Source organism: Streptomyces solicamelliae (assembly GCF_045348655.1).
GTDB classification, from domain to species: Bacteria; Actinomycetota; Actinomycetes; order Streptomycetales; family Streptomycetaceae; genus Streptomyces; species Streptomyces solicamelliae.
The window spans coordinates 57,672-115,342 of record NZ_CP160404.1 but is presented as its reverse complement, the minus strand read 5'-3'; the positions used below and the strand labels follow the sequence as shown (position 1 = coordinate 115,342).

Below are 57,671 nucleotides of genomic sequence, written 5' to 3'. Positions count from 1 at the left end.
GGCCGGTGGCGTGCTCGGCTGCGGCTGGGGCCACTTGGGTGTCCGTGCGCGCCTCCTCGTGAGGTGTCGGGGCGTGCGTGCCCGCCCGTCACTTCGCCTCGGAGGAGGCGTTCGCGTTCGCGGACCACCTGCTGGAGCGGCCGCGCGTGCCGTGGTTGACGGACGTCGTCCAGCTCGACCGCGGCCTTCTCCGCGCGCGACTGGACGGCTCGCCCTGCACCGTGGGACTCCGCACCGATCCCGCCGCGCTGTTGTCTGGTCTGAGAGCCGGGGGCCGATCGGTGGCGCCGCAGCACGGCCACTTCCGGGTCCGTCTCGTCGACGATCTCGCACCTACTTGACGGGGGAGCGGGCCTGCGAGGTCCTGGAATGCAGGGGCGACGGTTTCTCGTGGTCCGGTCGGACGCTGCAGAAGCCGGTTTGGCCGTCACGTCCCGTCACTGATGCGACAGACCGCCCCCGATCCGGTTGTGGTGAGGCCGCGCGCCAGCGCGTCAAGGCCGGCCCGGTTCTGGCGGTGGGGCCGGCGGTGGGGCTGGTTACCGCATGCATGTGGGCCGGTTGCTCACCGGGTCTGGTCTGCGCGGCGGGTTGTGCTCACTCCTTGTAGGAGTTGATGAGCCGGGCCAGGTGTTCCCCTGCGACCAGCAGTGGTGTTTCGCTTTTGGAGACCTGTGCGGTGAGTTCGGCGCCTTCGAGGGTGCTGATGACCGTAAGGGCCAGGTCGTGCGCGTCGTCGTTGGGGAGCCCGGCTTCGCGGAGCGTGTCTGCGACCAGGTCCTGCCAGTGCTGGAAGGCTTGGGCGGCGGCCTGTTCGATGTCGGGGACGCGTCCGGTGGTTTCCAGCGCGGTCGCGCTGATCGGGCAGCCGTCCGTCCATTCGGACTCGCGCAGGTGGGTGGCGAGTGCGCGGGCGCAGGCGGTGATGGCCTTGGCCGGGTCGGCCTCTTGGGACAGAGTCGTCGACAGCAGGTCGGCGAACTCCTGGCCGGCGTGCTGGACTGCGGCGACGCCCAGCGCCTGCTTGCCGCCGGGGAAGAAGTGGTAGACCGAGCCGAGCGTGGCCTGGGCCTCCTGGGCGACCTGTTTGATGCCGGTCCCCTCGTACCCCTGCCGCTGCATCAGCAGGGACGCCGCGCTCACGATGCGCTCCCGGGTGCCCGGCTGTGGTGTGTTCGCCATACGGCAGAGCCTACTGGATAGATCGTTCGTTCTGGATTGCGGGCCGCGTGCACGCCGTGCTAGCTTCCGACTAGTTAGAACGTTCTTTTTAGAAGTTCTCGGCGGACGAGGAGCGGAAGATGGAACACCAGCGGATCACCGTCAACGGCTTGGACCTGGCCTATGTCGAAGCGGGAGAAGGGCCGCTCGCCCTGTTGCTGCACGGCTTCGACACGCCCCGGCTGTACCGGTACCTCCTGCCCGCGCTGGCGGAGGCGGGGTACCACGCCGTGGCCCCCACCATGCGGGGGTTCGCCCCGTCCCAGGTGCCGCCGGACGGCAGCATGCGCCTTCCCGACCTGATCGCCGACGCCAACGGCCTGCACGAGGCGCTCGGCGGCGGCTCCGACGCAGTCCTGATCGGGCACGACTGGGGCGGCTTCACCACCTGGGGCGCCGCCGCGGCTGCACCCGAGCGGTGGGCCAAGGTCGTCGTCAACGACGTCCCGCCCCTCCCGTTCTACGACCGCAACGCCGCGGATCCCGGCAGGATCGAGCGGTACGTCCACTTCTACTTCTTCCAGATGGCCGTAGCCGACCGCATCGTCGCGGCCGACGACCTCGCCTACCTCGACTGGCTCTGGGAGCACTGGACGGGGACCGTCCCCGGCTACGACTCCGCCGAGGACCGCAAGGCGATGAAGGAGGGACTCAACACACCTGAGAGGCTCCACCTGGGCCTGGAGCTCTACCGGCAGAACTTCCCGGCCGCGACATTCGGCACCCCGCAATGGGACATGGCCCGCGTGCTGGACAAGCTGCCTACCCAGCCCACCTTGTACCTCCACGGAACCGAGGACCCCGTGGTCGACGCGGCGACGCTCGCCGACATCGTCGCCATGCTGCCGCCAGGATCCGACGGCGCAATGATCGAAGGCGCCGGCCACTTCCTCCTCTCCGAGAAGCCGGAGGAAGTCAACCAGCGCATCCTCGCCTTCCTGGCCCGCTGATCACACCAGGGCCGTAGTTCCGGCAGGCCGCACCGCAGCAGCCGGGACGAAGGCACCACGGCCGAGACGTCCGACACGTTCCTGCAGACGAGGAAGAACGGCTACACGCCGGCCGTGCACGCCGGGGGAGTCGGATACGCCGACAGGTACCCGACCCTCCGGCAGCACGCCGCCGTGACACGGGAGCCGACCCGCGGTTCGGCCAGGTCGATGACGGCCCAGTCGCAGAAGCGGTGTCCCTTGGCGCCAGCCCCGGCCGACAGCTTCTGCCAGGCCCGCCTCGGCACCTTCGCGGCCAGGGCATCGGCTCGGAACTTCCCCGCACGGGTGGTGACTTCAGCCGAGCAGGCGACAGCGAGCGGGTAGCCGACCCCGCGCTCTTCCGGCGCGGACGGCAGCTTCGGGTTGCCGCCGTAGACCTCGTCCCCCGCAACCCAGCCCACATGGTGCCCGGCGTCAAGGAACCGGCCGGTCATGCGGGCGGCCAGCTCCGGCTCGGCCGCGAAGACGGTGTCCTCGGGATGTACAGCTCACGGTCCACCGCCGCATGCCCGCGGCGGCCCGCGTAGACGAGGTAGACCGCGACGTGCGCGTTCTCGACCCTCCCGGCGGTGCCGGGGCAACGGCGCTGGACACGACGGTGGGCGCGCCCTTCTTAACGTCCCCGGTCTCGTCGACCACCAGCACCGCATCCTCGTCGCTCAGATGCTCCAGCACGTACTCACGCACGTCATCACGCACCCGGTCGGTATCCCAACTGGCCCGGCCGAGCAGGTGCTGCACGCCGTCCGGACTCGCCTCCCCGCCCACTCGGCGATCGACCAGCAGTTCATGCGCGGCAGGTCCGACAGCAGCCCCAGCGCCAAATCCCTCACCCGGCGCCGGGGCTCAACCCGCCCGAACCGGCCCGCTATCCGGCCCATCAGCACCTATAACGCCTCCTGCCAGCGGGCAGGGTCTACGCTGTGACCTGCGGCCACCGCATGGTCTTCAGACTTCACACACCGATGATCACCGGTGGCGGTACCCGTCTTCACCGCGCCTCGGTCACGACGTCGAAGCCGGGGCCGCATCCCTTCCGTGTCCCACTCGGGGCACGCAGCGTTCACCCGCCGGCTCGTGCCAGGAGGACACATGCAACGCGGCGAAGTCTGGTGGGTCGACTTCGACGAGCGACGCCCGCTCGTGCTGCTGTCGGACGAGGAGTCATCCGGGTTCCAGGCGATGCAGGTCGTCGCTCCAGCGGGCGTCGACATCAGCGGTCTCGGCGTTGAAGTGGCCGTAGGCGCCCTGGAAGGAGTGCCCTTCGAAGGCGTGCTGCGGTTCGCGTTCCCGCGTCCAGGCCTTACTCCTTGCACATGGCTGACCACTCTGGCTCGAGACGACCTGATCGAGCGGGCGGGCGTGTTGTCCCCCGCGAAGCTCAGCGAGGTTGAAAAGGCCCTCCATGCCGCTGGACAGAGCAGGGAGTTGACTCCGATGACGGCTGCCAGACTCCAAGAGATCAAAGATGCCTGCCGTCTCGGAGGAGCCGATGAGTAGCGGACGCCTCTGCGGCCCACCTCGATCTCGTCGATGACCGACGACGGCCCGCCCCCGCCCCACTCCAGAAACAAGATCACGATCTACGGCTGCAGTACTAGCCGCACCACAACAGCCGCTTCCCACTCCCCAGCACAGGCACCGCTGACAACTGACCGCTGCCACCACCCCGCACACTCACAAGAGGCGTGAGGTCTCTGTTGTCGCACCTGCCGAGCCCCCGCGCCAGCGGGATCCCGCGTGCCTCGGGGGCCTCCTCGACACACACGGCCGGGACGTCCAACTCGTGAAGCCGAGCCAGGACACGGGTACCGATCTTCCCGAGACCGAGGAGCACGATGGGGCCCGAGAGCCCGCGAGGCGGGCGTCGCAGCGCGCCGGCCGCGCGGAATGTACCGAGCGCCTCCAGCGCACCGGCGACTAGCAGCGGCAGCAGGGCGAGCCCGACCAGTCCCGACAGCAACTGCAGAACCAGGCGCGTCGACGACTCCTCGAGGGCCGGATCGTTGATCGAGAACAGGTCGAGCACGGTCAGGTACGCAGCGTGCACGGGGTCGGCGTCGGTGAGCACGGTGGTGGTGACGGTCAGGGCGACGACACAGACCAGGATCCCGAAGAGCGCCCAGCGCAGTTGGGCCGACAGTAACTCGCCGAGTACGGCTCCCCGCCGAGCCCGACGGCGGGCCGGGAGCCCCGGGCCGGTGCGTCGGACGGTCTCCAGGACGACGCTGCCGCGCCCGGCCGCGCCGCGTACCGGCGGGTCGTCCGGAAGGAGTTCAGGCCCCGAGCCGCTGCTGTCGGAGTCCTCCGCGCCCGCAGGGTCGGTGGTGGTGGACGACAGCAGCGCGAGCGTGCACAGCCGGGTTCCGCCACCTCACCCCCTTCCAATGGCATGCGCTCGGCGGCAGGCATCAGCAGACCGTCGGCCTGGAGCACCTCGCTCGTTCCCGCCACCGCTGTCGCGGCGAGGGCAGGGGCGGCGGTGTCCGCGTCCGAGAGCACGGTCGTCGAAGCTTCGAACACACCGCGGTCCATGTCGGGTAAACGCGACGAGGGCTGCCTGGTCGAGGAGGATCCGGGGTTCAGCCGGCGAGCGGTGAGCGCAGCACGCAGACTCCTCTCGTCGTCCTCGTAGAGCAGGGCCAGCGCAGCGGCGCCCTGTGCGCCTGCGCGCACAAGCGGGTCCTCCGTTCGGCGCCGCCGCCACCACGATCCGCACGGGCGTGGTCGACGCAGAGCCGGAGAGGTCGTCGGCGGACCGTCCGGCTCGCTGCAGCAGTTGCGTGGCACAGGACAGTACGGCGGGCCGGACGGTGGTCGGATCCTCGGTCGGACCGCCAGGGACCATGAGGACGACCCGCTGGCGGTAGACCGACTGCAGTTCGTCGGCGAGCCGGTGAGCGAGCGCATCGTCCCCGCAGACCACCATGTGGCCCACGGTCTCGTCTCCTCGTCGGCGCGACAGCCTGATCGTCGTTCCCCCATCGCGCTGGATTTCGCGGTTCGAGCCGACCGTTCCCGCACGAGCGTGACAGCGAGCCCGGCATGCGAACCCGAGACAGGCACCGGAAGGTTTCAATGAGCAGACGGTGCCAGGCGCGTCAGCGATCGACTGTGCGGACGATCAGGTCTCCGCCCCCTTCGTGCGCAGGGCCCACTGCCGTCGTGCGAGGCATCGTCGCACCGAACACCACGACGGTTCACTGCCGAACTTCGGCAGTCTGCATGGCTCCTTGATGCCTCCCTCGCCATGCGAGCGCCCACTGTGCATGACCTGCGCCCACGTTGACGTCGGCGCGCGAGTGCGGCGGCTCACCGAGAGCGCGGTTCCCCGCGGTGACTCTGGCGAATTGGTCTCATTGCCGAGGCTCTGGGAGACGGCGAGGAGCAGTTGCAGCAACTTCGGGGGCGGCGGCTCCAGAGTGTCCTGGATGCCCTGGGCGGTGATGGGGTCCCGTCGACGAACCTCTCGGTCTGTGTGGCCCGCGCGATCCGCACGACGAAAGCCGGTGAATGGGCCAGCGTGGCGGGGTAGTTGCCTTCGATGGCGCCGCGTGTGGCCTTGAAGTCACGCATCGACCAGCCGCACATGACTACCGACCAAGGGCCGCCGCCGAAGGCCAACGTGCCGCCTACGCTGAAGGAAAAGGGGAGTGCAATCCCTTCCATGATCAACATATAGCGCACCAGGGGGCTTGCGGCAAGACCCTGGCCGTATCGCAGAATCACCCACCGAAGCCAGGACCTGCAGAAATGAGAATCACGACATGCGTGTGGTGTTGTCGACGTACGGGTCGCGCGGGAGCGTCGAACCGATAGCGGGACTCGCGGTGCGGTTGCAGGAACTCGGCGCGGAGGTGCGGGTGTGCGCGCCGCCGGACGAGGAGTTTGCGAAGCGCCTGGCCGAGGTCGGCGTGGAGATGGTGCCCACCGGCCAGCCGGTGCGCCCGCTGGTGACCACGGTGACGCCCGGGTCGGCGGTGGGCCTGGCGCAGCGTGCAGCTGAGTTGATGGCCGCGCAGTTCGACACGGTCGCCGCGACGGCCGAGGGATGTGAGGCGCTGGTGGCGACCGGCCCATTGCCGGCCACGGCCGGCGCGCGGTCGGTGGCCGAGAAACTGGGCATCCGCTACGTGCACGTGAGCCACCAGCCCGTCAGCTTGCCGTCGCCGTACCGCCGGCCGCCCGCGCGGCGGGGCCGGCCGTTGCCACCGGACGTGACCGACAACCAGGCGCTGTGGGACTTGGACGCCCAGATCGCGAACACGATGTTCGGCGAGGTGCTCAACACCCAGCGGGCGTCGATCGGGCTCCCACCGGTGGACAACGTCCGCGACTACGCATTCACCGACCGGCCGTGGCTGGCCACGGACCCCATCCTGTCCCCCTGGCAGCCGACGGACCTCGACGTGGTGCAGACCGGCGCGTGGGTCCTGCCGGACGAACGACCGCTCCCGGACGAGCTGGTGGCGTTCCTGGACGCCGGCACCCCACCGGTGTACGTGGGTTTCGGCAGCACGCCCATGCGCGCGCCGGAGGACGTCGCCCGGGTGGCCATCGAGGCGATCCGCGCGCAGGGCCGTCGCGCCGTCGTCTCCCGCGGCTGGGCCGACCTGGCACTCATCGACGATCAGGACGACTGCTTCATCGTCGGCGAGGTCAACCATCGTGCACTGTTCCGCCGGGCCGCCGCCGTCGTACACCACGGCAGCGCGGGCACCACGACGACCGCCACCCGGGCCGGCGCGCCTCAGGTGGTGGTGCCCCAGGGGGCGGACCAGCCGTACTGGGCCGGCCGGGTGGCCGACCTGGGCATCGGCGCTGCACACGGCGGTCCGACCCCGACCACCGAGTCCCTGTCGGCCGCGCTCAAGATGGCCCTGACCCCTGAGACCCACGCACGAGCGAGGGCCGTGGCCGGTACGATCCGCACCGACGGGGCGACGGCGGCCGCGAAACTGCTGCTCGACGCAGTCAGCTGAGAAGGCCTCCGCGGAACGCCGGCGGGTAGCGCTTCGCCGCTATCAGGTCCGGCCGCTCCGGGAGCGCTCGCCGTCGGTACTCAATCGCCGGACGTGCGCCCCCGGGCCCGCTACCTGGGCCGCCCTCGCGGCCTCGGCCTCGGCTTTCGCGTCGCTCACCACGGCGCGGCCTGCTTTGCGACCTCGTCGGCTGCCGCCGCAGCAGCGTCGAGCGAGAGCGGCGAGCCTGCCTCGAGCTCCGGAGCCCCTCCTTCGTCAACCGCACGCCCGGCATCCGGGGTGGTTGCTTCGTCCGGTTGCGCGGCTGAGGGAAGCCCCATCATCGACTGATCGCGGAATGCATGGCTGACGGCGCGAACTGCCTCGGTCAGCTCGCCTGGGATCACCCAGAACGGGTTGTCGTCGCTCTTCGCAGATGCGGGAGTGTCTCGAGGTACTCGTAGGCCAGGACCTTCGGGTCGGCATTATTGCGATGAACGGCCTGGAAGACGCGCTCCACCGCCTTCGCCTCGCCGTCGTCCCGCAGGATCATGGCCTGCTGCACGCCCTGTGCTTCCAGGATGTCCTTCTGCTTCGTGCCCTCCGCGGTGAGGATCTTGGCCTGCCGTTCCCCCTCGGCGTGCAGCTTCGCCTCAGTTGGTTCACGGAGTGAACCAACTGAGGAACGTGGGGAGCGAGCGCGGGTATGACGTGGTTGCTCTTCGACGGTTGTCAGAGCTGTGGGGGATGATCGGGCCATGCTGCAGGCGAGAGACGAGCACGGTCGTCAGGTGAGGAATCCGGGGCCCACGGCCTTGAGCCGGATGGTGGCGAACCTCGGCCGGGGCAACGCCTGCGTGATTGTCGAGCGAGTCGACGATGAGGCGGCCGGCGATTGGTATGTGCAGGTGTGGCTGCGGGATGACAACACCTATCAGCTGGAGTTCCGTGACGGGACGGCGGCAGAGCACTACCAGACCCGGACGATCTCCCAGGAAAAGGTGATCACTGCCCTGAGCGGCTGGGCTAAGGGGCGCCAGGATTGGAAAGACGCCTTCATGTGGAACAACATCGGTGCCTCGTTCGAGAACGCCGACTGACCCTATCGCCGCCTGAGGCCGTCGATGCCGACGACGGCGGCTCGGTGAAGGAGCCGGTCGAGCATCGCGGCAGCGACAGTCGCGTCACCGAAGGGCCAGCCCAATCCGATACCGACATTGGTCGTCAGGATTGTGCTCGACTTCAGATACCGCTGGTTGATCACCTGGAAGAGTGCAGAAGCGCCGTGGCCCGGCAGCGGGAGATACCCCAGCTCATCGATCACGAGCAGGCGGGGTCCGGCGAAGAACCGAATGATGCTCGAACGGCGGCATTCGAGTGCGGCCTTGTGGCACTTTGCAGCGATTGCGGCAGCGGTAGGTGAAGGCCTGCCTCACTTCGCCCCGGCCACCGAAGTCGTCCTCTACCGAGTCGCCCAGGAAAGACTCACCAATGCGCCCGACACTCGGACGCCACCCGCATCGAGGTCCACCTTCAGCCGCTCCCTCAAGGCGGCACGAGACTGCTGGTGCGAGACAACGGCCACGGGCTCAACAACGAACCCGAGGGCGCGGGAATCCGTGGAATGCGCGAACGTGCCCTGCTCATAGGCGCCGACCTCCAGATCGGCCCGGGCCCGAACGGCGGCACCCAGGTCCGCCTCGACACAGCCGACACCTCGAGGGACACACGATGAACCACTCGGACGCCGACCCTGCCCGGATCCTTCTCGCCGACGATCACACACTTGTCCGCCGAGGCGTGCGGCTCATCCTCGACGCGGAACCCGACCTGCACGTCGTCGCCGAAGCCGCCGACGGTTCCGAAGCCATCACCCACGCCCGCAACCTCAGCATCGACCTCGTCGTCCTCGACATCGCCATGCCCCGGCAGGCCGGTCTGCAGGCCGCCCGCGAACTCGCCTGCCTCCGCCCCGACTTGCCGATTCTGATGCTGACCATGTACGACAACGAGCAGTACTTCTTCGAAGCCTTCCGCGCCGGCGCATCCGGATACGTCCTCAAATCCGTCGCCGACCGCGACCGCGTCGAAGCATGCTGTGCCGCACTGCGCAACGAACCCTTCATCTACCCCGGCGCCGAGACGGCTCTCATCCGCAGCTACCTCGACCGCGCCCGCACCGGAGATCCGCTGCCCGACCGGCCCATCACCGAACGCGAGGAAGATTCTCAAACTCGTCGCCGAAGGCCACAGCTCCAAAGAGATCGGCGATCTCCTCGTCATCAGCCCCAAGACCGTCGAACGCCACCATGCCAACCTTCTCCAGAAACTGGGCCTGCGCGACCGCCTCGAACTCACCCGGTACGCCATCCGCGTCGGCCTCATCGAACCCTGACCCACCGGCCCCCACTACCAGGACCACTCCGCTGGGATTGCCCCTTGCGCTGGTCGCCATCCTGTTCAGGGTTCGGACGCGGGCGGCCCTCAGCATGAAGACCCAGAACGCAGGCAGCGCGGACAGCACCGATCCGGAGGCCGCGCTCTACGCCCGCACGGTCAACCAGGCTGCTGGTGGGACTTCGGCTCCACGACGACGACTTTGCGACAGCGGTCTACCGCGCTCTGCGCACAGCCCATCCCGAGGTCCGAACCCGCAGTCGCACTGTTTCGGCGCTGACGCTCCCGCGTTCGCCACGGCGATGACGGGTCGCCAGGTCTTCGGTGTGATCCCAGTGGAACGTCGAGTGCTGCTCTAGACAGTCCGTCTTGGAGCTTGGCGGGTAGTTGCTTTGGGCGCTGCGGCCGTTCCTCTTGGCGTCCGGACCTCGACACCGCCGACAGTGATGCCTCTCTGGGACTTGTGCGGGGGACCTGTATCCGGGGTATGTGCTCGGCGCCGAGGACCGGGTGGTGGGGCGGCGACTCGCGGAGGCCTGGCGGAACTGCTCGGCCAGAGAGCTGTTCTCGGCCAGTCCTGTTGATCTCGTCGACACGAGAGATCAGCAGGCGAGCTACCCCATGCGGTCCTGGATGCTGCCGCCCCGTCAATTATGTCGAACTGTGCCCCATTCGTGGTCGCCTGCCGCTTGTCGCGACATCCAAAGATGGGTGTTGGCATGTATAGCCCCGGCGAACGATGTGCGACAAAGATTGCTAGGGCCTATACCTTCATGACAAAGCGGGCATGACGCCCAGATTAGGCAGGGCCAACCCAACTGCCCTATATACGAGCACTGTTGACATGGGATCTTGAACCGCACTAGAAACGCCGCCGCGGAAGTCACGCATAGATTGCGGGGCTTTCTTTGGCATGCCCGGAAACAATTTCCAAATGGCTGAGAGGCGTTGGAGTGAAAGTTCCGTATGGGAGATATATCTCCTGCATTTTGGTGTCAGCAGTGGCGGGGACGCTCCTACCACAGGTCGCGTACGCCGCGCCTGTGACAGATGATGAGGGCGGCGAGGGTATCTCGAGCACGCTCGCGCGCTGGTTCTCGGACGGGGAGGAGCCCAGCGGGTCGGAGGAGCCGCGGACGGGTGGTACTCCGGTGTTGCCGTCGCGGGAGAAGTTGCCGAGGGGCAAGGCGGCCGCGAAGCCGAAGCGGGTCGCTGAGCTGACGGGGCGTCGTACGGCGAACGCCCGGTACTGGCAGTTGTCGGACGGTCGGGTGCAGGCCGAGGTGTCGGCGGTGCCGACGGGGTACCGGTCGGGGGCGTCCTGGAAGGACATCGATCCGACGGTCACGCCGGGCGGGACGGCGGGTTTCCCGTTCGTCAACACGACGAACGCCGCGCGTACGTCGTTCGGTTCGGACGCGGGCCGGCTGCTGCGGTTCGAGGCCGGCGGCCACACGGTGACGCTGGGGCTGAAGGGCGGTGCGGGGAAGCTGTCCCCGGTCGCCGCCGGGGACACCGTCACCTACAAGGATGCGGTCGGTGGCGCGGACCTGTCGTACGTGGTGGGTCCGGGGCGGGTGAAGGAGAACATCGTTCTCGACGCGAAGCCGTCGGGTCCGGTGTCGTACACGTTCACCCTGGACGCGGGCGGTCTGACGCCGAAGGCGAACAAGGACGGCTCGATCGCGTTCTTCGGTGAGGGCGCGGATCCGGTCCTCGTGATCCCGTCGGCGTTCATGACGGACGCGAAGACGGGTTACAGCCCGGCCGTGACGCAGAAGCTCATCCGGGCCGGCAAGGCGTGGACGCTCGCCGTCACCCCGGATGCGAAGTGGCTGGCGGCCCCCGAGCGCGCGTATCCCGTGACGATCGATCCGACGATCGCGATCGCTCCGACGCCGTCGACGGCGCAGGACGTGATGATCTCGTCGGACGGTCCGGGGACGAACTACAAGGACAACTGGCGTCTGTCGGTCGGCAACACGACGACGGGCGCGTCGCGTGCGTTGATCCGTTTCCCGATCACGGGTGTTGCGGCGGGGACGAAGCTGGACTCCGCCGATCTGAAGCTCTACTTCGACCAGACGCACACCACCGGTGACACGGAGGTGCAGCTGGAGGCGCACCGCGCGACCCAGGCGTGGCAGGAGGACACGGCCACCTGGAACAGCGCGAACACGTTCACCGGCGAACTGTCCGGCACCTCCGTCCTCGTCGACAACGGTGAGGCGGGTCGGACGGCTGCGGTGGGTTCGTGGCCGGCGTCGGGGAACACGGCGTACACGCAGTACGCGGTGAACCAGACGTACATGTACAACAAGGACTCGGTCGCGGGTGACACCTACACCTGGCAGCCGAGCCTGCCGGAGGACGGCACCTACCAGGTCGAGACGCACTACGTCCCGGCCGCCGACCGTGCGACGAACGCGCCGTACACCGTCACCTACAACGGCGGCACCAAGGCGTACACGGTCAACCAGGCCGCCGGCACCGGCGGTGTGTGGAAGACCCTCGGCAGCCACCCGTTCAAGGCGGGCACGCTGGGCAAGGTCGTCCTCGGTGACGGCCCCGCCTCGACCACGACGGCCGTTCTCGCGGACGCGATGCGGTTCACCAAGGGCGGTGTGGTCACCAAGCAGCCCGGTGAGCTGAACACCTGGCATTCGTTCCCGGTGACCAAGACGGTCCAGCAGTGGATCGACGGCACGTACACGAACAACGGTTTCGTGATCAAGGCCGGCGACGAGACGGCGAACGGCCCCAAGGGCGGTCCGCGGTACGAGGGCAGCGAGTTCGGGTACGGCGGCGAGACCGCCAACTACCCCCGCCTCGTGCTGACCTTCGGCCGACAGGGCGTCGACCTCGCCGCCCCCACCACGATCCACGACACCGGCGCGGAACTTGCCTGGTCCGCCTACGACGACCAGGACCCGATCGGCACCGGCGACGACCTCGTCGAGTACCAGGTCCACCGCTCGATCAACCAGACCTTCACCCCCTCGGCGGCAACCCTGGTGTCCCCGGTCGCCGCGGGCACCACGTCGTACACCGACACGTCGGCGACGCCGACGAAGGCCGACGATCCGGACCCGTACGGCCGCGCGTACTACTACATGGTCGCGGTCAAGACGAAGGACGGCCAGGTCGTCGCCGCCCCCACCCAGCTCGTCCGCCTGCCCAAGGCCGGGCGGACGACGAAGGTGCTCACGGCGACGCAGGACACCACGCTTTCGTCGGGGGAGCCGACGACCGCACATGACACGATCGTCGACGGCGGTCCGAAGAACTGGGTCACAGTCGGCAACAACTCCGCCACCTTCGGGGACACTCGCGCCGTTCTGAAGTTCCCCGCCCTGGGCATCCCGCAGACGGCCCGCGTCCTCGACGCCAAGGTCCGCCTGTGGTCCACCCAGACGGTGCAGGAGACTGCCGGAGCGGTGTACGAACTGCGGCCGCTCACCCGGGACTTCGACGAGACGGCCACCTGGGTGAAGGCTGATGCCGCCACGGACTGGACGGCTCAGGGCGGTGACTTCGGTGCGGTGACGGCCGATGTCGGGGCGATGAGCAACGACCCGGCCCGTCACGACTGGAACGTCACATCCCTTGCTCAGTCCTGGGTGACCGCGCCTTCCTCGCAGAAGGGTGTGGTCGTCAAGATGGCCGACGAGGTCGCCAAGCAGGAGCGCACACTGTTCCTGTCCTCCGAGGGCGCCGAGCCGAAGCTCCACCCGAAGGTCGTGGTGACGTACATCGACTCCACCACCGAGTCGACCTACTACGCGCCGCAGACCCCTGCGCGCATGACCCCGAACACCGACTACACGGTCGACTTCACCCTCACCAACACGACGACGGCCGCCTGGGCCGCGGGGGAGCGGGTCCTCTCCTACACGTGGAAGCTGCCGGACGGAACCGACGTCACCACCGGGGGCAACCAGGTCTCCACTGCGATCCCGGCCCTCCTGCCGGGCGAGTCGACGGCGATTCAGGCGCAGGTCAAGACGCCGATCAACTCCGACAACGGCAACAAGCGGGGCGAGTACATCCTCGGCTGGGACGTAAAGAAGGTCGCCGACGGGACCTGGCTCTCCGCGGGAACGGGCGGCATCCCCTCGCTGAAGCAGAACGTCGCCGTCGAGGACCCGACCTCCAACCAGCTCGGCATGGAGAAGTTCTACTCGTACACGGGTAAGAACACCGGCGCCGGCTCGACCGTCATGAACAACACGGCTGCGGGCAACAGCGTCTGGTCGTACAACGCATTCTCCAACCCCGGGCGCGGACTGAGCACCTTCGGCCGCTTCTCCTACAACAGCCTGGACACCTCGGACACGGTCCTCGGCCACGGCTGGTCCGGGCAGATCTCCGGGCCGACGCGCCTCGGCGCACCGCTGGACTTCCACCCGAACCCGAACCCGACCGAGATCAAGCTTCCCGACGGCGACGGAACCACCCACGTCTTCAGGAAGCAGCCGGACGCCAGCTGGAAGGCCCCGGCGGGCGTCCACTACAAGCTGGCGGCCAAGCCGGGGCTCGACTGCACGCCGCTGAAGGACCCGATCCCCGACGCCTGGACGATGACCCGTCCGGACGGGACGCGGTTCGTGTTCGGCTGCGACGGCTACATGACGTCGATCGTGGACAAGAACGGGAACACGCAGACGTACACGTACGAGGAGCGGAAGTCCAACAACAAGCCGACCAAGTTCCTCAAGTACATCACTGACCCGTCCGGCCGGCAGTCGCTGACCGTCGAGTACTACTCCAAGGCCGACAGCAGCAACCCGAAGATCATCGACCACGTCAAGTCGATGACCGACGTCTCGCAGCGCAAGCTGACCTTCGAGTACTCCGACAAGGGGCTGCTCACCAAGATCACTGACGGCGCGGGCTCGACCCAGCCGAAGGTGTTCGCCTTCGAGTACGACGCCACCCAGGGCAACAAGAACGTCAAGCTCGTCAAGGTCACCGACCCGCGCGGCAACGCCACCAATATGGCGTACTTCGCACCGCAGGCCGGTGACGACCCGAAGTACCACTGGTGGACCAAGACGATCACCGACCGTCTGCAGGGCTCCATGAGCTTTGCCTACCGCCCCAACACGGGCAACTCCAAGTTCACCGACACGACGGTCACCGACGCCGAGAACCGCGCGACGAACTTCGTGACGGACGACTTCGGCCGCCCGGTGCAGAACACCAACGCCAAGTCACAGAGCACGAAGCTGTCGTGGGACGCGGACAACAACGTCACGTACCTCGAGGAGGCCAACGGCGCCAAGACCGCCTACTGCTACGACCAGAAGACCGGATACCCGCTCTGGCAGCGCGACGCGGAGAACAACAAGGCCGGCGTCCCAGCACCCACAGAGTGCGCACCGGGCACCTACCCGACGAACTCCCAGAAGTTCGAATACCAGACGCGTGCCGACGGCTTCTCCGCCGACCTGTTCACCAAGACCTCCCCGGAGGGCCGCAAGTGGCAGTTCGGCTACGACACCTTCGGCAACCTGAAGACAGTCACCGACCCCAAGGGCGTCGCCACTCCCACGGCAGGTGACTACACCACCTCGTACCAGTACGACGTCTACGGCCAGCTGACCAAGACGACCGACCCCAACGGCAACCCGACGACGAACCACGACTTCGGGCCGACCGGGTCCCCGGCGAAGATCACCGACGCGCTGAACAAGACGACGGAGTTCGTCTACGACGCACGCGGCCGGGTCACCGAGCTCACGGACGCGCTGGGCAAGAAGACCACGCAGACCTACGACGTCTACGGGCGTCCGATGGTCAAGACGGTGCCCAAGGACCAGGCCACGGGTGACGTGATCACCACGCCGGCCCCGGTCTACGACGCCAACGACAACGTCACCACGTCGACGGCGCCCAACGGTGCCGTGTCCACGGCGGTGTACGACGCCACCGACCAGATCGTCTCTGCGACGGCCCCCAAGGACACGGCCACGTCCACCGAGCGCCGGACGAGTTACACCTACGACAAGGTCGGTCACCTCCGGTCCGTCACGGAGCCGAAGGGAACGCTGACCCCCACTGACCCGAACGACTACAAGACGACCAACACCTACGACGAGATCTACCAGCTCGTCTCCGCTGTCAACGCGGCAGGCGACAAGATCAGCTACGAGTACGACAACGTCGGAAACGTCACCAAGGTCGTCGATCCGAAGAAGAACGCGACCTCCGACCCCGACGACTACACGACCAAGACCGCATACGACCTGAACCACCGGGTCACCACGGTCACGGACGCGGCCGGCAAGACCACCAAGAAGGCCTACGACAAGGACTCGCTGGTCCTCTCCACCACGGACGAGGAGAACAACACCACGACCGTCACCTACGACGAGCGTGGCAAGAAGGCCGAGGTCAAGGCCCCGCACGACGGCACCACCTCGATCACCTACCGGACCACGAAGTACGAGTACGACCAGGTCGGCAACACCACCAAGGTCATCACCCCGCGTGGTGCGGACACGGCCCATTCGGACGACTTCGCTGCCCGGACCGAGTACGACGCGCTGAACCGGCCGGTCAAGCAGTTCCAGCCGTACGACCCGAACGACGGCCGCTACAACAAGGCGAACGTCTACACGCAGACCGCCTACGACGAGGTGGGCCGGGTCGCCAAGACCTCGCTCCCGCCGTCAGAAGGCCAGACCCTCCGCAACGACACCACCTACTCCTACTTCGACAACGGATGGGTGAAGAAGTCCACCGACCCGTGGGACATCGCCACCACGTACGCCTACAACGAGCTCGGCCTGCAGACCTCCCGTACGCTCACGTCGGCCGGAAGTTCCTCGTCCCGGACGATGGGCTGGGACTACTACCCGGACGGCAAGCTCAAGACCCGGACGGACGACGGCGTGCCGGTCGGCAGCGCCGTCGCCCTCGTGGACAACTCCGACACCCAGAGCACATCGGCGACCGGTACGTGGCCGAAGGGAGACCTCGCCGGACAACAGGGTTACAACCATCAGACCCACGTAGCGGGCACCGGCACCGATGCCTTCACCTGGACCTTGAACGTCCCGCAGGACGGCGCGTACACCGCGTACGTCAAGTACCCAGCAGTCACCGGGGCGACGACGACGGCGAAGTACACCGTCACCCATGCCACGGGCACGGCGAACGTGACCAAGGACCAGAGGACGGCCGCCGGCACGTGGGTCGCGCTCGGCACGTACACCTTCACCAAGGGCGACACAGGCAAGCTCCAGCTGTTCCAGAACAGCGCGGGCGTGGTCGTTGCGGACGGCGTCAAGCTGGTGCGTGACAACTCTGCCGAGACGGACGGCGAGAAGCGCACCTTCGCCTACGCCTACGACGCCAACGGCAACCTGACCTCGGTCGACGACACGTCCTCCGGCACCACGATCGACGCCTACACGATCTCCTACACCGGCCTCAACCAGGTCCAGAAGGTGACCGAGGCCCTGGCCGGCCAGGCAAAGAAGGCCACGTCGTACACGTACGACGCCAACGGCCAGCCGGACACGGTCACCCATCCCGACCAGTACTCCAAGTACACCTACGACCTGCGCGAGCTGGTCAAGACGATCTCGGTCGGCAAGTCCTCCTCGGACGCCTCACCGAAGGTCACCTCCTACACCTACACCGACCGCGGCCAGAAGCTGAAGGAGACCAAGGCCAACAGCAACACCGTCGACTTCACCTACTACCTCGACGGGGCGATCAAGACCCAGAAGGAGAAGAAGGCGAACGGCACGCTCGTCTCGGAGCACACCGTCACCTACGACGCCAACGGCAACAAGGCCCGGGACGTCGGCAAGAAGATGAACGCCGACGCGCCGTCTACGTACATCGACGTGACGGCGAACTACACCTACGACCCGGTGGACCGGATCTCACAGGTGACGAAGACCGGCACCGGCTCCTCGACCGAAACCTACGTCCACGACGACAACGCCAACGTGGTGTCGCAGAACGTCAAGGGGGTGCCCTCCACCTTCACGTTCGACCGCAACCGACTCCAGTCGGCGACCGTCAACGGAGCCGTGGCGGGCTACACCTACGACCCCTTCGGCCGACTGGAGACCATCTCGGGCGAAGGCAAGATCGTCGAGCGCAAGACGTACGACGGCTTCGACCACGTCGTGGAGAGCTCCAAACTGACCGAGTCCGGTGGCCAGTCGGTGACGAAGTACACCTTCGACCCGCTCGACCGCACCACCAGCAAGACCTCGGAAGGCAAGACCACCGAGTACGACTACCTCGGCCTGTCCGGCGAAGTGCTCACCGAAGAGGTCGCAGGCACGCTCACCGCGTCCTACCAGTACTCGCCGTGGGGCAAGCGGCTCTCCCAGCTGAAGACCGTCGACGGCACCGAGGAACTCGGCGTGTACGGGTACAACACCCGAGGCGACGTCGAGTCCGTCAGCACAGCGGCCGGCGACACCAACGCCACCTACGGATACACGGCCTACGGAAAGGACGACGCAACAGAGTTCACCGGCCTGGACAAGGCAAATCCGGCCGACCCGGCCAAGGACGCCTACAACCCCTACCGCTTCAACGCAAAGCGCTGGGACGTCTCCTCGAGCACGTACGACATGGGCTTCCGCGACTACAACCCGGACCTCAACCGCTTCACCACCCGGGACATGTACACCGGAGCCCTCGCCGACATGAAGCTCGGCACCGACCTGATGACCGGCAACCGGTACTCCTTCACGGGCGGAAACCCGGTCAGCCGGGTCGAGCTCGACGGACACGAGCCGGACTGCATGGGCTACAACAGCTTCACCTGCCCGCGCATGGACACCGGCACGACGATCTCCGGCCCGGGCGAATGGGGCAACGCCTGGCAGTACGACCCCGATGCCGGCTCCGCCGACAGCGAGCCGACCCCGGTCTCCGGCTCGGGCGAGTTCGGCAACTCCTGGCAGTACAACAACACGCTGCCGGGCGCCTCGGAGGGATACAGCCCTCCCAAGGAGATCCCTGCCTGGGAGAACTTCCTCGGCGGCCTCTTCGACCAGGCGATGGGCGGCGGAACCCCCGGCGAGTCGTTCCTGCGGGACACCACGGGCTACGGCACCACCAAGTTCCTGTGCGTCAACGTGGACGCCGGAATGGTCTGGGGCTACACACTCTCCGGATGCCTGGGCTCGATGCGGACCGAAGGCGGCTTCGACCTGGCCTGGGTCGGCTCGGAAGGCCCCGAGCTGACCACCCCAGGGTGGACCGTCTCCGGGACGGCGGGCTACAGCAACGCCGACGACTGGAACCAGGTCCGAGGGTCGGGACTGAATCTCGACGGCACGCTCGGGATCTTCACCGGTAGTTACGGTCAGGCCGTCAACGCCTCGGCCAACTGCATGGACCCCGGGTCCAGCCTGCCCCTCACCAGCGTCGTGAGAAACAGCGCCGACGACCCCGTGGGAACGTTCTCCTTCGGCGTCTCGACCCCGGGAGGCGACGTCGGAGGCTCTCTGACCTGCACTGGAGTCCACTGACCTGATCACTGAACCAGCCATCTGAACAACCGTGGGGGCAGGTAGCATGCGCCACCTGCCCCCACACCCTCCGACTCTTCGAGGCAAGACACCCATGGAGATATTCCTCGGACCCGCGCTCTTCGTGGCCCTCGGGCTGCTCTACATGACCAATCCCTTGGGGCTCGGCGACGCGGCATTCCGGCAGATGAACAAGTATCCGAAGATCGAATGGTCGGCCGCTGGGGCGCGGCGTCAGGCGTTCGTGCTCGGCAGGACGACGTTCGCGATCGGCACGGGCGCGCTGATCTGGCTCCTTCTCCTCAAGTTCGAGGCAAGCCACCCCTTGAAAGTGGCCTTCCTGGCGATCGCCATTCCGTCCGCTCTCGCCCTCGTCCTCTTCACGATCATCGACACCAACAGGCGCGCTGCGGCGGAACGCCGACCGTAGCCCGCCGTCCACCGAACAAGGGTTGTGCCGTGTCCCTGCCTCACCCGCCGTACCCGCACCAGCCGTCGCCTTCGACCAGGACGCTGAACCCCTTCGCCGTCACCGCGCTGGTGACAGCCCTGCTGTGCCTCGCCCCACTCGGCCTGATCTTCGGCATCGTGGCGCTCGTACAGATATCCAGGAGGGGGCAACGGGGTCAGGGACTCGCCATCGCCGGTATCGCCATCTCCGGCACGGCGCTCGTACTTGCGGGCCTCGTTGCCGCAGTCGTCGACTTCCGCGTCTGGACGCCACCCACGCGGGACGCGGCGGGCGACGTCGCCAAGCCCGGCTGGACCACGTTCCACTCGATCGAACCGGGCGACTGCTTCACCCCGCGGTCGGGGCCCGCCGGACGAAACGCACCGTCGACGCCCGGGGCGGACGTGCGCCTGCTCCCGTGCGACACACCCCACCGAGCAGAGGCGTACGCCGTCTTCCGACTGCCCGAACTGAACAGTGCCCCTGCCCGGGACGAGGTCACGGCGATCGCCAGACCGCAGTGCGCGAAGCTCTTCCTCGACTACACGGCCGACCCCACAGGCTCCGGACCTCTGCAGACCTACTACTTCTACCCGGACGAGCGCGGCTGGACCGCCGGACAGCGCGACGTTCTGTGCTGGGTGGCCCGTCCGGGCAACGCCCTGCTCGGCGCCTCGGTACGACTCGACGCCGCCGACCTGGACCCCGCGCAATCCGTCTATCTCGCGGCACTCAAGCCACTGAACGCCGAAGGCGTGCTCCGCCCGGCCAAGAGCCCTCAGCAGGACCTCGCCGGAGCCCAGGCCTGGGCCGCACGCATGGCCGAGGCACAGGCCGATTCGGTCCAGCTCCTCAGAGGCGCCGAACTGTCCGGCGGTGCGGAGCAGGCCAAGAGCCGGCTCGTGACCGAGCTCGAAGCCGGGATCCCGTTCTGGCGCCAGGCGGCTGAGGCGCCCGACGCGACGTCCTTCCTCGGACACCTGCGCTCAGTGGACCGCCACTCCGGAAAGCAATACATGCAGCGGATCCGCGCCCTGCTGAATCTTCCAGCCGGCCCGGCCGTGCCCGGTGGGCCAACGGCAGCACCTGTGACCTACACGGCGCTTCGCTGACTGCCGGGCGCGGGCCGACCCGGGCCGTCCATCGGGAGAGCCGGCACGTGACGCACATGACCGCTGCCAGAAGTCTCGAAGCCCGCGGGCCGGATCGAAGCGGTCGCCTCAAGTGCCTGGATCCGGCCATCAACCCGGACCGCTCATGCCCTCGCTGCGGTCACGAACGCATGCTGATCATGGACATCGACCTGGGCCGGCTACGGCGTGCCACACCAGGTAAGCAGCATGGCCCGTCGGTCAACAACGACAGGTGATGCTTCTCTGCACCTCACTCTCATGGGTGCACGGGCTAGGTGGCCCGTCAATAGGAGTCCGATATGGGATGGGATGAGGTCGGGGGTGGGGGCGGCGGCGACCGCCCAGCGAGTTGTCGGGCGTCGGTAGGATCAGCGCTCTTATCGGGGGTGCGATGCGAACTTCAGGGCAGGGCGGCGGGGGGCAGAAGTACGCACTGACCTCGGACGAGGACGACAGCGACTTCTGGGGCTTCGCTCACGAGGCCGAGGGGCTCTTCACACCCCTGCCGGATGAGGAGGGTGCACGCCGAGTGCACCTCGGAGGGTGCCTCCCGCAGGGTGGCCTACTGAAGCGCCTCGATCATGTCGGTAGTCGTCGCGCCATGGCGGGAAACGCCTGGCTCGCCCTTCTCGACGGCGACGGTGCCACCATGGGGTCCTACTTCGTCAGCGAGGTCACCGTCGTCGATGTCAAACCCTCCGCTCGTGAAACCGGCCTCGTCGACCTCACAGTGACGCTGTGGTGCGATAACGCCCTGCCCGGAGCGGAACGAGCGTGGGACCTGGTCCGCACCAGTCACCTGAACCACACCGGAATGTGGCACGAACTCGCACCCGAGGAGAGACGCGCGTGGCTGTCGGTGGCGCTGTTCTCTCAGGAGTACCAACGCCAGGCAAAGCCTGATGCCTCGGTAGGCCAGGTGTTCGCCTTGGACGGCCGGCACATCGTCGACGAAGACAGCTTCTACTGTGCGATCGGTGAAGCCGTCAACGGACCCGGCGGATACTTCGGCTGGAACCTGGACGCTCTGGACGACTGCCTCTGCGGGGGCTGGGGAGCCACTGCTCCATTCACCTTGCACTGGGAGTCCTCGGCCCAGGCCCGGGCACGGTTGGTAGAGCGCATCCCTGTCGGCGACCGTGAGGTTGCGCTGTTCGACCTGCTCCTGGAGATCCTCGAGGAACGGGGCGTCAGCGTCTTCCTTCAGTGACAGCTGGTCGCTTGCAGACATCGGTCTGGGAAACACCATTTGAACTCCTGCGGCCTGCGGAGTGCGGGGATGCCGAGGTGGACGGCTGGTCGCTGGACTCGGCGTTGGGTCTCGTTGCGCTTCGCGCGGAGAAAGGACAGGGTGAGGTCGATGCCCTCGATCTGCCACGGCCCGTACTCCTGCGGCAGATCTCTCCACGGAGCACGGTCCGCACCCGCCACCGGATCCCATCGATCAGCCTCCTCCGCCCCACCGCCGGCCGGCCCAACACCGCGACCGGCAGCAACGGCTCCAGCGCCGCCCACCGCTCGTCAGAAAGATCCCCTCGCCCCACACCGTGATCATCACGGCACAGGGCGAACAACGAAGCCCATTTCTAAAACAGGGCCTCACCCCGCCGCCCGCCCGCGGCCGCTGGCGGGTACGCCGTCGCGGTCTGGCCCGCCGCCCGGCCCTCCCCAGTCCCGAAGAAGGACTCCGGCGCCGCTTCCGCGCTCTGGGGCGCGACATGGCCAACAAGCACCCAGCAACAGCCCCTGACGCCGCATGATGAGGTAGCTCTCATCACGTCACTTCTGGGGGGACCATGCGCACCCGCACCACTGCCATCACTGCCCCACACTGTTGCTTGCCACGCTCGTCGGCTGCACGACCACAGCCAAGCCCGACGGAACTGCACCACCAGTGCCCTCGACCAGCACCCCGAAGGCCAGCACGGACGACGCCTTGAAGAAGGCCGGCATCCCGCCCGAGCCCACTGGCGCCAAGCGCGCCGAACTCCTCGAAGCGATCCGCCGCGTCGCCCCCGACGCCGTCAGGCACGAGGACAAGGCCATCGACGCCGCCCGCAATCAGTGCGGCTCACTCGACTCCGCGAAGGCCGACTGGCTGGCATCCCAGCGCTTCACCTACAAGGACGTCACCACCGACGAGGCGCAAGGCGCCGGCATCAACGGCGCGCTGAAGAAGAGCGGCTTCTGCAACACCTGACCCAGCGAAGGAGGTGCCCTGGTGGCTACCTCCGACCACTGGCAAGAAGACCCCGGGGCCTGGCGTACCTCACCCAGGCCCCGGGGATGGAAGACCCTCCGGGCACAGGCCCTGGAGAGGGACGGCGACCAGTGCACCTGGGACGACGACGGCGAACGCTGCACCGAGGCCGGCACCGACGTCGACCACATTGGCGACCCAGACGACCACCGCTTCGAGAAACTCCGTATCCTGTGCGGCCACCACGACCCTTCCGACGTTCCAGGCTTCTGACCTGCGGATTCTCAGCCGGGTGGGGGGTGCCCCGTCCACCGGCCATCTGGCCCACGTCCAAGCCCCCAACCCCGAAGACTCATATCGATGTCGGAGGCGGTGGCGCCGCAATCAGGGCGCGCACAGCCCCCGCTGACGGGACGGCATCCGGCGATGCGCCGGTCCAGGGGTCCGTGGTGGATGGCGGGCGGCCTGCCTCGTCGAAGTTCGGGCTCCTCTCCGGCGAAGCGGTCACCGTCTGCGCCGCGGGTAATGATCCAGAAGCGTGGAGGGGCTACGGCCCGCTCGTCGAACTGCACCGGCTGGTGGCGAACGGCGGTCACCTTCGGCACCAGGTGCACGAGGTTTCCGCGCGTGGTCTTCCCCGGTGGGCTCCCGAGGGCGCGCAGCTTCAGCCCGTGGACGGTCTCTTTGCCTTCTACCACGGGGCTGTGTCTTGCGGCGTGCCAGTTGCGGTGAGGGCGGCGATAAGCCTTGCTGATGCTGTTTCCTGCACGTCCAGGTCGGTGAGGAGGGGCAGCAGTAGCAGGAGGCGGGTGGCTGCGTCCTGGACGCCTTCGTCCGCAAGCGACGGATTGTCAGCGATCTGGGTCAGTTCGGACCAAGTCAGCCCAGCGCCTGAGAAGTCTCCGTCCCAGCTGGCGATCTGCTCGGCGTGGCTTCTTCCTGGATGGGTGATGAGGTAGTCGGTGCCGTAGTCGCCATCCAGATTGCGGTAGATCACCACGGCTCCGGGGCCGTCATCTGCCGGCACCCTGAACACCGGCCAGTGATCAGGATTGAAGAGGACCTCGGACAGGGCATCGACATCGGCTCCGTCCTCACCGAACCACTCCGGAACCGGGCGCTCGGCACACCCCCCGTCGCTGCACATCGCCAGGAGGTAGTTCGACCAGAAGCCCGGGTGGACCAGCAGCGACTCGCCCGCACCCCTCGATCCTGTCACCAGCCACTGATCCGATCCGATCCGGGATCGGCAACGGGGCGCCGTCCAGTTTGGCCACCGTCGAGGGGCCGGCAGCGGCTGAGGAGCTGGCGCCCGCCCGGGTGACGGGCCGGTCAGCCGGTGAGGGGTTCCAGTGCGAAGCGGCCGATCGCCACGAAGGCGGTCAGGGCAAGGTAGGCCCCGTCACCCAGCGCTGCTTTGGTCTCGCCACGGCGGATCCGCAAGATCATGGCGCCGGTCATGATCAGGGCCAGGCCACTGGCCGCCAGCGGTACCAGTATCGGCGCGATGCCGAGCAAGGCAGGCAGGACCAGGCCCACGGCACCAAGGATCTCCAGTGCTCCGATGGCCTTGAGGGTGCCGGGCTTGAAGTCGAGGACCCATCGGGTGGCGTCGGCCATCGCGGCCATCTTCTCCCGTGGGACGAACAGCTTCCCGAAGCCGGAGAACAGGTAGACGGCGGTCAGCAGGCCGGTGATGATCCACAGTGCGGTGTTCATGAGTCCTGTCCTTGGCGCTATGTCTGGGGGTGGCGGCCGCGGGCGGACCCGGGGTCCCGGGTCCGCCTGAGAGCCTGAGGGGGGAACGTCCGCGTCAGCCGAACTGTCCGGGCTGGTACTCGCCGCCGGGCGTCCGGGTGATCACGTTCAGCCGGTTGAAGGCGTTGATCACGCAGATCAGGGCCACCAGGGCCATGAGCTGGTCCTCGTCGTAGTGCTTCGCCGCGTTCGCCCACGCCTCATCGGTGACGCCGCTGGAGTCGGCTAGGCGCGTGCCCTGCTCGGTGAGTTCCAGCGCCGCCCGCTCCGCGTCGGTGTAGACGGTCGTCTCCCGCCATGCCCCGACCAGGTTGATCCGCACCATGCTCTCGCCGGCGGCTGCGGCGTCCTTGGTGTGCATGTCGAGGCAGCCGCCGCAGCCGTTGATCTGGCTGGCGCGGATCTTCACCAGCTCCTGCACCGCCTTCGGAAGCGCCGAGTCGGTGATGGCCTTGTTCGACGAGATGATGTACTTGGCCCACTTCGCCCCGACCTCGTTGTGCATGGGGTTGATCCGGGTTTCCATCTCGGTCTCCTTCGTCTTCGGTTGCTTGCACCACTACGACGAAGCGCCCCGCCAAGACGTAACAACCCCATGCGCTCGACGTCTCGACGTGAGCTACTCGGGTCGCGTGGGTAGACCCATGGTGTCGAGGCGCTTGCGGTCGCTCACGGTCAAGAGCTCGACGATCCGGCCGTCGACCACGGTGCATGCCACCACACCCAGCACCTTGCCGTTCGCACCCCAAGCCACGAACCCGGGCTCGCCGTTGACCAGGACCGGGAGCACCGAGGTCATAGACCGGGCGCCGCGCAGGATCGGTTCGGCCACCTCGGCCGCGCCGACCGTGGTCATCACGCCCTGCGGGTGGTACGTGCGCCAAGTCACCTTCGGATCGAGCAGCTGAACGAGCCCTTCGAAGTCCCCGTTCCGCGCCGCGGCAAGAAATGCGCCGACCACTGCGCGCTGCCGCCGCGGCTCCTCCTCCGGCAGCGATGTGCCCTGCACCTTCCGGCGGGCCCGGCTGGCGAGCATCTTGGTCGCGTCGGTGGACCGGCCGATGATCTCGCCGATCTCGGCGAAGGGCACCGCGAACATGTCATGCAGTACGAACGCCAGCCGCTCGGTGGGCGTGAGGGTGTCGAGCACCACCAGCAGGGCCAGCCCGATCGATTCGGCGAGCACCACGTCGTCCTCGGGTGCCGCCCCGCCGTCCACGGTCACCACCAACTCGGGCAGCCGGTCCTCGTACGACAGCTCGGCCCGGGTCTTGCGCGAGCGCAGCACGTCGATGCAGACCCGGCCGACCACGGTGGTCAGCCAGCCGGCCAGGTTGTCGATCGCGGCCGTGTCCTGTCGCGCCAGCCGGATCCACGCCTCCTGCACCGCGTCCTCGGCATCCCCCCGCGACCCGAGCATCCGGTACGCGACCGCCACCAGGCGCTCACGCTGCAGTTCGAAGGCTCCCGCCAGTACTTCGTGCGGACCTGATCCGGTCATGTCGTTACCTTCCTTGCGCGAACTCCGTCATGGCCATGACGGTTCCGAAGGCACCGAGGTAACCGTTCGGTGTGCATCCCGAGGGAAGCACAGCGGCGGCGACCGGTGATCAACAGGTGCCACCGCCGTCCTTCTGCTCGTCGGCGTTGTGGCGGACGCACTCGTCCTGAGCCCGGCAGGTGTGCTGCCGGGGCTCGTTCAGCGGCGGTTGTCCCCAGGAGTGAGCAGGCTGGTGAGCTCGGCGATCGCGTCCGGGGACGGCTTGAAGTAGCGGCGGACGTTCTCCGGCTTCTTGTGCCGGGACTTGGCCATCAGCATCAGCAGGGAGGCGCCCTGCTCGCCGAGGTGGGTCAGGGAGGAGTGGCGGTACTCGTGCAGATCCCAGCCGGTGCCCGGCCCGCGTACAGCCGGGCCAGAGCGTGCTGGGCCCCGCGGCAGCCCAGCCAGCGCGATCATTCACATCGGTCACGGCTGCCGCCAAGCTGGGGTTCGACAGTCCATGAGCGTGATCCGCTCCGGGCCGGCGGACTCGTTCGCCATGGTGGCGGGGAGCGCGACCGAGGCGGTCCAGTTGGCGCAGGAACACAGTTCCTTCGTGGTGTGCCGTCAGGCTCGTGGGGCAGGCGTGGTGGGGGTGGGCACCAATGAGATGCCCACGGCGGGGGCCGGTGTCCCGTGAAACGTCCTCCGCCTTTCCGCGATCGCCCAGGAGGTACGAGCATGTCGCAGGTCAAGGAGTCCATCGAGGTCGACGTGCCGGTCCGCACCGCCTATGACCAGTGGACTCAGTTCGAGTCGTTCCCGGAGTTCATGGACGGTGTGGAGCGGATCGAGCAGCGCACGGACACGATGACGCACTGGGTGACGAAGATCGCCGGGATGGAGCGGGAGTTCGACGCGGAGATCACTGAGCAGGTCCCGGACAAGCGGGTCGCCTGGGTGACCGTCGGCGGCGACACCGAGCAGTCCGGCCTGGTGACGTTCCGCAAGATCGACCCGTCCCACACCGAGGTGACGCTGATGATGGACTTCGACCCCGAGGGGATGGCGGAAACCATCGGGGACAAGCTCGGATTCGTCGACCGGCAGGTCAAGGGCGACCTGAGGCGGTTCAAGCACTTCATCGAGGAGCGCGGCGAAGCCACCGGAGAGTGGCGGGGCCGGGTCTGAACCGACGCACCCGCCGCTCCTGCCCGCGCGAGACAGACGGTGGAGTCCACCGAGACGGTTCAGACGATGTCGGCGTCAGCCTCGGCTGCTGCCAGAACTGCGGCGACGATGCGTTCCCAGCTGCCATCCACGGCCTACCTGATCAGGCGCTTGTGGGCGGTCTGGAACGAGCCGAGTTCGTCCGGTAGGTCCCGCCAGGGCGAGCAGTGCGGTACTTCCACGCGATGGCCTCCATGGTCGGGTGGTCGGCCCATCGCCGACCTCGGACCGGATCGGCCGGCATCAGCGGTTCGATCCGGTCCCACATCGCACCAGTGATCACAAAGCGGACGGACACATCCGATCAACTGGCCAACCGATCAAAGAGACACGCTCTAGTTCGGGAGTGCAGCAGACCGGTCTCCTATACTCCCGCCGCGTAGCCGCCCGGTGTGCAGGGCCTGGCTCGGTGAGCCCTGCACAGCCGACGTCATGCCAACTTCTCGCCCCCGGCAGAGGGGTGGTGCGGGAGGTCCCGCAGGCGGGTCAGGACGGCACGGCAGGTGCGCTGGAACTCCAGGTCGCGGGTGACTCCCCATCCCCAGGGATCTCCGCCGCGCCGTGGCTGTGCCATCGCGGCCTCGATTTGGGGCAGTGCGGGGTGTGCGGCCGGTCCCATGCGGTTGAGGCAGGCGACGACGTCGCGTGCGGTGGAGTCGTTGTACTTCCAGGCGTTCAGGAGCGCTGGCACGGCGGTGTCGGTCTCGTCGGTGCCGGCTATGTCCCACAGGGCTGACGCGACGTGGACGAGGGTCCACGAGTCATTCAGCACGGCCGAACCGTTCTCCTCGTTGTGCGCGTTCTGCTCGACCTGCCCGTTCAGGATCTGCCGCAGGCGCGGTAGTACGGCTGCGGCAGGTGGCCCGATCCGGCCGGCGAGGCCGATCGCGTCGAAGTTCCGGTGGTCATCGAGGAGGCGTTCCAGCAGCGGCATGACGTTCTCGGGGCGGCGTTCGAGTTCCCAGACTGCGCCCGCCGCGGCAGTGCGGACAGAGACGTTGTTCGCGTCGGTGAGAGGCCGGACCGAATCGAGGGTGGATGCGGCGCGGGTACCGAACGACGCGATCGCCTTCAAGACCGGCTGTACGGTGGGCCATTGCTTGTGCCGGACGGCGGCTTGGACCGTCTCTGCGAGTGCGGGCACAGCCGCCGCATCACCGAGAGCGGCAAGGGCGGAGGCGAGAGTCGTTGGGCCGACATCGGGCCACTCCCGGGAGTGGTCGACGTCGGCGAGGCGGCTTACGAGCCGGGGCGTGAGGTCCGCGGCGCACTGGGGCAGGTGGCCCACCACGTTCATGGCGCGCCAGGCGTCGGTGTCGGTGTCCAGCGCGGTCAGCAGACTGGGCAGCGCCCGCTCGTCCCCGAGACCGGCCAGCGCCACGACGGCCTGCTGGTGGGCACGGCGCAGAACGCGGTGCGGACTCGCCCACGCATCGGGCCGGTGCGTGGTGCGCTGGTCGGTGACGTAGACGGCGAGGGCCTCGCGAGCCGGCTCGGCGAGGGCGGCCAGGGACCCGAGCGCCTCGGCCGCGGCCGCAGCAGTGTAGGAGTCGTCCGGCAGCAGGCAGTCGCCGATGAGCCGTGCCAGACGGGTGTGATCACCCCGATAGGAAGTGATCAGACCGCGTGCCATGTCGATGGCGTCGTACCGGGTGCCCGGGTCCGGGCTGCACAACTGCTCGGCGAGCAGAGCCGTCCGGTCCTCGACGCGCACGCCCAGAGCTTCGTGGAAAGCCACCAGCAAAGGGGTGGTGGGGGCGTGGACGCGCCCGTGCCGCTCGAGGTCGGCGAAAGCGGCCGCGATATGTGCGGGGACGTTCGGGTCGGGTTCTGCCTCGTCCTCGCACACACACGGGCCTGAAGGGCCCCGGTCTCCCCGCGCCTGGTCCGGTTCGGGCGGGGGTGCGGGTGTGACCTGGCGGAGCAGTTCGATCGCGGTCGGCACCGTCAGGTCGTCGATGGACTCGGGAGCGCAGCGGGCCCGGTGGACAAGCGCCGCCAGACGGGTGTCCGGATCGGCCGTACCGCTGTCGGCCAACGCGTCCAGCCACGTCCGCGCCGGCGCAGCGACCGCAGGCAGACGGAGCGCCAGGTCGGCCATCGTCCGCACCACCAGCACACGCTCAAGGATCCCGCTCTCTTCCAAGAGACGGTCCCGCAGGAGCGCCACCGCCCGTTCGGCATCGTCCAGGAAGAGCCCCAGGCCCTCGACTGCCGCCCCGCGCACTCGTGGATCCGCATCACAGGCGTAGGCGACGAACGTTTCACCGCGCTCGCGCATCACGGCTGTGGCGTCCGTCCAGGCCGTCGACTCCTCACCGTCGGGGCCGTAGACGATGCCGTCGCCGTGGAAGTCCGCGCGATCGACGGCTTCACGGCCGATGCTGAGCAGTAGCGCGACCACCGATGCACGGTCGGGCGTGGCACGGTCGTCGGCCATGGCGAACAGGAACGGCAGGCTGGCTACCGTGCACGGATACACATCCCCCTGGTGGTGCACTGAGCTGTAGAAGCTGCTGAAAGCCTTCTTCCGGACCTCGGGGTCGGGCGAGGCCATGTCCCGCAACCACACGGGAATGTCCCCGGCCGGCCCGTAGGCATGCCCCATGGCTGCCCAGTCGATGCATTCCACGTCGTCGATCATGAACAGCACTATGCCGGGCGGCACTGACACGCCCGACAGCCCTGACCACAACGCTCGTCCCACGACAAGCACAGAGCCAACACGTGGACGCCGCCCCGAGGGAATACCGCTCATTTCGAATGACGCAACCTGCCGACTGGCGCCTCCGCCTGGACCCACACGCTGCGGGAGGCGTACGCCAACGACCAGGACGCCCACACGAGCTGGGTGGCGGTCACCGCCCGGCAGCAACCGCTCGAAGGCCGACCAGGACCCGGCCCAGTGGATCCCGCCGCTGCCCGACGCGCACACCATCCCGGACGAGGCCGACCAGGCACGCTGCCGCCGGAAGCGAGGCTCTCACGGTGGCCGACCACCGCATTTCGACTCGATCGACTACCGCAAGCGTCACGCGGTCGAGTGCGGAATCAACCGACTCCAGCGCCACCGAGGCGTGGCCACCCGCTACGACAAGCTCGGGCCCCCTTTTGGAGCCACTTCCCTTGTCGCGACCATCAACGAGTGGCTGTGATCAGCACACGTCGCTACAGCTCGTAGTCCTGGGCCAGCTCTTCCCAACGAACGCTGCGAAGCGCAAGATCGGCATCCTCACCCGCCGGTACCTCCGGTGCCGGCTGGAACCAGGCGACGACGAGGGTGGAACCATCCCTTGCCGAGTCGAGCGCCGAGGAGTCGAAGACACCGACGCAGAACACTGAGGGCAGCACCTCAACGGGACCGAAGGCGCCAGCGGTCTCATCCGGGTACTCGCGGGAGGGCGGAACAAGATGGACCGGCGTGGAAGGAAACGCGCGTTCGGCCTGCCGCTGGAGCCAACTGACCTTCAGGTCGTTGATGCGCTTGCACGGGTAGCCCTCCAGCATCCCCCCGTAGGTCGAAGACATCCGTAGCTCGGTGAGCCGGATCGAACGACCGGACGAGAGGACTATGTGACCGAGTGACATGCCGACACTCTATGCACACGGTTCACTTCCGGTACACGGCGTAGGCCGGAGCGGCATCGGTACGGCCGCCGGAGCCGAGAGCGCGGCGGGTACTCGGCGGCGCTGCGCGCTGGGTGCCGAGCACGCCGGGGTTGCGCAGCTCGTCGAGGTCGGGGAGGCGGACGCCGGGGAGCGCGTCGAGGAGGTCCGCCTGGGCGGCACGGATGTGGGCGGGATTCTCCGGTCCGGTTCCGAGGGAGCGGCGAACGGTGACGCCGATCATCGTACGACCCGGGCCGGGAACGAGCTCGCCCGCTCGATGGGGCGGTCCGGGGCGCCGGTGCGACGCCTTGGGTGGCGTGGAAACAGCCGTGTACGGGTGGCCCAAGCCCCGGCCCGCGCGCCCAGGCCCTCGCAGCGCCCGCTCCTCCATCAGGCAGGTGCGAGGTCGTCGACGAGACGGACCCGGAAGTGGCCGCGCTGCGGCGCCACCGGTAGCCGCCCGGCTCCCAGATCCGTCATCAGCGCGGTGGGATCGGTGCGGAGCCCCACGGTGCAGGGCGAGCCGTCCAGTCGCGCACGGAGAAGGCCGCGGTCGAGCTCGACGACGTCCGACAGCCACGGTACGCGCGGCCGCGCCTCCAGCAGGTGGTCCGCGAACGCGAAGGCCTCCTCGGAGGCGAAGAGGCGCGGCGGGCAGGCTCGCATGTAGGCACCGAGCAGCTCGCCCACACCGTCCGGGCCCAGCGTCAGGAACAGCAGCCGCATCGTGTACCGGAGCGTGCCCGTGAGTGCGCTGCCCCTGAACTCGGCGACGAGGCCCCGGAGCAGCCCGATTGCCGGGTCGGCTGCCAGCTCCCGGGCCAGCGGTGTGGTTCCGGGATCGCGGCCGACGGCCAGGCTGCCGAGCGCCAGCTCCCAGTCGCAGGGAGCGGTCGTCACCTCGCCTGCTGCGTGGGGTACCGCCATCGTGTGCGGCGGCGACAGCGGGGGAAGAGGGGCTGGCTGGGGCCACATCTCCTTCACCGCCACGAGAAGTTCGCGGACCGCGCCCGCATCGAGACCCGGTACGGCCGACGGCGTCACCTCGAACAGGACCGCGCGCAGAGCCGGCAGCCGGGGCAGGACCCGGTCGGCGAGCGCGAGCAGGTCGTCGTCGGGGAGCCCGGAGTGGGCATCCAGCCAGTACCCGCGGTACTCGAAGCCGCCCGCCAGGTGCACCTCCCACACCCGGTCGAGGGGCAGGCCGGCCAGCAGATCGTCCACGTTGCCGCGGCCGTTGCGTTCGTTGGCCAGGACGTTGTGCAGATCCAGGAGCAGACCGCAGCCGCTCTCCTCGGCGACCCGCCGGACGAACGCGCCGTCGGACAGGTCGCCTGGCCGCGGCCGGAGATAGTTCGCGCCGATCTCCACGGCGAGGGGCACCGGAAGCGCATCGGCCATGGCGCGGACGGACCGGGCGGCCGCGTGGGCGCCCGCCGCCGTCTGACAGGGCGGCAGCATGAACCCGGTGTGGAACGACCCGGTCCGGTCGGCTGCCCGGTTGAAGGCCAAGTGCTCGCTGACCCACGGCGAGCGCAGTCTCCCGGCAAGCTCGCCGAAGAGCTGCGTGTGCCGCGGGTCGGGCAGGCAGCAGCCGCCCACCGGGTTGCCGACCCCGTGCAACAGCCGCGCTCCGGGCAGATCCGAAAGCCGTCCCAACACGTCCTCGTCGACCTGGATCCCGCCATCGCCCCGTACGCGCCAGAGGCTCTGCGGTTCGATCTCGACGACGTCGAGCAGGTCGGCAACCTCAGCGAGGATCCTGTCGAGACCGGGTACGTATGTGAGCCCCACCCCAAGCCGCGTCATGGCGTGCGGTGGATCAGCCGGCCAACGGACCGGCGACCACTGACTGGACCTGGCCCTCAGGATTCACCACGAAGTCGCGGGCGATGGTGATGCGGAGGTCCCGCCCGGAGTGACACGTGGGGCACCCCAGCTGCGTCATCACGTCCTTGATCACACCGTGCATCTTGTCCAGGTCGTTGGCCACGGACATCGGCACCGTGACATTGATCGCCGCCAGCCACGGGTCCGGCAGCGGTCCAGCCATCGGGTTGTTCGGCATACGAGTCTTCCTCTCGGACTAGGTGTTTCCTGCGCGGCCGCCCTCGTCGGCTGGACGGCCGCGCAGCATCATGCAGGGACGCCCCGACACCCCACGAGGAGGCGCGCACGGGCACCCGGGTGACCCGCCGGAGCCGAGCCCGACACCGGTTCTCACGAAGTCGTGTTCGGCCGGCGGGGGAGTGCACCGCCCTCTGCACCGGCCTCTACGAGGACAGCCCGCCGGGGCCGGCGGTGAGGACGCTGCCGCGGACGGTGGTGTCGCCGCCGTCCGCCATGTCCGCCCACGACAGGAACACGCTGCCCGGATTGCCGTTGCCGAACACGGCCGCGGCGCTCAGGTGGAAGCGATTGCCGTTGGTGCCGGAGCTGGCCTGGACCCGGGGCCCGATCTCGAGCTCGGTGTCCGAGCAGAGCTGTGCCATCACGGTCGGAACGGTTTGGAAGGTGTCCGCGCTCTTCTCTACCCAGGCGAGGACGAAGCGACCGCCCGGCAGCGCCGTCAGCGCCGGAGAGGTCCGGTGGAAGTGCTTGGGCGAGCCTGCGGAGGCACTGAGGAGGACGCTTCCGTTTCCCGCCGGGTCGATGACACTGGCCACGGCGGTGGTCTGCAGGACGCCGAGGTCGCTCTGTACCGTCGACTTGATGTGTGCGGCGACGAAGCGCCCGTTGTCGAGGGCCGTCAGCGCGCTCCGCCCCGTGAAGCCACTGACGTTGGGACGCATCTCGCCGGTCCGGGGTGTGCCGTCGAATTCGAACACGCGGTAGACGAGCCCGCCGCCGCCCACCGGCTCGCCGTTCGTCCAGGCGACGACGTAGTCCCCGTTGCTCAGCAGCGTCACGGCGGCGTTGCGGTGGAAGGCCGCGGTGGTGTTCACGGCGATCTCGGGGCCCGTCTTCTGCCCCTCGGGAGAGAATCGCTGCGCGCGGATGCGCTTCTGCTCCCCGGCGCCCGTCCAGGTGACCAGGCAGCCGCCGTCGACCATACGGGTGACCGTCGGCGGGAACTGGGCGTCGATGGAGTCGGTACTGACCTGGACGTGCGGGCCGGAGGGCTGCCCGTTGAAGAACCGCCGCAGCACCACGACGGGGGTCGGCGGGGGCAGGTTGAAGGGTTGCTCGATCCACGCCGCGAAGGTGTTCATGCCGACGGAGTCCAGGAAGGGCCACTGTCGGTTCGTATTGTCGTTGAGTGGGGTCGCCTCGCTTGCAAGGAACTCCGTACCGACCTTCGCTCCTGCGGCGTCGACCCGCTGCCCCTTGATGCCGGCGTCCGAGTCGTCCGCCCAGAGCGCCGTGAACAGGGCGTTGCTGTTCAGCGCGTCGGCGCAGGGCTGCGACTGGCCCCCGACGACGGACGTGTTCACGATGAAGTCACCCATGATCCTTCTCCCATGTTCCAGCGCCCTCGCGCTGCCGACGCGGCCTTGCCCAGCACCGCTCCGCCGCTCTGGCCCGCAATCCGACCGCGGCCTACCAGGGGTGATGCCTCCGCCCGCCGATCGAGGTGGGAAGCCGGGCCCGTGAAACGTTCAGCACGGGCTCGCTCGGCCGGGTTCTCCGCGGGCGTCGTCGCCCCCTGGCCTGGATCAATCTGCCGACCTCGGTGCACTGGCGGAGGTTTCCACGCAGGTCGTTTCACTCCACCGGCGGAGCGAACCTGCTGAAGAAACGATCAGTTCACGCCTCCGCCCGGACTCGCCGTCGCCGATTCGGAGTTCGCAGAGCACGGACCGGCACACTGTCGCGCGCGGTCGGCGTGCCGGTCTCGTTCCCGTGCGGCGGATCGCTGTCTTTGCGTTCCCGGGGCTCAGCGCCCCCGCGAAGAGAGGGACTTCTATGAGACGAACCGGGAAGCGGCTGCGCGCCATCGCCGCCATGGCGGGACTGGCTCTTCTGCCGGCTTTTCTGCCGGCTCAAGCCCAGGCCGCGGGCACCCGACCGTTCTCCGTCACCATCACCCACATCGGGTGCGTCGATCCGTGCTCGTCCGAGGGGCTCGAAGCCGCGTTGGAGGGCCACCCCGACTTCTACGCGAAGGTGTTCATCAACGGGGTCGAGCACAGCACGCCCCGGGTCGACAACGTCTCCGGCGTCGACCCGGACTGGGTCATCTCCACGGAGCTGCCCGACACCCTCGAGGATGTCCCCGTCGGGATCCAGATCTGGGACTACGACAACACCTCGGGCGACGACCTGGGCGACGCCAGCCCGCACGACGACGACAACAACCTCGACTTCACCGTCTCCTACGCCGACGGTAAGTGGCGCGACGCCGGTGCTGACAAGACCGACGACGTGAACTGGCCGCAGTCCTGTTCGTCGGGCGACGGCGACGAGGGGAGCGAGGACGACGGACCCTCCGTCCAGGTCTGCTTCGATGTCAGCACGACCTCCACGAGAGGTGATGCGGACGGCGACGGACTGCTCGACGGCTGGGAGCGCAACGGGTACAACGCAGACGGCGACGGCGACATCGATGTGGACCTGCCTGCGATGGGAGCCAAAGCCGACCACAAGGACGTCTTCGTCGAGCTGGACTGGCAGGCGGGGCGCGAGCCCACCCGCGCGGGCATCCAGGCGATGAAGAAGGCGTACGCCGCGGCGCCGCCCGATGCAGGCTCAGCCGCGTCGAGCAGGCGGGCCGACAACGGCGGTGTCGGTGTGGACGCACCCCCGAACCCCGACGGCGTACCGGGCATCAATCTCCATGTCGACACCGGCAACCTGGTCGACCCGATGGGCCGTGAGGGCGGGCCCGTCGGCACCTGCTCCGACGGGATCGACAACGGTGGGGACGGGCTGAAGGACGGCAACGATCCCACGTGCAACAGGCAGGGGCCTCCTCCCCGCGTGCCGGTCGACTACCTCGACGCGAGCGTCGAGAACCCGCAGCCGACCAACTGCACGGACAACATGGACAACGACGGCGACGGCATCACCGACGAAGACGACACCGACTGCCTCGTCGGCGACGACCTCGGTGATGGCGGGGACATCCTCGCTCGCGGTGCGTGCGGCCTCGACGCTGCCTTCTACGCCACCAAGGCCTCTAAGTTCGACGGGAACCGGCGCAAGGTCTTCCATTACGGGCAGCTCCTCGAGCTGCCTGGTGTGGCCACATGCCCGGATCAGGTCGGTGGCCAGGGCGAGCTCGGGGGCAACGACTTCGCCGTCTTCAGCCCCGAGGCCGGCACGATCATGCATGAGCTCGGGCACAACCTGAACCTGCGTCACGGCGGGCACGAGGAAGAACCCAACTGCAAGCCGAACTACGTGAGCGTCCTGAACTACGACCATCAGATCGGCATCCCCCGTGTCGGCGGCGGCGCCATCCTCGACTACTCGCCGCCCAGGACCACCGACGGCGAGCGCGGACGCGCCCCGCTGCCCGAGCTCCGGGAAGACGCCCTCACCGAACCGACCATCCTCGACGCGACCGACTCCGTGAACCGGTTCCAATTCACCAACCGCAAGGGCATGAAGGTCCCGAACGACCTCGACATCAGCCCGGACTGGGACGGTGACGGCGACAGGACCGGCCCGGTGCTCCCCACGAACATCAACGACGCCGGCCTGCGCGGTCCCAGCAAGTGCACCAACAGCTCCACCAACGAGACGATGTCGGGCTCTGACGACTGGACCTCCGTCTCATTGCCGTTCCGTCAGTTCGGCGAGTCCGCGGACGCCGCAATCAACCGGGAGACCGCAGACGTCCCCACCTACAGCGAACTCCTCGCCATGCACGAGGAGGCGAACACCACCGACGTCGGCGTTACCGTCACCGACAACCCCGACCCCGTCGCGGCCGGCAGGGACATCGTCTACACCGCCGTCGTCACCAATCACGGCTTCAGGCCGGCCGCCGCGGTGACCCTGGTCGACACCCTGCCGTCGCAGGTCTCCTACGTCAGCGACGACGCGGCATGCCACGCGTCCGGTGCGACGGTGACCTGCGGCGTCGGCGACCTCCTGCCCGGAGCCTCCCGCACCGTCACGATCACCGCCCATGTGCCGGCGGATCTCGTGTACAACGCCGGCGGCCCGGTCACCCTCACCAACCGGGCGGTGGTGGACAACCTCATGGGCCCCGACCCGGTGGCGGACAACGACACCGCCGCTACCGACACCAGGGTGGTCGCCATCGCCGACCTCGCCGTCCCGTCCTTCGCCCCCACCACACCGCCCACTCAGGTGATCATCGGGCAGACCCTCGACGTCACGCTGCACGGCACCGTGGCGAACAACGGGCCGTCCAGCCCGATGGACGCCGTACTGGCCACCGCCGCCACGGCCGACCCGGGCGCCACGGTCGTGCCCTCCTCGTCGACGCGGACCATCTCCGCACTCGCGACCGGGACGCCGCAGTCCTTCGACAGCGTCTTCACCATCGGCTGCTCCCAGCCCGGATTCCACACCTACCGTTTCACCGCTTCCATCACGCCGGCTCGACCGGACGACTCCGACCCCGTCGAAGCGAACAACCACCGGCCGGCCGAGTTCACCCTCGACTGCGTCGTGCCGGTCGCCATCAACATCAAGCCGGGGGCCAACCCGAACTCCGTCAACATCCCCGCCGACACCGTCCCCGTCGGCGTCCTCACCACCAGGGCCGGCGAATACGCGCTCCCACTGGACTTCAACGCCACCACCATCCAACCCCTGACGGTTCGCTTCGGCCCCCGCACCGCCGTCTACGGCGGCACGGGCGGCAGCACGGAAGCACACAACATGGGCCACATCGAGAACGTGGTCGAGCGCACCACTACCCTGGTCGAGCGGGTCAGGGACAGAGACCTGGACATGATGCTCCACTTCGCCTCGGCGACCTCCGGTCTCCAGCGGCCGGACACCGAGGCCTGTGCGAAGGGATCGTTCACCGACGGAGCCACCGGGCGGACCTTCCGCTTCTTCGGTTGCGACGTCATCAGGGTGGTGCAGTCGTGAACGGCCCACCCGGACCGCACCGGCACCTCTCGGATCCACGCGGTCGGACGACCGGACGGTTCACCGGCGGAGACCGGGCATAGCCCAGACGCCGCTCACCAGGCCCGCCTGTCCCACGAGGCCCGCATCCCCCGCGGATGCGGGCCTCCGGCGAGGGCGGGCGCCGAACGCCGCAGCACGGGCTGACAAGCGCCATCGCAGCGGGCCGCCACCGGAACGGCGCCGATATCCTCGCGGACGTGATCTGCAAGGGAACGATGGGCATGGATGAGGACGGCTCCGACCACAGCGCGTCTCCGCGATGTACTGAACCCTGCTGAGTGCGTCGTGATCGCTGAGGGATCTCCTGACGAGGCCGAGCACACCTAGCTCAGACACCAGCCGCAAAGTATGCCCTGCGTTACGCCACTCCTCGCTCTCGCGCGATCCAGCAGGCGGCGGTGATGCGCCAGCGGAGTTCGGCGCCGGTGCGGCCCTGGAGTCGGTCGCGCACGTCGTCCATGTTCTGCTGAAGGATCTTGTCGGCGCGGAGTTGGCTGTGTGGACGAGGAGTATCAGGGCACCCCAGGTCATCGCCCAGAACCAGGCGCCGCTGCACCAGCACCGCCGAATCCTATGATCCGGCGGACCCTCAACGACGACTCCTTGCCGCTGCGGAGCCGGGTCGGTGCCGCCTTCGTTCTCCTCTATGCCCAGCCCGTCAGCCGCATCGTTCGCCTCACCAGCGACGACGTCACCGACGACGGCATCAACCTCACCGCCAGCCTGGGACATCCACTGTCTCCGCTCCCGGAGCCCGTCGCCGCCTTGATGCGGGCCTACGTCCGCGCCCGTCAGGACCTGCCCTACGCCGGCTCCAGAAGCTCCCGATGGCCCTTCCCCGGCCGCCAACCAGGGGCAGCCGATGAACCCGGGCAGCCTCCAGGACCACCTCCGCGATATCGGTGTCCCGCCACAGCGAGGCAGGACCTCCGGGATCCGCCGGCTCGTCCTCCTGGCCCCGGCACCCGTCATTGCAAAGGCACTCGGCTTCCACGACAAGACAGCCACCCCCCTGGTCACCGAAGCCGGAGGAACCTGGAGCCGATACGGCCCCGGCGATCACTCTCGATGACACTCAGGGTGCCGTTCACCTCATCTGCCCAGAGGCTTGCCCGACCAAGGCGTTGAGGCTCGCCCGGGCATCTGCCGTCAGCGCTTGCAGTTCCTCGGTCGTTCGGTGAAGGGCGTGAATCATTTCGGTGGTGCGCTCTGCCTGTGAGTGCAGGCTGTCATCCGGCACGAGAAGGTTTAGTTGGTGGACGGCATGGAAGATTGGGCCGCGCAGTCTGAAGCTTCCGTTCTGGCTGCGACGTGCGCCGGGCCGCCTTGATCCTCATGCTTACGCCACCACCAGTCGTGTTGGTTACGTAAGAACTCGTTAGCGGCGCTGGTGAACGCAAGAACGGCGCCGCGGCGTTCGCTGCGGTCTGCGACTCGCCTCTGAAACTGGTACCCCAGCAGCGATCCGATAGGCGTTCCTGAGTGTTGTAAGACCGTGTCCTATGTGGTGAGCCGGACGAGGCGTTTGTAGCAGCACAGGGTTGCGGCGAGCCCGAGAAAGGCGAGGTAGTTGTGGGGATGGCGTTCGTAGCGGTGGTTGAGTCTGCGGTAGCCGGTCAGCCACCACATCGTCCGCTCAATCACCCACCTTCGGCGGCCGAGACGTTCGCTGGACTCGATGCCCTTGCGGGCGATCCGGACGCCGATGCGTTTGCCACGTAGCCATTTCCGCAAGTGAGGAACGTCGTAGGGCTTGTCGGCGTGCAGACGCTGAGGTTTGAAGTGGCGCCCGTTGTAGGGGTCGTGTCTCATTTGGTGACCCGCGACCATGGGCTTCAGCGCGAGGCTGTCGTGGGTGTTTGCCGCGGAGACCCCGACGACGAGGGGCAGTCCGTTCGCGTCCGACAGGACGTGCATCTTGGAACCCGGCTTGCCCCGGTCCACGGGACTCGGACCTGTGAGTTCGCCCCCTTTTTCGCCCTCACGTGGGCGGAGCCGAGGACCGCTCGGGAGAGGTCAAGCAGGCTGGCGTCGTCGAGGCGGTGCAGGATCGCCTCGTGGAGCCGGCCCCACACACCTACCCGGGACCAGATCAGGAACCGGCGGTGCGCGGTCGACTTCGATATGCCGAAGCACGGTGGCAACACCCGCCAGGAACAGCCGCTGACCAGCCCGCAGATGATCGCGGCAAACAGCGTCTCATCAGGCGTGTCCTGCGTTCCCCCTGCCCTGCGGACGCGTCTTCGACTGCGGGATCAGCGGCTCGGCGATCTCCCACAACCCGTCCGGAACAATCCAACTCCACATACCCCGCCCCATGATGGACTCAAAGACCGGCTCACCACATAGGACACGGTCTTATTGCGCCGTGCCTTGCGGCTGGTTGCCTGGGGGCCTGGTGCATCGTTCTCCCTGGCGTGGTCAGGTCACGCCCTGGGTCACGCCACGGGTCGCGCCCTAGGTCCCATCCTGGGTTGCGCCGCAGACAGGATTCGAGAGGCGTAAAACTCCAGCTCAGGGCGGGAACTCCGAGCCTCCACGCGCGCCGACTACCTCTCTACAGGGCTAGTTGGCCAAGCATCATCACGTGCGAAGGGGGGACCAGAGGCCGGCGGTTGAGGAGGAGTAAGAGCAGAGAGCAGAACAGAGGAGAGCAGCGCGGAGGAGGGGAGCACACACGGAGAACGGACGACGAAATGAAGGGCGAGCATAGAGACCAGCGAGCGGTGGAGACGACAGGCACGGCATCGGACAGGGTGAGGGTGGAGGGGGTGCGGCTGACTGCGGCGGTGTGTGGATGTCTGGGCGGGTGGCTCGACGGCTGCCGGGCCCACGGCGGCCACGGCTGTCGGAGGTGCCGGCGGCGATTGAACAGGGCGCCGACGGCCCCGACGATCACGAGAGTGGTACCGGTGGCGGAACGTGCGCCGACCATGAGGCCGGCGCCGGACGCCGATGTGGACGATGGGCAAGGCGTTCGCCCGCGCGTTGGAGCGGGTGGACGAGATGGCGTACCGCCTCGGGCGGCTGAGGCTGTCGCAGATCCCGCCGAACCGGATGGCCGCTCTGGCCCGGTACGCGCTGAGGTCGAAGGCGCCGTTGCTGGAGCGGGAACCGGCGCAGGCAACGAGGCGCCAGGGGACCGATAGTCGGCGGTTGGAGGCGTCAACCCGGAGCAGGTGGCGACGGCCGAGGCCCGCCCCGGGGCCGCGCCGTCATTCAGCGGCATCCAGGAGGGTGCCAAGGCTGGTGATGTGGTCGAGCAGCATCATGTTTCCCTGCACCTTCAGCCGGCCCTTCATGAAGAGCCTTTGGTGGCTCTCCGCGCCGCGCACGAGCCGCACGAAGTCCTCATCGGAAAGGCCGGCGGTGACATGCGGTTCGGGGACTGCTGGGTGAGCGGCCCGGCAGTGCACTGGCTCTTGAGATCCAGGACGTAGGAGGAGGTACCACCGGATTCCGCGATGTCCAGACGCATTACACAGTTGAACTTCTTGCGCACCGCCGCGATCTCGTCGTCGGTGCACCGGGCGAGCTACCGCGAGATCGTGTCGATGATCTCCTTCGTCGTTGCGTCGGCCACTGCAGCTCCCTTGCGCGTGGTCAATTTCGGTGACGTCTCGGAGGTCTTCGGTTGGCCGGCACCCGTACCACCCGCTTAGCAGCGGCGCGGCATTGCCACCCGGTACGCCAAGACCGCCCAGTCCTACGAAGCAGCCGTCACCCTCGCCTCACTCCTGATGCGGGCGTGACATTTGACGACAGCACCTAGGACTTGTCCGGCCGATCATGTGCGGAGCCAGATGGTGAGGGCTGCGGCGGTGGCGGTGCCCAGGTAGACGTAGCGGCGCTTGTCGTAGCGCGTGGCTACCGCCCGGTGCTGCTTGAGCCGGTTGATGGCGCGCTCGACGGTGTTGCGTTTCTTGTACCGCTCTTCGTCGAAGCCGGGTGGCCGCCCGCCACGTGAGCCCTTGCGTAGGCGGGCGGCCTGGCTGTCGGCCTTCTCCGGGATCGTGTGCCGGATAGCTCGGCGCCGTAGGTACTCACGACAGGGCCCGTTGCTGTATGCCTTGTCGGCGGCGACGCTGTCGGGCTTCTTGCGGGGCCTGCCCGGCCCGATCTTCGGGACGCGGACCTTCTCCAGCACCGGTTTGAACTGTGTGCAGTCCGCCCGCTGACCTGGTGTGACGATCAAAGACAGAGGGCGGCAGCGGCCGTCCGCGCTCAGGTGGATCTTGGTGGTGAACCCGCCCCTCGAGCGGCCCAGGCCCTCGCCTCCAGCACCACCTCCACCAGGCGGGCGTACAGGCTCTGCCACGGCGTCTCGTCCTGATGTTCTGGCCCTTCGGCCCCCTTTGAAGCGAGGGCCGGCGGCGGGTCGGTGCGGGCACCCGCCGCATGCTGATGCGCACGAACGATGGTGGAGTCGACCGAGACGTCCCAGTCGATCTCGCCTGCGGCGTCGGCCGCGGCCTGGACCTGCTGGAGCAGACGCTCCCACGTGCCGTCGGCCGACCACAGCCGGTGCCGTTCGTAGACGGTCTTCCACGGCCCGAACCGTTCAGGGAGGTCACGCCACTGCACGCCGGTCCGCACCCGGTGCAGAATCCCGTCGATCACCTGCCGGTGATCCCGCCACCGGCCACAACGCCTGTTGCTGACCGGCAGGAACGGCCGCAGCTGTTCCCACTCGACATCCGTCAGATCACCCCGCCCCATGCCCCCATCAACGGGCTGGACACGGAGTGGTCACCAGCGCGACCGGACAGGTCCTAACCGGATGGTCGGATCGCGGCGAACCGCGCGCTCATGGTGGGACCAAGGTGGTTGACAAGGCCGTATCCGGGCTGGTCCGGCCACGGCAGACTGAAGAGGAACGAGGTGACAATCACCTTGGTCACTTCGGGGACGTCGAGCCGAAGCTGCTCTTCCAGGAACCGCAGCGTGACACGCCAGTCTGTCTCATCCCCGCCGAGGAACGACGCGACGGTCTCCTGAACGACATCCCAGAAGAACACGTGGGACAGGACACCGTGCTCGTTGAAGACGTGAGCATCAAACAGGTCCTCGAAGCCCGGCGAGGCCGCCACCAAGTCCCGCACCAACTGAACATCCCGCTCCACAGCACCCCTCCCTGGCCGCTCAGGATAGATCCACTCCGGCTCCGAACATGATCGGCCGGACAAGTCCTAGCCGTCGTCGGTGCGCGGGACCGCGTCCTGGGCAGGGTGCCATTCGGCCAGGATGATGGTGGCGTCGTCCTGGAGCCGGCCGTGGTGGTGGTCGAGGATGGCGTGGACGAGGCGGCGTAGGGCTTCGGGAGCGGGCTCGCCGGCGGCGAGTGCGCGGGTGACGAAGTCGACGAGCTGCCTCTCCCCGAAGGGCCGCCCATCGAGGGAGCGGGCCTCGGTGACGCCGTCGGTGTGGATCAGGATCCGGTCGCCTGGCTGCAGCTGGGCGTGGTGCACGGTCCGCGAGTGCGGGTAGTCGGGACCGAGGCCGAGCGGAAGCTCGCCGTCGCCTTCCAGCCCCCCCTCGATCACGTGCTGGGCGCGGATCAGTAGCGGCGGGGGGTGGCCGGCGTTGATCCAGGCGAGCTGTCCGGTGCCGAGGTCGAGGTGAGCGAAGACGCCTGTGAGCAGGCCGCCGGGCTGCCACTGGTGCAGGTCCTGGTCGATCCGGTCGGTGATGTCGCTGAGGGTGCCGCCCGCGCGGCGGGTGGCGCGGCAGCCCGCCAAGGCGATCGCCGAGGCCAGCCCCGCAGCCAGGTCGTGACCCATGGCGTCGACCACTGTCAGGTGCAGGTGGCCATCGTCCAGACCGTGGTCGAAGGCGTCTCCGCCGATCTCGTAGGCCGGTTCGAGCGCGGCGCTGGAGGTGACCGTGTCGGTGCCCAGCGTGCGCGGAGGCAGGAACGCCCATACCATCTCCGCCGCCGTGGTCATCGGGCGCCGACGGGCGGTACGGCTGAACAGGTCGCTGAACCCGCTCTTGGAGACGATCGTCAGCGCCGTCACAGCCGCCAGCTGCCCGGCGCCGTCCAGCACGGCCGGGGTGAGCTGGTCAGCGGTGATCCGCAGTACGCCGATGCGGGCGATGCCGTCGACCAGCGGCAGCCACACCGCCAGAGGCCGTCGGCGTGCGAGCCGCAGCGACATGGTCCGATAGGCCCAGCCGGCCACCGTCCCCTCGATCGCCAGCACGTCGCCGCCCTCACCTGTGCCGGGCAGGGCCACCAGCTGCTCCTCCTGCACATCCGCCAGGTAGACGGTCGCCGACGCCATACCCAGACCGCGGGCGGTCTCCTCGACCAGCTGGGCCACCTGCAGCGGGGAGGCGGTATGCGCGCGCTCCAGAAACACGGCCAGCGTGGGACCCAGGTCCTGCGTCATACGCCGCTCACCGGCCCTTCGCTCTCCCGGCCCCTTCTTCGAGTCTGAACCCATCCGGTCCAGTAGGCGGCCCCGCCTCGCGGGAAACATGCACGGCGGCAGCACCCCCGGCGCCGTGCGCAGGCAGGAGGGGGCCCTGGCCGGCATGCTCGAAGGTCCACCACCCGGGCCGTGCCGTGGCAGGCGCTGTCCAACTGCTTGGGGGGCGAAGCGGACGATGGACGCCCCATGGGTGTCGGTGTACTGCCGGTCCACTTCCATGTCGGCGCAGTGCCGCAGCACGCCTTCGATCATCGAGGCGACCTCGTCCTGCCGCACTCCGTACTCCTCCGCCCCCGACCGAGATCACTCGTGCAGCTCAACGAGGTGCCCAGCGAGGGGAAACGACGACACCACTCACGCAGCGGTACATGGCCGTTGGCCCGTAGCTAGTACGAGAACAGGGCCTACAGATCTGCAAACTGCACCCACCTCAGCCGCCCCGCCCCAAGCGGCGCCGAACCGCGCGCGGGTCGGCCCCACGCCCGAAGGAACCCGCGAAGACCATCTGGCCTGCGTGCGCCGCGCACTACCGGCTCTCCTGGCCAGCGGCCTGCCCGATCTGATGCAAGGCTGCCCGCACCCGCCGCCGCAGACCCCAAAGGCCATCGACCGGAGGAAGCAGGGATGGCTGCCGCCTGACTCAACCTGTCACCCGAACCTGACCCAGACCCGACGTCCGCTGTGGGCAGAGTGCTTCGAGGGTGCGTCGTCGGAAGTGTGAGAGGCCGCCGGTCTGCAGGTGCGTGATCCGCGAGGAACGGGGGAGTGGGATGGGCATTCTCGGGGCCAGCGGGCTGACTCGTTCAGTCTCCAGCCCGATCCGATGGTTGTGGTGGAAAGGCGGTGCACCATTTCAGGTAGGCAACGTCGTGTCCGTATCCCACGACGATGCCTCTGTCGGTCGAAGCGAGAGTTGCCCCCAAGAGCCGGGCACGGTGATTCCGGATGGAATCGGCTGCTCCCATGTGAGCACCTCGCCCTTGCCATCCCCGGTGATGGCGACCGTGCGTCCGTCAGGAAGTACTGCCGACGTCACCGCGTACAAGGCTGCGGTGTGGCCGGTGAGGGCTCAGCCGGGTGTAGCGGCTCGCCGGGGCCCGTTTTGGCTGCGCTCCAGGGGTTACACGCTTGCCATGGACATCCATGGAACACGCCGTGCCCAGGCCCGGCCGGCCTTTCCCTCGAACCGAGGGCCGGGCCGTGTGCTGTCGGTGATGGACCGCATCGAGAACTCCCCCCGCGCCGACTGGGCCGTCGTCATCCTGCGGAGGACCGTGCGCGGCCTGCCGCTCGGCCCGGTCCGGGACGTGCTTCACGGGCGGTGGCTCGGGCATCCGCTCCACCCCCTGCTGGTGCAGTTCCCGATCGGGGTGTGGCTGTCGGCCGCTGTGCTCGACCTACTGCCCGGCCACCACCGCGCGGCGCGCGTCCTCGTCGGCGCGGGACTGGCCGGGGCGGCGCCGGCGGCGCTGTCCGGGTGGGCCGACTGGGCCGAGCTGCGCCGACCGCAGATGCGCGTCGGGCTCCTCCACGCGGCCGCCAATATCACCGGCGTGGCCTGCTACGCGAACTCGTTCGCGGCCCGGTGCCGGGGCCGCCACCTGCGTGGGGAGGCCTGGGCGTTCTGCGGCCTCGCCGCGATCGGGGTCGGGGGCGCCCTCGGCGGCCACCTGGCGTACCGGCAGGCGGCGGGAGCGAACCACGCCGAGGAGGTGCCCGCTTTGGTGGAGCCGGGCTGGCATGACCTTGGCGAGGTGGCGGACCTTCCTGAGGATCTGCCCCGGCAGCGGCAGATCGGCGAGATTCCCGTCGTGATCGTCCGGCTGTCGGACGGGCAGGTCCATGTGCTGTCCGCTCGATGCAGCCACATGGGTGGACCGCTCGCTGAAGGCGCGGTGATCGACTCCTGCGTCCGCTGTCCCTGGCACGGAAGCACCTTCCGTCTGTCCGACGGCTGGAATGTGACCGGTCCCGCCACCGCGCCTCAACCCGCGTTCGAGACACGCACCGTCGAGGGACGGCTCGAAGCACGCCTTCCCTCCCGCTACCACGCCAGCGAAAGAAACCGAACATCTCCTGCGACAACCGACACGACCAGCAGCAGCGCGACGACCAGCTCTCGGTACTCGGCAGATGCGGAGGACGACATCCTGGAGCAACTGATCCAACAGCACGAACGGATACGGCGGCTCCTCGCCGAGACTCTGGACGCGGACGGCGATGCGAAGCAACGGTTCTTCGACGAACTGCGCGGCCTGCTCGCTGTCCACGAGGCCGCCGAGGAAATGATCCTGCGGCCCGTCGCCAAGCGCGTCGTCGGCAAGGAAGAAGCCGACGCTCGCAACGAGGAGGAGTCGAGCGCCAACGAGGCGCTCGCCGAACTGGAAAAGCTCGACGTCCACAGCGAGGAGTTCAACGCCCGCCTCATCGCGTTTCAGGAGGCCGTCGATGACCACGCGCAGCACGAGGAACGCGAAGAGTTCTCCGCCATCGGCGCCCGGTGCGACATCGACGAGCGCAGGTCCATGGGGCGCCGCCTGCGCATGGCGCAACGCGTAGCCCCCACGCACCCTCATCCCGCGGCCGCCGGTTCGACTGCCGCGCAGTGGACTATCGGGCCCTTCGCCGCGCTCATGGACCGCGCGAAGGACGCCTTCCGCAGTACAGGCGGCCCGTGAGCCCGGCCGCCTGTACGTGCCTGTGCGCGTCCGGCGCCCACGTGGCCCGACGCCAGAACGAGAGGAGAGGCCATGGTCGCGCCAGTGAGTGTGGCCCGCGCGCAAGGACTGTTCAACGTGGCTGGAGGTCTCTGGCCCCTCCTGTCCCTGCGCACCTTCGAACGCGTCTACGGCCCCAAGACCGACGACTGGCTCCAGAAAGCCTCTGCAGGCCTTCTGGCAGCCTCGGGATTGAGCATGCTGCGGGCCGCTCCGACCGTCGAGGGGATGCGCCATGCCCGGCGCACGGGCATCGGGACCGCTCTGACATTCCTGGCCGTCGACGTCATGTACGTGCCGAGAGGCCGGATCAGCCCCGCCTATCTGATGGATGTGGCCAAGGAGATCACGTGGCTGATCGCCTGGGCGCGAGCCGGCCGCCTTGCGACGCAGAGTGACCACTCGCCCCTCAGCGGGCATGTCGCTGCCCGACCGAAGCCCGGCCACCCAGCCAATGGGCAGGCGCCCCTTGCCGTCTCGGACACTGACCCGCACCTCTTGGACGTCTATCTCAACGACCACTTCTCCGGCTCCACGTCTGGTCTCGCCCTCGTACGTCGTATGGCGCGGGTGCACCGCGGTCGTCCCCTCGGGCCCGCGTTGGAGGACCTGGCTGAGGAAGTACGGCTGGACCGGGTCAGCCTGCGCGGGACGATGTCGGCGCTGGGCGTCCGACCGCGTCGCGGCCGGGCAGCGCTGGGGCTCGTGCTGGAGAGGGCCGGGCGTTTGAAACTCAACGGCCGGCTCCTGTCCCGCTCCCCGCTCAGCGATGTCATCGAGTTGGAGGCCATGCGTCTCGGCGTGGAGGGCAAGGAGGCGTGCTGGCGCTCGCTGCGCACCCTCGCGCCCACCGACCCCCGGCTCGATCCTGACCGCTTTGATTCCCTGATCCACCGCGCCCAGAGACAAGCCCAGGCTCTGGAGACGATGCACACCCGCCTCGTCAAGCAGTCCCTCGCGGACGGAGCGAGCCCGCCCCCTGCCGGGCCCGGAACGCTGCAGGAGTGGCCGAGTAATCCGCGTCCGCCCCTGAGCTGCGCCCAATTGCGGCCGCCAGCGCTCATCGCGCGCCTCGGGGCCGACTCACAGCCACCGCCTGCTGGACCCGATCCGGATGCGTACGGGCCGGGTCGCGCGGGCCGCGTTGCCGATGGGCGCCGCCGTGCCCGTCGGCGGTACGGTCCCACCGGTCAGCCGACCGACCGTACGCCACCAGCCCGGACATCCCGTCGCCGCGCACGATGGACTGCCGGTCCCACCAGGCAATGCGGCGCAGGCATTGAGCATGCCAAGGGGCTATGGGCGGTGCTGGGCCAGGCCGAGCGGCGTTCTCGTTGTCCAAGAGGGCCAGCAGCAGTTCCCGGTGGAGCGACCGGTTCGAGCAGGTCGGGGTGCCGCAGCAAGGGCGCGGCGTCGTGCTCGTGGTTGCCGGGGCCCTTGTGAGGCGGGTGACCTCCCCTGCCTGGCCGCGATCGGCGAGCTGGGATAGGGCAGGCTCCGCCACAGCACGGCTAACCTGGCGAATCCCCCGCGTCGTGCAGAGGTCTGCCTGGGAGACCGAACCTCACCGTCGTCAGCTGGGTTGCCTGTCTCCTCGCAGCCCCACCCTCGCCATGGATGCCCATCACTGGTGGTCCGCGGATCCGCGTTCACGCCCTGAGTGCGGCCCCGTCTTGAAGCGCAGCCTCGGCCCGCTCACGACCTCGCCGACCGGACGCCCGAGGGGGCGAATGGCGCCTCGCGGCGCGGGCAGGCGCCCGGTGTGACGGAGGCGGCGACATGGGTCGGACAGCACTCATCGTGATCGACATGCTGAACACCTACGAGCACGAGGACGCCGAGGTGCTGATGCGGTCGGTCCGCGAAGCCCTTCCAGGCGTCGGGACGCTCCTCAAGCGAGCGCGGGATACCCAGGCACCGGTCATCTACGTGAACGACAACTTCGGCCGCTGGCGCTCCCACCACGGCGAGATCCTCGAAGCCGCCCTCGCAGGCCGGTACTCCGACCTGGTCGAGCCGATCGCACCTGAGGAAGACGACCTTTTCGTCGTCAAGGCACGGCACTCCGTCTTCTTCGAAACGCCCCTGGCTTACCTGCTGGGCCAGCTCGGCGTCCAACGGACAGTGCTGTGCGGGCAGGTGACCGAGCAGTGCGTGCTCTACTCGGCACTGGACGCCCACATTCGGCACCTCGAGGTCATCGTGGCCCTCGGCGCGGTCGCCCACATCGATGCCGGCCTCGCCGAGGCGGCCCTGCGCATGATGGAACGCAACATGGCGGCCGAGCTCCGCCCGTGCGGCGAGATCACCTTCGAGGACGCCTCATCAGACTGATCCCGGCGCGTACGATGCCGGCCGGCCCGGCCCATTCGACGAGGCTCACGGCGGCTGCGGCTGCTGGCACCATCGGTGCCGCACTATTCACCGTCCGGCGCGGCTGAGCGGCGTGGCAGGCGCTCTGCTCACGTCGCAGGGTTCTGGCACGACTTCCGAAATCGTGCCAGAACCCGGAGTCGTGAAACAAAGCCATGGCAGACGTCGGGCATGCGTGGTGCGATGGCCTGTATGCACCTGTGTGGCCACGACGGGAGGAGCGATCATGGCACAGGACAAGCCGCTCAAGGCCCGCGACATCATGACGGCCGGCGCAGAGTGCGTCGGTGAGCGCCAGTCCCTGCAGGACGCGGCAAGGATGATGCGCGACATGCGGGTGGGTGCGCTGCCCATCTGCGGTGATGACGACAGACTTAAGGGCATGGTCACCGACCGGGACATCGTCATCGAGTGTGTGGCTGACGGACGGAACCCGGCCCAGGTCGAGTGTGGTTCCCTCGGCGGTGAGCTGCACTGGATCGACGCGGAGGCGTCGGCGACGGACGCCCTGCACGTCATGGAGGAGCACCAGGTGAAACGCCTGCCGGTGATCGACGTGCAGAACGGCCACCGTCTCTGTGGAATGATCTCGGAGGCGAACCTCGCCCAGAACCTCACCGACAAGCAGATCGCCGAGTTCGCGAGCCGTATCTACGCGGGCGCCCACTGAGAACCCGCTGGCCCGGCTTTCGGTCGAGGCTCCCCACGATGGGGGCGGGGCCTCTGCCGGTGCCAGTGGTTCGGCGTCTGATATGCGCCCTGAACTGTCCGTACGGCGCGTTCTAGCCGAAAATGGTCATGCCGCCCTCTGTCGTGCTCTCACTCCAGGGCGTCCTCCGGCAGGGGGCGGGCCCGGGGAGGCAGAGGGATCCATGGTCAATACCTGGCCGAGGACGGATCCCTGCACCTGGAACTCGTACATGATCGGGACGCCCCAGTCGCGTTGCTGCCGCTCTGCCCATCGAACGCTTCTCCTCGCGCGCGTCTGGTCAGGATGCAGCTGGCAACTGGCCGACCCGTCCCCGCGTCACTCAGTGCGCTCCCGTACCTGTCGGATGTGCGAGGGCCCATGCCTCTGACCATCGTCAGCCCTGCCTCGATTGCCACTTCGCCCGGGCCGACAGCCGCCCGACTGGTAGATCAGCCAAGCGCTGGTGGGCCGATGGCGGTACCGGCCACAACGTCGCTGGGGTAGTGCGCTCTGGCGCCTAGGCGCTCGATGGCCACCATTGACGGCTGGGGCGGCTGCCACCGCTCCCCACCCGAGCGAGGTGGCGGCCGCGAAAGCCACCGCTGCGGCTGCGTGGCCGGAGGGCAAGGAGGACGAGTCCGGCCGGTCCTCGACCTCATCGTGCGGGATCCGCTCTTCCGGCGGTCGGTGCCGGTTGGACAGCTGCGTGCACACCGCGTTCGACAGGAGTCGCGCAGTAAGCATGCAACGCCCGCCGCTGCGGCTCTGCGTTCCGCGTGCCCGCCGAAAACGGCCATCGTCAGGGCGGTGCCCCACCACAGTTTGGATGGTTCCGCGGCTGTTTTCACGGCGGGCAGCACTCTGTCGCCAGTCTCTGAAAAATGACCCCCGTTGGCGCCGCCAGCACCGCGCTGGCATGCGTCGAGCTCAGGAAGACGTCTTCGCCCGCAACGCCGCCGCCCGTAACTGCCGCGTCTACGTCTCCAACGTCGTCCCCGGCTTCTTCCAGACCGCCGACTATGCGAGTGCCCTCATGCGCTCCCTCATCGACTTCCAGGGCATCCCCGACGACGACGCCGAAGCCGTCGCCGCACGACTTGCTCGCTTCCGCCCTCCTCTACGAGGGCGACCACCGCTTCGTCGTCCTCATTGAGGAGTGGGTGCTGCGCTTCCGCATCGGCACAGCCGAGACGATGGCCGGCCAGCTGGCTCACCTGCTGACCGTGATGCCGCTGCCGTCGGTCTCCCTCGGCATCATCCCGACCGGCGTCCCGCGCACCGTGTGGCCGCTGGAGGCGTTCCACCTCTACAGCGACCAGCACACCGTCGTGGAGGCCCTCACCGCCGGTATCAACGTCCGCCAGCCCCGCGAACTCGCCGACTTATGCCAAAGCCACCTTCAAGGGCCTGGCCCAGATGGCCGTCCACGGTGACGCGGCGCGCGCCCTCATCCGCACCGCAGCCAACACCCTGGGGTGAATCCGCGCAGCTACCCGTAACCTTGTTGAGGCCCTGCCCCCGCCGTCCGTAGCGTCGAAACACCGACGGACCACAGCCGAGAGGTGGGCCTCATGTGCGCACGCACAACCAGACAGTCTTCGCACATGGCCGCATGGTGCCACCCGCTGGTCCGGACTGTCGCCCGGAATGATCGGCGGACTCCGATGCCGAGGGGCGGCCGTCGGCATGGCTCCCACGATGCCTTGACGAGCAGGGCGCACAAGCAGTGGATGCCGATGGTGTCGAGGTGGAGAAAGTCCGTCGCGAGCAGGCCGTCGACCTGGGTCTTGAGGAACTGAATCGACTCCAACCCGGCAACTGAGTAGGCCACTTGGGCTGACAGGCAGGTGAAGCCCCTGCTAGACGGGTCTTGACCAAGAAATCCGTCTCCTCCAGAGGCCTCCTGTGCTTGTGTACCCGTCGGGCGTCGACGTGTCCAGCTCTGCCCTGCGCTCCCTGTCCGCCAAGCTCCGCCAACACCGCCGGGCTCGGTCCTCGATCGAGCAGGCTCGGCGCCCAGCGGCGGCGCCAGGCTGCGGCAACCGAGGCTGCCGCTCTGCGCCGGGCACGCGCGGCGAACGCAGGGCGCCAGGTCATGCCGCAGAGGCTTGAACAGACGGTGTGTGACCCGGTGAGGCAGATCGGTCAGGAGGCTTCGTTTTTGCGGGCGTGCCGTCCAGGGAGTCGAGGAGCTCTCCGAAGGTGTGCTTCCCTTCGCACGGGTTCGTTGCAGGAGAGGATCTCGTCGGCGGGGATCTGGCAGGTGCTCCAGGGTGTGGCCTGCAGTCCTGGCTCAACTCCCCCGCCGTCGTCACCACTGCCGTAGCAGCCTCCGCCGCCTACCCCGCCCTCCTGCCAGCCCTGGAACGCACCTTCACCTTCCAGCGGGGCAAGGAACTCCAGCAGGGCCGAACCTGAACGACTGAGTCAGCTCCAGGCGCCGGCCTGAACGAATCAGCCAGTCGCAGTGACTCATTGATCCTCGTCCCGTCCGCTGCGGCACGGCCATCCGCGCCGAGCAGGGACGTCCTGCTGCGCGGCACCTCTGCCGACGTACGTGGAATTCAGCGGGGGCGACGTCCGGTCAGCGCCTCCCACCGATCGAACGCCGTCTCCAGCTCCGCCAGCACCTTGCGCAATTCGGCGCTGTTCTCGTGCCGTGCAGTGACCTTCTCGAGCGCTGCCCGAGCCGCGTCCATGGCTGCCGTGTCGGCCCGGGCCTCCTCCAGGCCGGCCTCGGCCTTCCGGATCGACTCCGCCTGCCGTCGACGGAACTTCTCTTCGACAGAGACGGCTTTCTCGATGCGGACGCTGAAGCGGCGAACATCCTCCTCGGGGAACTCGGCGCCGTCGAACTCCGCAAGCTCTGCAAGGCCATCGGACGATCTGAGGTAGATGTAGGCCGTGCTCGTACTCCGGGCCGCGTCGAACTGCACGGCAAGGCCCACGAGCGGAATCTCCTGCTCTTCAAAGATGGCGACGTGCTCGTAAAGCGACACCTTCCCGAGCCGCGCGGCGAAGGCGCCACGGCCCGCTCGGCGGAGCCGCTCCAACTCACGCTCCGCCAGTTGGCCCCTGTCTTTGTAGGCTCGCTCGGCCCGCGTGAGGCGATTCTGAGCGTCCGATGCCTCCTGGCGCACCCTGCCACGGACCTTGGCCACGTCGTTTCGTGCCCGGGCGAGATTCTCACGGTCTGTCTTGTGAACCGGAGCGAAGGCGAAACTCCAGCCGCCCGGGTACTGGACGACCCTCCAAACGGCCCAGACCACGCCACCGACCAGGGCCACTGCCACCAGCTCGACCACGCTCACTCGCATCCTCCCCCTCACCCTTCGGCCGTGCCAGCCGATGGAACGACAACCCGAATATCGAAGGTCGTTGATGGAGCGTCAACAGCGTCTTGCAGCAACGAGAACAGTCCGCTGATGCGTACCGCGCCCAGGCGTCCGGGCACCCGCGAACAGGCCCGTGCAGATACTCCGTGGGGCCGGGGGCCTGAAGCCTGGCGTGCCGTGCGCCAGCCGCCGGTGATCACGGAAGACGGGGGACTGGACGGAAGCGAGTGCCACCCTCAGCTGAGGTCGCGTGTCTGCCAGCCGGGCGGGAGCTTGGGCAAGCCGATCAGAGCATCGATGCCGAGATGTTCCAGGAGTAGCGACTTGAGGTGGCGGCCGTCGATGAGCTCGACACGGTTTCGCGGCGCGAAGTCCCAACTGGCCTTTCCGAACCACGCAGTGGTGACCACGATGCCCTTCGAGGCGCTCTTGTCGTTCACGATTCCTGCGACCGACCGTACCGTCTCCGCGGAGACCACGTTCTTCGTGCGCTTGGCCTGGATGATGCACAGTCCACCGATGAGCGGTTCCTCGTTGACCGCGACGGCGTCGATGCCGTCGTCCCGGGACGCCTGGGTGACCCACGACTTGAGCCCGATCTTCTCGAACAGCCGCCGGATGAGGTGCTCGAAGTCGATCGGATCCATCGCCACCAGGTCGGGCCGGCTGTCGAGTCCTGCGACGACGTCCCGCTCCGGCGCGATCTTGTATCGAGTCAGGTCGAACGTGACGACAGGAGGAACCGGCTCGAGGTCGTAAGGGTGCTGGGAGACGATCGCGTTGAGATAGCGAAGACTGGCCACCGGATCGAGCTCGGGCTCGTCCAGGACCAGCTCGTCGAAGCCTTCCCGGCTCACCCGCACACTCACCAGACACGGCTCGATCGCCTGTCCCGTCGCGCGGTCCTTGGCGTGGACCTTCCCCATGAACGCGACCCCGTCCACCAGCGATGGCGGCGTCACAGCGAAAGCCTCGTCGATCGCCCGCAGCGCGAGACGGGCGACCAGATCCCGGTACAGAGCCCTGCACTCAGCCTCTTTGCGCGGCTGTGGGACCACAGATGGGGGAGCGGAGGCCTTGAACCGGTACTGCATGACTGAAGGAATCACTGCCTGTGCCGGCAGCTCGATCTCCAAAATCAGCTCCCGCGATTCCGGAGCGAACGCCGCCCTCCGCTCGCCACCGATCCCTGCCGGATACCCGATGGAACCAAGAGCCGCCTCCACACCGACCGCGAACCCATCAAGATCCCCATCGCTGAGCGTCTCCTCCACCTGCAGCCGCAGTCCGTGAAGCCCACCGGGCCGGGCGCCCAGAACGGAGGCCAAGGCCTCGATCCGCTTTTCGACGTCTGCGGTCCGCTCGGCGGCTTCCTGGCGCAGAGCCTCCACAGTCTGCTGCTTCGCCTGCCGCTCCGCCGCGGCCTGCTCACGGGCGTCGGCTCGCCGCTTCTGCTCAAGCTCCTTCGCCCGCGCCGCTTGCCGCTTCTCAAGGTCCCGAACGATCTGCTCGGCCTTGCGTGACTCGGCGCTCTGTTGTGCCTGCTTCTCCTTCTGAGCACGCACCCACGCCTGCGCCGCCTCGCGTTCCTCGCGGGCTTCTCTTCTGGCCCGCGCGGCGGCCTCACGCTCGGCAGCCCGGGCCTGACGGGCCAACTCCGCCTCAGCCCGCTTGGCAGCGGCAGCCTTCTCCTTCTTGCCGGCCTGGTATGCCTGCAGCAGCTGTGCCGCCAACGACTTCCTACGAGCCATGCCCAGCCCCCCGTCAAGGTCAAAGGGCAACAGATGCCCCATCACAGGAAAAGCAATCCCCGATGCGACAGTCATGGCCTGACTCGCTCGGAGCATGGCTGCTTTGGCTCGCGCCGCCCCGTACTCCTGTATGGGTGTCGGGCGGCGACATGAGAGGCCGTGGACTGTGATCCTCCGCCGGTTCGCGCTCGGCAGGCGACGGCTCCAGTGCACGATCCTCGCCGGAGTCCCTGGCGACAGCCAAGTCTCGGCCACCAGCAGACCCTGCAGCCGGAGCGACTGCCGACAGGCTGGCAGCACCCGGCACGATGAAGCCCTGTCACCGCTAGTAGCCGCTTGGCCAAGCCGTTTTGACGACAGAGGCGACAGAATTGAACGGCGGATCCGCATAGTCGGCCGCACCACGAGAACCCGTCACCGACAGTGATTCCGTCAAGTCTGAAGGTGACCAGGTAGGTGGGCGAGTGTTGGGCGGCTCAGGGACCGTGTTGCGCCCGGACGAGGAGCAGGGCGATGTCGTCATTGCGTGGTGCGGTGCGTTCTGCGTGGCGGAGGAGCAGGTCGGCGAGGGCATCCAGGCTCTGGTGGCCGGCTTCGGTGAGTTGCCTGGCCAGGTCGGTGGTGGCGTCGTCGATGTCGGTGCCGGGGGTTTCGACGAGTCCGTCGGTGTACAGGGTGAGTAGGGCTCCGGGCGGGAACGGGATGCTGATGGCCGGGTATTCCGCGTCCGGGTCGATGCCCAGGAGGAGTCCCGGGGGCAGGTCGAGCACGTCGGTGTGTCCGTCGCGATGGCGTAGGAGGGGCGGGGTATGTCCGGCGGTGGCGAGGTGTGCGCGGTGGTGGGCGAGGTCGAGGTGGGCGTAGAGGCAGCTGGTGAATAGGCCGGGGTCGAGGTCGGTCAGGAGGCGGTTGGTGCGGGCGAGGGCTTCACCGGGGGGTGTGCCGGCGGTGGCGTGGGCGTGGACGGCGGTGCGGACTTGTCCCATGAGGGCGGCAGCGTTCATGTTGTGGCCCTGGACGTCGCCGATGGTGGCGACCGCGGTGGCCGCATCGCAGCGGATGAGGTCGTAGAAGTCACCGCCGATGTCGATGCGACCGCCAGCCGCCTGGTAGCGGGCGGCGACGTCTATGCCGGGCATGGCCGGGAGTGTGTGGGGCAGCAGGCCGGTTTGGAGGGTGTGAGCGAGCTGCTGGTTGGTGTCGAACAGGCGGGCGCGGTCGAGGGCCTGGGCGATCAGCCCGGCTACGGAGGTCAGCAGGGCGCGTTCTGCCGGGGGGAAGGGGCGGGGGTGGTCGTAGGCGAGGACGAGAGAGCCGACGGTGCGACCGGAGGCGATCAGGGGCAGAAAGGCCCAGGCGGCCATCTCGTCCTGGTGCACGGCCGGAGGGTAAGCGCGCTTGAGGTCGGCGAAGGTCGCGAAGAAGCTGGGCCTGCCGGTTGCGAGGACGCGGGCGGCCGGGGTGTCGGAGGTCAGAGGTTCCGCGTCGAAGCGGTCCATGAGGTGGGCCGCATATCCGCGGTAGCCGGTGATGTGCAGCCTGCCTTCTTCCGCGGTCATCAGGGCGAGGGCTTTGGGTCCGAAGCCGGGGACAATCTGGTCGGCGGCCAGGTTGACCACATCGCCGACCCCGGCAGCCTCGGTGAGGGCGGCGGCCAGATGGGTGAGGTGGTACAGCGCCATCGCCCCCACCGGCCCCGCCGCTGATGGTGGGTGTTGCCCCTGGGTGGCGGGTGTAGCTTCTCCGGTCGCGGCGGGGGTGATCTGCACGCTGATGCCGCGGCGGTCCGGGTAGAGCTGGAAGGTCAGCGGCTGGTCCGGTGGGCGCACGGCGGTGAACGAGGTGGGCTGGCGGGTGACGACTGCGGCCCGGTAGCGGTCTTCGAAGACCGGTTCACGCAGCCACAGCAGCACCTCCCAGGGGCGCCTGCCGACCAGGGATGCGACCTCGGCGCCGACCATGTCGGCGCCGGCAGGGTTGATGAGGGTGATCCGGCCGTCGAGGTCCAGCGCGCAGCAGCCCACGGGTAGGCGCTCGGTGAATTCCAGAGCGGCCAGCGCCTCTGCCGGATCAACCTTGCGGGAGGGCGGCGGTGACAGCAGGCGGGGTTCCTCCGGCGGCACCAACGGCTGGCCCGTCTCGGCGGCGTGCTGCAGCATCTGCCCCGCGCGGTGGCAGCATGCGGTGATCGCCTCGCGCTCGCGCTGGCTGAGCTGCGGGGGATGCCAGACGGGCCACAGCAGGACGACACCACCCCACACCACGGTGGCGCTGGTGATGGGGGCGGCAGCCAGCATGAAGTCGTACGGCAGTACGAGCCCGAGCCGGGGGTAACGGCGCGCGACCTCTTCCTGACTGCCCAGCCACACCAGG

At 68.3% G+C, this 57,671-nt stretch carries 36 protein-coding genes and 12 pseudogenes (1 of these 48 only partly in view); 22 read left to right on the top strand and 26 right to left on the bottom strand.

The annotated features are described in order from the left end of the window. Window positions 1-77 precede the first annotated feature (77 nt). Complete coding sequence (locus ABZO31_RS00530; RefSeq protein ID WP_406858799.1) at window positions 78-341, top strand: hypothetical protein; 264 nt, start codon at window positions 78-80, stop codon at window positions 339-341. A 256-nt stretch (window positions 342-597) separates the two neighbouring features. Here the strand turns inward: ABZO31_RS00530 and ABZO31_RS00525 are convergent, their stop codons facing one another. Next, on the bottom strand, window positions 598-1,182 hold the full coding sequence (locus ABZO31_RS00525) for a TetR/AcrR family transcriptional regulator (RefSeq protein WP_406858798.1): 585 nt from the start codon (window positions 1,180-1,182) through the stop codon (window positions 598-600). Window positions 1,183-1,301: 119 nt separating this feature from the next. Here ABZO31_RS00525 and ABZO31_RS00520 point away from each other — a divergent pair, with 119 nt between their 5' ends. Further along, a complete protein-coding gene (locus tag ABZO31_RS00520) occupies window positions 1,302-2,171 on the top strand; it encodes an alpha/beta fold hydrolase (protein ID WP_406858797.1) in 870 nt (289 codons plus the stop codon). 134 nt (window positions 2,172-2,305) lie between these two features. On the opposite strand, the pseudogene ABZO31_RS00515 reads toward ABZO31_RS00520, so the two are convergent. Next, a pseudogene (locus tag ABZO31_RS00515) lies at window positions 2,306-3,094 on the bottom strand (IS701 family transposase); the annotation flags it as partial. Between the two features lie 211 nt (window positions 3,095-3,305). On the opposite strand from ABZO31_RS00515, the gene ABZO31_RS00510 reads away from it, so the two are divergent. Further along, on the top strand, window positions 3,306-3,713 hold the full coding sequence (locus ABZO31_RS00510; protein WP_406858796.1) for a type II toxin-antitoxin system PemK/MazF family toxin: 408 nt from the start codon (window positions 3,306-3,308) through the stop codon (window positions 3,711-3,713). Between the two features lie 214 nt (window positions 3,714-3,927). Here the strand turns inward: ABZO31_RS00510 and ABZO31_RS00505 are convergent. Next, window positions 3,928-5,142, bottom strand: a pseudogene (locus tag ABZO31_RS00505) (potassium transporter TrkA); the annotation flags it as partial. 838 nt (window positions 5,143-5,980) lie between these two features. Here ABZO31_RS00505 and ABZO31_RS00500 point away from each other — a divergent pair. Continuing rightward, window positions 5,981-7,195 carry a glycosyltransferase gene (locus ABZO31_RS00500; RefSeq protein ID WP_406858795.1) on the top strand — a complete coding sequence of 405 codons (1,215 nt, stop codon included), beginning with the start codon at window positions 5,981-5,983 and terminating at the stop codon, window positions 7,193-7,195. Between the two features lie 80 nt (window positions 7,196-7,275). Here the strand turns inward: ABZO31_RS00500 and ABZO31_RS00495 are convergent. Continuing rightward, window positions 7,276-7,826 (bottom strand): annotated as a pseudogene (locus ABZO31_RS00495) (SPFH domain-containing protein); the annotation flags it as partial. Between the two features lie 106 nt (window positions 7,827-7,932). On the opposite strand from ABZO31_RS00495, the gene ABZO31_RS00490 reads away from it, so the two are divergent. Then, window positions 7,933-8,274: a hypothetical protein gene (locus ABZO31_RS00490; RefSeq protein WP_406858794.1), complete on the top strand. Its 342-nt coding sequence runs from the start codon at window positions 7,933-7,935 to the stop codon at window positions 8,272-8,274. A 2-nt stretch (window positions 8,275-8,276) separates the two neighbouring features. On the opposite strand, the gene ABZO31_RS00485 is transcribed toward ABZO31_RS00490, so the two are convergent. Next, window positions 8,277-8,528, bottom strand: a complete 252-nt coding sequence (locus ABZO31_RS00485) for an ATP-binding protein (RefSeq protein ID WP_406865221.1) — start codon at window positions 8,526-8,528, stop codon at window positions 8,277-8,279. A gap of 377 nt (window positions 8,529-8,905) precedes the next feature. Here ABZO31_RS00485 and ABZO31_RS00480 point away from each other — a divergent pair. From ABZO31_RS00480 to ABZO31_RS00445, 8 genes and pseudogenes are all read left to right on the top strand, one after another. After that, window positions 8,906-9,569, top strand: a pseudogene (locus ABZO31_RS00480) (response regulator). Between the two features lie 73 nt (window positions 9,570-9,642). Further along, window positions 9,643-10,155: pseudogene (locus tag ABZO31_RS00475) on the top strand (potassium transporter TrkA); the annotation flags it as partial. Window positions 10,156-10,560: 405 nt separating this feature from the next. Then, the gene (locus ABZO31_RS00470; RefSeq protein ID WP_406858793.1) at window positions 10,561-19,080 is read left to right on the top strand and encodes a DNRLRE domain-containing protein; all 8,520 of its coding nucleotides are present in this window, start codon (window positions 10,561-10,563) and stop codon (window positions 19,078-19,080) included. A gap of 94 nt (window positions 19,081-19,174) precedes the next feature. After that, window positions 19,175-19,510, top strand: coding sequence for a hypothetical protein (locus ABZO31_RS00465; protein ID WP_406858792.1), 336 nt, complete (start codon window positions 19,175-19,177; stop codon window positions 19,508-19,510). Between the two features lie 29 nt (window positions 19,511-19,539). Beyond that, the gene (locus tag ABZO31_RS00460) at window positions 19,540-20,643 is read left to right on the top strand and encodes a DUF4190 domain-containing protein (protein ID WP_406858791.1); all 1,104 of its coding nucleotides are present in this window, start codon (window positions 19,540-19,542) and stop codon (window positions 20,641-20,643) included. A gap of 622 nt (window positions 20,644-21,265) precedes the next feature. Next, complete coding sequence (locus tag ABZO31_RS00455) at window positions 21,266-21,874, top strand: barstar family protein (protein WP_406858790.1); 609 nt, start codon at window positions 21,266-21,268, stop codon at window positions 21,872-21,874. Window positions 21,875-22,558: 684 nt separating this feature from the next. Beyond that, window positions 22,559-22,864, top strand: coding sequence for a hypothetical protein (locus ABZO31_RS00450; RefSeq protein WP_406858789.1), 306 nt, complete (start codon window positions 22,559-22,561; stop codon window positions 22,862-22,864). A gap of 21 nt (window positions 22,865-22,885) precedes the next feature. Continuing rightward, the gene (locus ABZO31_RS00445) at window positions 22,886-23,137 is read left to right on the top strand and encodes a hypothetical protein (RefSeq protein ID WP_406858788.1); all 252 of its coding nucleotides are present in this window, start codon (window positions 22,886-22,888) and stop codon (window positions 23,135-23,137) included. 418 nt (window positions 23,138-23,555) lie between these two features. Here the strand turns inward: ABZO31_RS00445 and ABZO31_RS00440 are convergent, their stop codons facing one another. The 5 genes and pseudogenes from ABZO31_RS00440 to ABZO31_RS00420 all read right to left on the bottom strand — a co-directional run. Continuing rightward, window positions 23,556-24,083 carry a hypothetical protein gene (locus ABZO31_RS00440; RefSeq protein ID WP_406858787.1) on the bottom strand — a complete coding sequence of 176 codons (528 nt, stop codon included), beginning with the start codon at window positions 24,081-24,083 and terminating at the stop codon, window positions 23,556-23,558. A 113-nt stretch (window positions 24,084-24,196) separates the two neighbouring features. Continuing rightward, window positions 24,197-24,583 carry a DoxX family protein gene (locus ABZO31_RS00435; protein ID WP_406858786.1) on the bottom strand — a complete coding sequence of 129 codons (387 nt, stop codon included), beginning with the start codon at window positions 24,581-24,583 and terminating at the stop codon, window positions 24,197-24,199. A gap of 94 nt (window positions 24,584-24,677) precedes the next feature. After that, window positions 24,678-25,148, bottom strand: a complete 471-nt coding sequence (locus tag ABZO31_RS00430; RefSeq protein ID WP_406858785.1) for a carboxymuconolactone decarboxylase family protein — start codon at window positions 25,146-25,148, stop codon at window positions 24,678-24,680. Between the two features lie 93 nt (window positions 25,149-25,241). Then, window positions 25,242-26,123 (bottom strand): sigma-70 family RNA polymerase sigma factor, encoded by an 882-nt coding sequence (locus ABZO31_RS00425; protein ID WP_406858784.1) that lies wholly within the window; start codon window positions 26,121-26,123, stop codon window positions 25,242-25,244. Window positions 26,124-26,321: 198 nt separating this feature from the next. Then, window positions 26,322-26,570 (bottom strand): annotated as a pseudogene (locus tag ABZO31_RS00420) (site-specific integrase); the annotation flags it as partial. A gap of 273 nt (window positions 26,571-26,843) precedes the next feature. On the opposite strand from ABZO31_RS00420, the gene ABZO31_RS00415 reads away from it, so the two are divergent. Further along, the gene (locus ABZO31_RS00415) at window positions 26,844-27,293 is read left to right on the top strand and encodes an SRPBCC family protein (protein ID WP_406858783.1); all 450 of its coding nucleotides are present in this window, start codon (window positions 26,844-26,846) and stop codon (window positions 27,291-27,293) included. Between the two features lie 62 nt (window positions 27,294-27,355). Here ABZO31_RS00415 and ABZO31_RS00410 read toward each other — a convergent pair. Together ABZO31_RS00410 and ABZO31_RS00405 are read right to left on the bottom strand one after the other, a co-directional pair. Next, window positions 27,356-27,630: pseudogene (locus ABZO31_RS00410) on the bottom strand (transposase); the annotation flags it as partial. A 132-nt stretch (window positions 27,631-27,762) separates the two neighbouring features. Beyond that, window positions 27,763-29,976 (bottom strand): HEAT repeat domain-containing protein, encoded by a 2,214-nt coding sequence (locus ABZO31_RS00405; protein WP_406858782.1) that lies wholly within the window; start codon window positions 29,974-29,976, stop codon window positions 27,763-27,765. A gap of 135 nt (window positions 29,977-30,111) precedes the next feature. Between ABZO31_RS00405 and ABZO31_RS00400 the strand changes: the two are divergent. Continuing rightward, window positions 30,112-30,265: pseudogene (locus tag ABZO31_RS00400) on the top strand (HNH endonuclease); the annotation flags it as partial. A gap of 235 nt (window positions 30,266-30,500) precedes the next feature. On the opposite strand, the gene ABZO31_RS00395 reads toward ABZO31_RS00400, so the two are convergent. The 5 genes from ABZO31_RS00395 to ABZO31_RS00375 all read right to left on the bottom strand — a co-directional run bounded on the left by ABZO31_RS00395 (window position 30,501) and on the right by ABZO31_RS00375 (window position 34,390). Beyond that, complete coding sequence (locus tag ABZO31_RS00395) at window positions 30,501-30,920, bottom strand: hypothetical protein (RefSeq protein WP_406858781.1); 420 nt, start codon at window positions 30,918-30,920, stop codon at window positions 30,501-30,503. Window positions 30,921-30,942: 22 nt separating this feature from the next. Beyond that, a complete protein-coding gene (locus ABZO31_RS00390; RefSeq protein WP_406858780.1) occupies window positions 30,943-31,182 on the bottom strand; it encodes a hypothetical protein in 240 nt (79 codons plus the stop codon). A gap of 149 nt (window positions 31,183-31,331) precedes the next feature. Further along, the gene (locus ABZO31_RS00385; RefSeq protein WP_406858779.1) at window positions 31,332-32,735 is read right to left on the bottom strand and encodes a DUF692 domain-containing protein; all 1,404 of its coding nucleotides are present in this window, start codon (window positions 32,733-32,735) and stop codon (window positions 31,332-31,334) included. A gap of 28 nt (window positions 32,736-32,763) precedes the next feature. Next, window positions 32,764-33,009: a hypothetical protein gene (locus ABZO31_RS00380; RefSeq protein WP_406858778.1), complete on the bottom strand. Its 246-nt coding sequence runs from the start codon at window positions 33,007-33,009 to the stop codon at window positions 32,764-32,766. A gap of 205 nt (window positions 33,010-33,214) precedes the next feature. Further along, on the bottom strand, window positions 33,215-34,390 hold the full coding sequence (locus tag ABZO31_RS00375; RefSeq protein WP_406858777.1) for a hypothetical protein: 1,176 nt from the start codon (window positions 34,388-34,390) through the stop codon (window positions 33,215-33,217). Window positions 34,391-34,847: 457 nt separating this feature from the next. Here ABZO31_RS00375 and ABZO31_RS00370 point away from each other — a divergent pair, with 457 nt between their 5' ends. Then, on the top strand, window positions 34,848-37,955 hold the full coding sequence (locus ABZO31_RS00370; protein WP_406858776.1) for a hypothetical protein: 3,108 nt from the start codon (window positions 34,848-34,850) through the stop codon (window positions 37,953-37,955). A gap of 1,542 nt (window positions 37,956-39,497) precedes the next feature. Here the strand turns inward: ABZO31_RS00370 and ABZO31_RS00365 are convergent. The 6 genes and pseudogenes from ABZO31_RS00365 to ABZO31_RS00340 all read right to left on the bottom strand — a co-directional run. Continuing rightward, window positions 39,498-40,316 (bottom strand): annotated as a pseudogene (locus ABZO31_RS00365) (IS5 family transposase). A gap of 896 nt (window positions 40,317-41,212) precedes the next feature. Beyond that, window positions 41,213-41,524, bottom strand: coding sequence for an SCP2 sterol-binding domain-containing protein (locus ABZO31_RS00360; RefSeq protein ID WP_406858775.1), 312 nt, complete (start codon window positions 41,522-41,524; stop codon window positions 41,213-41,215). A gap of 260 nt (window positions 41,525-41,784) precedes the next feature. Continuing rightward, a protein-coding gene (locus tag ABZO31_RS00355) for an IS5 family transposase (RefSeq protein WP_406858774.1) occupies window positions 41,785-42,716 on the bottom strand; the annotation gives its coding sequence in 2 pieces (ribosomal slippage) (window positions 41,785-42,378 and window positions 42,381-42,716; 930 coding nt in all). 53 nt (window positions 42,717-42,769) lie between these two features. Further along, a complete protein-coding gene (locus ABZO31_RS00350; RefSeq protein WP_406858773.1) occupies window positions 42,770-43,120 on the bottom strand; it encodes a hypothetical protein in 351 nt (116 codons plus the stop codon). Window positions 43,121-43,186: 66 nt separating this feature from the next. Then, the gene (locus ABZO31_RS00345) at window positions 43,187-44,389 is read right to left on the bottom strand and encodes a PP2C family protein-serine/threonine phosphatase (RefSeq protein WP_406865220.1); all 1,203 of its coding nucleotides are present in this window, start codon (window positions 44,387-44,389) and stop codon (window positions 43,187-43,189) included. A gap of 204 nt (window positions 44,390-44,593) precedes the next feature. Next, a pseudogene (locus ABZO31_RS00340) lies at window positions 44,594-44,695 on the bottom strand (Tn3 family transposase); the annotation flags it as partial. A 950-nt stretch (window positions 44,696-45,645) separates the two neighbouring features. Between ABZO31_RS00340 and ABZO31_RS00335 the strand changes: the two are divergent. The 6 genes and pseudogenes from ABZO31_RS00335 to ABZO31_RS00310 all read left to right on the top strand — a co-directional run. After that, entirely contained in the window at window positions 45,646-47,109 is a 1,464-nt protein-coding gene (locus tag ABZO31_RS00335) for a Rieske 2Fe-2S domain-containing protein (protein ID WP_406858772.1), read from the top strand. Between the two features lie 72 nt (window positions 47,110-47,181). Then, entirely contained in the window at window positions 47,182-48,591 is a 1,410-nt protein-coding gene (locus ABZO31_RS00330; protein ID WP_406858771.1) for a hypothetical protein, read from the top strand. A 336-nt stretch (window positions 48,592-48,927) separates the two neighbouring features. After that, window positions 48,928-49,482 carry an isochorismatase family cysteine hydrolase gene (locus ABZO31_RS00325; RefSeq protein WP_406858770.1) on the top strand — a complete coding sequence of 185 codons (555 nt, stop codon included), beginning with the start codon at window positions 48,928-48,930 and terminating at the stop codon, window positions 49,480-49,482. Between the two features lie 265 nt (window positions 49,483-49,747). After that, a complete protein-coding gene (locus ABZO31_RS00320) occupies window positions 49,748-50,191 on the top strand; it encodes a CBS domain-containing protein (protein WP_406858769.1) in 444 nt (147 codons plus the stop codon). 913 nt (window positions 50,192-51,104) lie between these two features. Beyond that, window positions 51,105-51,691, top strand: a pseudogene (locus ABZO31_RS00315) (DUF5753 domain-containing protein); the annotation flags it as partial. Window positions 51,692-52,117: 426 nt separating this feature from the next. Next, window positions 52,118-52,238, top strand: a pseudogene (locus ABZO31_RS00310) (IS5/IS1182 family transposase); the annotation flags it as partial. 538 nt (window positions 52,239-52,776) lie between these two features. Here the strand turns inward: ABZO31_RS00310 and ABZO31_RS00305 are convergent. The 3 genes from ABZO31_RS00305 to ABZO31_RS00295 form a co-directional block, all read right to left on the bottom strand. Next, a complete protein-coding gene (locus ABZO31_RS00305) occupies window positions 52,777-53,523 on the bottom strand; it encodes a hypothetical protein (RefSeq protein ID WP_406858768.1) in 747 nt (248 codons plus the stop codon). 260 nt (window positions 53,524-53,783) lie between these two features. Further along, window positions 53,784-55,373 carry a restriction endonuclease gene (locus ABZO31_RS00300; protein WP_406858767.1) on the bottom strand — a complete coding sequence of 530 codons (1,590 nt, stop codon included), beginning with the start codon at window positions 55,371-55,373 and terminating at the stop codon, window positions 53,784-53,786. Window positions 55,374-55,774: 401 nt separating this feature from the next. Further along, window positions 55,775-57,671, bottom strand: partial view of a SpoIIE family protein phosphatase gene (locus ABZO31_RS00295; RefSeq protein WP_406858766.1) — the 3' portion only. Its footprint extends 245 nt past the window's final position; the window shows 1,897 of its 2,142 coding nt (coding positions 246-2,142); its start codon lies off the right edge, out of view; its stop codon occupies window positions 55,775-55,777.

Excerpts from the sequence above, each read along its gene's own strand:
- ABZO31_RS00525 (WP_406858798.1), bottom strand. The coding sequence starts at position 1,182 with ATGGCGAACACACCACAGCCGGGCACCCGGGAGCGCATCGTGAGCGCG.
- ABZO31_RS00520 (WP_406858797.1), top strand. The coding sequence starts at position 1,302 with ATGGAACACCAGCGGATCACCGTCAACGGCTTGGACCTGGCCTATGTC.
- ABZO31_RS00510 (WP_406858796.1), top strand. The coding sequence starts at position 3,306 with ATGCAACGCGGCGAAGTCTGGTGGGTCGACTTCGACGAGCGACGCCCG.
- ABZO31_RS00500 (WP_406858795.1), top strand. The coding sequence starts at position 5,981 with ATGCGTGTGGTGTTGTCGACGTACGGGTCGCGCGGGAGCGTCGAACCG.
- ABZO31_RS00490 (WP_406858794.1), top strand. The coding sequence starts at position 7,933 with ATGCTGCAGGCGAGAGACGAGCACGGTCGTCAGGTGAGGAATCCGGGG.
- ABZO31_RS00465 (WP_406858792.1), top strand. The coding sequence starts at position 19,175 with ATGGAGATATTCCTCGGACCCGCGCTCTTCGTGGCCCTCGGGCTGCTC.
- ABZO31_RS00455 (WP_406858790.1), top strand. The coding sequence starts at position 21,266 with ATGGCGGGAAACGCCTGGCTCGCCCTTCTCGACGGCGACGGTGCCACC.
- ABZO31_RS00435 (WP_406858786.1), bottom strand. The coding sequence starts at position 24,583 with ATGAACACCGCACTGTGGATCATCACCGGCCTGCTGACCGCCGTCTAC.
- ABZO31_RS00430 (WP_406858785.1), bottom strand. The coding sequence starts at position 25,148 with ATGGAAACCCGGATCAACCCCATGCACAACGAGGTCGGGGCGAAGTGG.
- ABZO31_RS00425 (WP_406858784.1), bottom strand. The coding sequence starts at position 26,123 with ATGACCGGATCAGGTCCGCACGAAGTACTGGCGGGAGCCTTCGAACTG.
- ABZO31_RS00415 (WP_406858783.1), top strand. The coding sequence starts at position 26,844 with ATGTCGCAGGTCAAGGAGTCCATCGAGGTCGACGTGCCGGTCCGCACC.
- ABZO31_RS00405 (WP_406858782.1), bottom strand. The coding sequence starts at position 29,976 with ATGATCGACGACGTGGAATGCATCGACTGGGCAGCCATGGGGCATGCC.
- ABZO31_RS00395 (WP_406858781.1), bottom strand. The coding sequence starts at position 30,920 with ATGTCACTCGGTCACATAGTCCTCTCGTCCGGTCGTTCGATCCGGCTC.
- ABZO31_RS00390 (WP_406858780.1), bottom strand. The coding sequence starts at position 31,182 with ATGATCGGCGTCACCGTTCGCCGCTCCCTCGGAACCGGACCGGAGAAT.
- ABZO31_RS00380 (WP_406858778.1), bottom strand. The coding sequence starts at position 33,009 with ATGCCGAACAACCCGATGGCTGGACCGCTGCCGGACCCGTGGCTGGCG.
- ABZO31_RS00375 (WP_406858777.1), bottom strand. The coding sequence starts at position 34,390 with ATGGGTGACTTCATCGTGAACACGTCCGTCGTCGGGGGCCAGTCGCAG.
- ABZO31_RS00370 (WP_406858776.1), top strand. The coding sequence starts at position 34,848 with ATGAGACGAACCGGGAAGCGGCTGCGCGCCATCGCCGCCATGGCGGGA.
- ABZO31_RS00345 (WP_406865220.1), bottom strand. The coding sequence starts at position 44,389 with ATGACGCAGGACCTGGGTCCCACGCTGGCCGTGTTTCTGGAGCGCGCG.
- ABZO31_RS00335 (WP_406858772.1), top strand. The coding sequence starts at position 45,646 with ATGGACCGCATCGAGAACTCCCCCCGCGCCGACTGGGCCGTCGTCATC.
- ABZO31_RS00330 (WP_406858771.1), top strand. The coding sequence starts at position 47,182 with ATGGTCGCGCCAGTGAGTGTGGCCCGCGCGCAAGGACTGTTCAACGTG.
- ABZO31_RS00325 (WP_406858770.1), top strand. The coding sequence starts at position 48,928 with ATGGGTCGGACAGCACTCATCGTGATCGACATGCTGAACACCTACGAG.
- ABZO31_RS00320 (WP_406858769.1), top strand. The coding sequence starts at position 49,748 with ATGGCACAGGACAAGCCGCTCAAGGCCCGCGACATCATGACGGCCGGC.
- ABZO31_RS00300 (WP_406858767.1), bottom strand. The coding sequence starts at position 55,373 with ATGACTGTCGCATCGGGGATTGCTTTTCCTGTGATGGGGCATCTGTTG.